The following is a 48,646-nucleotide window of genomic DNA, read 5'->3' on the forward strand; positions in this document are numbered from 1 at the left end:
CCCCCCCCCCCCCCCCCCCCCCCCCCCCCCCCCCCCCCCCCCCCCCCCCCCCCCCCCCGCTCCCACACAAGCACCGCTCCCACACTCCTGGTGTTCACAGCCGATCAGTGCATCAGGCGCCTGGCTTACGAGCGCTTGTCTTCGACCGTCCACTTGCTGCCGCTGTGGAACGCCTTCCAGCCAGTCGGCTTGCCGTCCACTTCGGTCTGCACGTACTGCTCCTTGGTCTTGCGGCTGTAGCGGATGACCGCCGGACGTCCGTCCGGGTCCTTCTGCGGAGCGTCACACAGGAAGTGGTACTTGGGATCGATCTCGTCCTTGTGGGGCAGGATCTCGATCACCAGCGGCGCACGGGTTTCACGGTTCTTCGGGAACTGGCTGGCGGCCAGGAACAGGCCGGAAGCGCCGTCACGCAGGATATAGGTGTCGTTGACCTTCTCGCACTTGAGCTCCGGCATCTTCACCGGATCCATCTTCGGCGGCGCCGCGTCACCGCTCTTGAGCAGCTTGCGGGTGTTCTTGCAGGTCGCATTGGTGCAACCGAAAAACTTGCCGAAACGACCGGTCTTGAGCTGCATCTCGCTGCCGCACTTGTCACATTCCAGGCTCGGACCTTCATAGCCCTTGATGCGGTAGCTGCCTTCTTCGATCTCGTAGCCGTCGCAATCCGGATTGTTACCACAGATATGCAGCTTGCGCTTCTCGTCCAGCAGGTAGGCGTCCATCGCCGTGCTGCAGATCGGGCAGCGATGCTTGCCGCGCAGTACCAGGGACTCCGATTCACCCTCGTCGTCGGCGGCGATTTCATCGCCCGGCACTAGGTTGACGGTGGCCTTGCAACGTTCCTTGGGCGGCAGACTGTAGCCCGAGCAGCCGAGGAACACGCCAGTGGAGGCGGTACGAATCTGCATCGGCCGGCCGCAGGTCAGGCACGGAATATTGGTCATCACCGGCTGGTTGGCGCGCATGCCACTGTCAGGGCTTTCCGCCACTTCGAGCTTTGTCTTGAAGTCGCCGTAGAACTCGTCGAGCACGTTTTTCCAGTCGCGCTCACCCTGGGCCACGTCGTCGAGATGCTCCTCCATGCTGGCGGTAAAACCGTAGTCCATCAGGTCGGAGAAGCTTTCCGACAGGCGCTCGGTGACGATGTCGCCCATTTTCTCGGAGTAGAAGCGGCGGTTGTGCAGCGCCACATAACCACGGTCCTGGATGGTGGAAATGATCGCCGCATAGGTCGAAGGACGACCGATACCGCGTTTTTCCATTTCCTTGACCAGACTGGCTTCGGAGTAACGTGCCGGCGGCTTGGTGAAGTGCTGGGTCGGGTCGAGCTGGATCAGCTTCATCACCTCGCCCTGGGCCATGTCCGGCAGGACGTCGTCGTCGCCCGGCTTGCTCATTTGCGGCAGAACCCGGGTGTAGCCGTCGAACTTGAGGATACGGCCTTTGGCACGCAGCTCGAAGTCACCGGCGGCGACGCTGACGGTGGTCGACAGGTATTGCGCCGGCAGCATCTGGCAGGCCACGAATTGGCGCCAGATCAGCTCGTAGAGACGCTCGGCATCACGTTCCATGCCCGACAGCTTGCTCGGGTCGGTATTCACATCCGAAGGACGGATGGCTTCGTGAGCTTCCTGCGCGCCGGCCTTGCTGCTGTAGACGTTAGCGTTTTCCGGCAGGTATTTCGCGCCGAACTCGCCTTCGATATAGGTCCGCGCCATCGCCACGGCATCGGCCGAGAGGTTGGTGGAGTCGGTACGCATATAGGTGATGTAGCCCGCTTCGTACAAGCGTTGAGCCATCATCATGGTTTTCTTCACCCCGAAGCCCAGGCGGTTGCTCGCGGCCTGCTGCAGGGTGGAGGTAATGAACGGGGCCGACGGCTTGCTGCTGGTCGGTTTGTCCTCGCGCTTGGCGATGGTGTAGGCCGACGCCTTGAGCTTCTCCAGGGCCGCCATGGCCTGGGCCTCATTGAGCGGCTTGAACGCCTCGCCTTTCTCGCGGGCCACTTCGAAGCGCACCTTGGCGCCCTTGGCGGTGCCGAGATCGGCGTGGACTTCCCAGTACTCTTCAGGGTTGAAGGCACGGATCTCGCGCTCACGCTCGACCACCAGCTTCACCGCCACCGACTGTACGCGACCGGCGGACAGGCCACGGGCGATCTTCGACCAGAGCAACGGCGAGACCATGTAACCCACCACACGGTCGAGGAAACGGCGGGCCTGCTGGGCATTGACGCGGTCGATGTCCAGCTCGCCAGGTGCCGAGAAGGCTTCCTGGATGGCTTTTTTGGTGATCTCGTTGAACACCACGCGCTTGTAGCGGCTGTCATCGCCACCGATGGCTTCGCGCAGGTGCCAGGCAATGGCTTCCCCCTCGCGGTCCAAGTCGGTTGCGAGATAGATGGTGTCGGCATCCTTGGCCAGGCGGCGCAGCTCCTCGATCACCTTCTCCTTGCCGGGAAGGATCTCGTAGCGGGCTTTCCAGCCGTGGTCCGGGTCGACACCCATGCGCGAGACCAGCTGCTTGCGCGCCTTTTCCTTCGCCGTCAGCACGGGGGCTTCGCCAACCGCCGCCTTGCCGCGCTTGGCAGCAGGCTCTTTGTTGGCACTCGCCGAACCGCTGGTGGGCAGGTCTCGGATATGGCCGATACTCGACTTCACCACGTACTGGGTACCCAAGTACTTGTTGATGGTCTTGGCCTTAGCCGGGGATTCCACAATGACCAGCGATTTGCCCATGGATCAGAAAATTCCTGAATGCTAGAAGTGAGAGGCGGACTGCGCCTGACGCGGCACCGCTATATATAGTGGCTACAAGGTGAGGTCAAGCGCAGGGTTCTGCGCGCCCTCCCCTCAAGGCCTTGAAAAAAGGCTCGGTTCAGCCTGCACCAAAGCAAAGCGCGGGACCTGTTCGCCGTCAACCTCGACCGACTCCAGGAACATGCTCAAAGGACGTACCCAAAAGCCGTAATCGCCATACAGGGCTTGGTAGAACACCAATTCCTCGTTGGTCTCGGAATGCCGCGCAACGTTGAAAACACGGTACTGCGGCCCCTTGTAATGCTGATAGAGCCCAGGTTCCAATTTCATGTATCGGCTCCTTACAAATAAAAATAAAAAAATCGGAAAAACAAAAGCCGGGGCACAAGGCCCCGGCTTCCCTCGACGAGACGCTTAGACGCGTTCGAAGACGGTGCTGATGCCCTGGCCGAGGCCAATGCACATGGTGGCCACCCCGAGGGTACCGCCATTCTGCTTCATCACATTGAGCAAAGTGCCGGAAATCCGCGCACCGGAACAACCGAAAGGGTGGCCCAAGGCAATCGCGCCGCCGTGCAGGTTAACCTTCTCGTTCATCTTGTCGAGCACTTTCAGATCCTTGAGCACCGGCAGGGCCTGTGCGGCGAAGGCTTCGTTGAGCTCGAAGAAGTCGATGTCGGAGATCGCCAGGCCCGCACGCTTGAGGGCTTTCTGGGTCGCCGGTACCGGACCGTAGCCCATGATCGCCGGGTCGACACCCGCCACGGCCATGGAACGGATCACCGCCAATGGCTGGATCCCCAGGTCCTGGGCACGTTGGGCCGACATCACGATCATGCACGAAGCGCCGTCGGTGATCTGCGAGGAAGTCCCCGCCGTCACGGTACCACCCTTGGGGTTGAACGCCGGCTTCAAGGCCGCCAGGCTTTCCAGCGTGGTTTCCGGACGAATGGTTTCGTCGTAGTCGAAGACCTTGAGGAAGCCGTTCTCGTCATATCCCTGCATCGGGATGATCTCGTCCTTGAACTTGCCTTCCACGGTGGCCTTGTAAGCCAACTGGTGGGAACGCACGCCAAAGGCGTCCTGCTGCTCGCGGGTGATGCCGTGCATCTTGCCGAGCATTTCCGCGGTCAGGCCCATCATGCCCGAGGCTTTCGCCGCGTACAGCGACATGTGCGGGTTCGGATCGACACCGTGCATCATGCCGACGTGGCCCATATGTTCGACACCGCCGACGACGAAGACGTCACCGTTGCCGGTCATGATCGCCTGCGCGGCGGTGTGCAGCGCGCTCATCGACGAGCCACACAGGCGGCTGACGGTCTGGCCGGCGGCGGTGTGCGGGATCTGGGTCATCAGCGAGGCCATGCGGGCGATGTTCCAGCCCTGCTCCAGGGTCTGGTTCACGCAGCCCCAGATCACGTCCTCGACTTCGTTCGGGTCGACCTTGACGTTGCGCTCAAGCAGTTTGCTGATCAGGTGCGCCGACATGTCCTCGGCGCGGGTATTGCGGTGCATGCCGCCCTTGGAGCGGCCCATCGGAGTACGACCGAAGTCGACAATCACGACGTCTCTAGGATTCAAGCTCATATCGTTCACTCTCGCTCTAGTGTGGGCGCTTAACCGAAGAACCGCTGGCCAGTCTTGGCCATTTCACGCAGCTTCGCGGTCGGGTGGTACAGCGCGCCCAGGTCGGCGTACTGATCGGCCAGGGCAACGAATTCGGCGACACCGATGGAATCGATGTAGCGCAACGCACCGCCACGGAAGGGAGGGAAGCCAATACCGTAGACCAGACCCATGTCGGCTTCGGCGGCGGTTTCGACAATCCCGTCTTCCAGGCAGCGCACGGTTTCCAGGCACAGCGGGACCATCAGCCAGTTGATGATGTCCTCGTCGGTCACTTCACGCTGCTCGTAGATGATCGGCTTGAGCACTTCCAGCACCGACGAATCGGCGACTTTCTTCTGCTTGCCGCGCTTGTCGGTCTCGTAGGCGTAGAAGCCCTTGCCATTCTTCTGGCCCAGGCGCTTGGCTTCGTAGAGGGCATCCACCGCCGAACGACGGTCGTCCTTCATGCGATCCGGGAAACCTTCGGCCATCACGTCACGGCCATGGTGGCCAGTGTCGATGCCGACCACGTCCATCAGGTAGGCCGGGCCCATCGGCCAGCCGAACTTCTCCATGATCTTGTCGATACGGACGAAGTCGACACCAGCGCTGACCAGCTTGGCGAAGCCGCCGAAGTACGGGAACAGGATACGGTTGACCAGGAAGCCCGGGCAGTCGTTGACCACGATCGGGTTCTTGCCCATTTTCTTGGCGTAGGCCACGGTGGTGGCGACCGCTTGTTCGCTGGACTTCTCGCCACGGATCACTTCCACCAGCGGCATCATGTGCACCGGGTTGAAGAAGTGCATGCCGACGAAGTTTTCCGGACGCTTGAGGGCCTTGGCCAGCAGGCTGATGGAAATGGTCGAGGTGTTGGAGGCCAGGATGGCATCTTCCTTGACCTGGGCTTCCACTTCCGCCAGTACCGCCTGCTTGACCTTAGGGTTCTCGACGACCGCCTCGACCACCAGGTCGACATGACCGAAGTCACCGTAGGACAGGGTCGGACGAATGCCGTTGAGCACTTCCGCCATCTTCGCCGCGGTCATGCGGCCTTTATCAACGCGCCCGACCAGCAACTTCGCGGCTTCCGCCAGACCCTGCTCGATGCCGTGTTCGTTGATGTCCTTCATCAGGATCGGCGTACCTTTGGAGGCCGACTGATAAGCGATACCACCCCCCATGATACCGGCGCCCAATACGGCGGCCTGTTTCACGTCCTTGGCGATTTCGTCGTAGGCCTTGGCCTTTTTCTTCAGTTCCTGGTCATTCAGGAACAAGCCGATCAGGCTTTGTGCAGCCGAGGTCTTGGCCAGTTTGACGAAGCCGGCGGCTTCGATTTCCAGGGCCTTGTCGCGACCGAAGTTGGCGGCTTTCTGGATGGTCTTGATGGCTTCGACCGGAGCCGGGTAGTTCGGACCGGCTTGACCGGCAACAAAACCCTTGGCGGTTTCGAAGGCCATCATCTGCTCGATGGCGTTGAGCTTGAGCTTGTCCAGCTTCGGCTGGCGCTTGGCCTTGTGATCGAGCTCGCCGGAGATAGCGCGCTTGAGCAGTTCCAGAGCCGCTTCCTGGAGTTTTTCCGGAGCGACCACGGCATCGACGGCGCCGACTTTCAGGGCGTCTTCGGCGCGGTTCTCTTTACCCGCGGCAATCCACTCGATGGCATTGTCCGCACCGATCAGGCGCGGCAGACGGACGGTGCCGCCGAAGCCCGGGTAGATACCCAACTTGACTTCCGGCAGACCGATCTTGGCGCTGCTGGACATGACGCGGAAATCCGCGGCCAGGCACATTTCCAGACCGCCGCCCAGGGCGATGCCATTGATCGCGGCGACAGTCGGCACGGCCAGGTCTTCGAAATCGCTGAAAATCTTGTTGGCTTCGAGGTTGGCGGCCACCAACTCGGCATCCGGCAACTTGAAGTTGTCGACAAATTCGGTGATGTCGGCGCCAACGATAAAGACGTCCTTGCCGCTGCTGACGATAACGCCCTTGACGGACGCATCAGCCTTGAGGGTGTCCACGGCCTGGCGCAATTCGCTCAGGGTTAGACGGTTGAACTTGTTGACGGACTCACCCTTGAGGTCGAACTTCAGTTCGACGATGCCACTTTCAAGAGCCTTAACCGTGATGGCTTTACCTTCGTAAATCATCAACTGATCTCCACGATATGGAAGCTGAACAGTACACGTCGGACGCGAGCGGATGGTACGACACTGACGTTACCGTCGATGCTACGCCAAGCCGCCAGGCACACCCGCCAACGCGATAGTCGGGATTCTGTTTGGAGCCGTCTGATCAGACAAACGCTCAATTCATACGCCCGTTTGATTTGGGTGTGGACACCTTCACGGAATTCGCAGCAATTGTCAATTGCCGAAAACGTTACTGAAAAAGCGACTTCCCGGTCATATTCCGGGCGTTAAAGCGCCTGGGCGCCAAGGTTCATAGTTACCCATTCAGCGAATCAATAGTGTAGCGGCGGGCGGCCGATCCTGCGTCAGGCCAGGGCCTTGAGCACTGCCGCGATGGCCGGCAAGGCCTGGGCATCGCCGCGCTCGCCCCAATACACGGCGATCATCTGCTTGTCCGCCTCGATCTTGTAGGCGTTGTCCGGCAATGTCCGCAGATGCATCAGCAGCTTGTCGTCGGTCAAGGTTTCCCGCCATTGGTTGGCCCAGACTCCGGGGGCGGTTTGCCAGTAGCACCAACAAGGGCTGTCGGCACGCAGACGTGGCCGGTGGTATTGCGCACAGGGGCTTGGTGGCTCATGAGGCAGCCAGTGCGGCCACTCCTGGGGCGCCAGCTGCATGCCCAGGCCAATGCGCCGCGCCTCCATGCGCACAGCCATCATCCCGCTCTGGCGGCGCGAAGGACGCAACCAGGCCAAAGGGCTCAAGACCAGCGCCAGGATTGACACCACTATCCATACCGTCATATCTCTAACTCTCTCGATTCTTGATGAGCGATTGGCCCGCCAATGAGCCAATCCGCTTGAAACCAGCCATACTTAACGCTATCGCGATCCTCAGGAGTGCCTTTCATGAGCTACGAACACATTCTGGTAGCTGTCGACCTGACAGAAGAATGCGACCCGGTCATCAAACGCGCACGCGAACTGTCGGTCAGCAGCGAAGCCAGGCTATCACTGGTGCATATCGTCGAACCCATGGCCATGGCCTTCGGTGGCGACGTGCCCATGGACCTTTCGCAGTTGCAACAACAGCAATTCGACCAGGCCAAGGAGCGCCTTGATCGCCTGATCGTCAAGTACCCGGAACTCTCGAAAGACAACTGCCACCTGACCTACGGCCAGCCGCGCCAGGAAATCCACCACCTGGCCAAGGAGCAGCATTGCGACCTGATCGTGGTCGGCAGCCATGGTCGCCACGGCCTGGCGCTGCTGCTGGGCTCCACCGCCAATGACGTCCTCCACGGCGCGCCCTGCGATGTACTGGCGGTGCACCTGGTCAAACGCCCGAACTGATCCTGGAACACGCACCTGTAGGAGCTGGCTTGCCAGCGATAGCGGCGGTGAATCCAACATCGTCATCGCTGGCAAGCCAGCTCCTACAGGTATTCGTGCACGCCATAAAATATCGCCGACACCAATGAAAAGCCCGGCACCCACACAAGTTGGGGCCGGGCTTTTCGTTACTCAGCGATCGCTCAGGCGTCCAGCTCGGCCCAACGCTCCACCATCACATCCAGCTCGGCCTGGAGTTTTTCCAGCCCGGCGATGACTGCGGCTGTCTCTGCCGCAGGGCGCTGATAGAACCCCGCCTCGGCCATTTCCGCCTCGACAGCGGCAATCTGCTGTTCCTTGGCCTCGATCTCGCCCGGCAACGCTTCCAACTCGCGCTGCAACTTGTAGCTGAGCTTTTTCTTCGCCACAGGCTGCTCGACAGCTGCCGCCGGTGCCGGCGCCGCCACTACCGCGGAGTTGAGCTCGGCCTTGCCGGATTTGTTCTCGGTCACACCGAGCAAACGCGGCGAACCGCCCTGGCGCAGCCAGTCCTGGTAACCACCGACGTACTCGCGCACCTTGCCCTCGCCTTCAAAGACCAGGGTGCTGGTGACCACGTTGTCGAGGAAGGCCCGGTCGTGGCTGACCATCAGTACGGTACCGCTGAACGTCAGCAACACTTCTTCCAGCAACTCGAGGGTTTCCACATCGAGGTCGTTGGTCGGTTCGTCGAGCACCAGCAGGTTGGACGGCTTGCTGAACAGCTTGGCCAGCAGCAGGCGCGCGCGCTCACCACCGGACAAGGCCTTGACCGGCGTACGGGCGCGCTGCGGGCTGAACAGGAAGTCGCCCAGGTAGCTCAGCACGTGACGGCTCTGGCCATCGATGTCGATAAAGTCGCGACCTTCGGCGACGTTGTCGATCACGGTCTTTTCCAGGTCCAACTGATGGCGCAACTGGTCGAAGTAGGCCACATCGATCCGCGTGCCCTCTTCCACCGTGCCGCTGGTCGGCTGCAAACCATTGAGCATCAGCTTGAGCAAGGTGGTCTTGCCGGTACCGTTGGCCCCAAGCAAGCCGATCCGATCGCCACGCTGCAGGACCATGGAGAAGTCCTTGATCAGGAACGGGCCACCCGGGTGCGCGAAGCTGACGTTTTCCAGCACCATCACCTGCTTGCCGGACTTGTCGGCGGTGTCGAGCAGGATATTCGCCTTACCGGTACGCTCGCGACGCTCGCTACGCTCCACGCGCAGGGCTTTCAACGCCCGTACACGGCCTTCGTTACGGGTACGGCGGGCCTTGATGCCCTGGCGGATCCAGACTTCTTCCTGGGCCAGGCGCTTGTCGAACAGCGCGTTGGCGGTTTCCTCGGCGGCCAGCGTGGCTTCCTTGTGCACCAGGAAGCTGGCGTAGTCGCCATTCCAGTCGATCAGGCCGCCGCGATCCAGTTCCAGGATGCGCGTTGCCAGGTTCTGCAGGAAGGAACGGTCGTGGGTGATGAACAACACCGCGCCCTGGAAATCCTTCAAGGCTTCTTCCAGCCAGGCGATTGCACCGATGTCCAGGTGGTTGGTCGGTTCGTCGAGCAGCAGCAGGTCCGGTTCGGAAACCAGTGCCTGGGCCAGCAGGACCCGCCGACGCCAACCGCCGGACAACTCGGCGAGGGTCTTGTCGGCCGGCAGTTGCAGGCGGCTCAGGGTGCTGTCGACCAGGGTCTGCAAACGCCAGCCATCGCGGGCTTCGAGGTCGTGCTGGACGTGCATGAGCTTGTCCAGGTCGGCATCGGTGACGATGTTCTGGCTCAGGTGATGGTACTCGGCGAGCAACGCGCCGACACCGTCCAGGCCTTCGGCAACCACATCGAACACGGTGCGGTCGTCGGCCAGCGGCAACTCTTGCGGCAACTCGCCGATCTTGAGTCCGGGGGCACGCCAGACGGAGCCGTCATCGGGCTTCTGTATGCCCTTGACCAGCTTCAACATGCTGGACTTGCCTGTGCCGTTGCGGCCGATGATGCACACCCGCTCACCACGGGCGATCTGCCACGACACCTTGTCCAACAACGGCATGGCGCCGAAGGCAAGGGACACATCGCTGAATTTGAGCAGGGTCATGAGCTTCTCCAAAAACCGGGCGCGCATTCTACCTGACTTGGGCCAGGAGGCGGCCGGCATTTTTATCGACACCTCGGTTCAAGATGACAATTAGTATCAAGTTGCGTACAGCGGCCGCTAAAACGTTCTCCCAGAGTGGGCAAACAGCTAAGCTAGTAGTAATCAGCCGCGGAATTTTCCACGGTTTGTCAGGTTTTATTTTTTCGGAACTCCCATGCGCAGCCGTCTGTTCAATTTTTTATCGTGCCTGCTTCTTTCTACCTGCGCTGTCCATGCTGCCCAGGCGGTAGAGCTCTCCCAGCAACGCCAGTTTTACGATGAAGCCAAGCGTGCGCTTGCCAAAGGTGACTCGGGGCCCTATTTCCGTTATCAGGACGCCCTGCGGGACTATCCGCTGGAGCCCTACCTGGCCTACGACGAGTTGACCGCGCGTCTGAAAACCGCGAGCAACGCCGAGATCGAGCAATTCCTCGCCGAACATGGCGACCTGCCCCAGGCCAACTGGATGAAGTTGCGCTGGTTGCGCTGGCTGGCCGAGCGCGGCGACTGGCAGCCCTTCGTCAAGTACTACGACCCCAAGCTGAACTTCACCGAACTGGACTGCCTCAACGGCCAGTACCAGCTCAGCCACAACCTGCGTGCCGAGGGTTATGCCACGGCGGAAAAACTCTGGCTGACCGGCAAGACCCAACCGAGTGCCTGCGACGCCCTGTTCGGCAGCTGGGCCGCCGACGGCCAACTGACCGAACAGAAACGCTGGCAGCGCCTGAAACTGGCGGCCGATGCACGCAACTATGGCCTGGCCAGCAGCCTGGTCAGCGGCTTGACCACCCTCGCCGTACCCGGCCGACTGCTGATCGAGGTTGCCCAGAAACCTGACCTGCTGAGCCAGCCCTCCCGCTTCCTTCCGGCGGACGAGGCCATGTCCGACGTGGTCGGCCTCGGCCTGCGCCGCCTGGCCCGCCAGGACCCGGACAGGGCCATGCCGCTGCTTGACAGCTATGCCGCGAGCATGCACTTCTCCCGTGACGAAAAGGTTGCGATCGCCCGCGAAATCGGCCTGACCCTGGCCCGCCGCTACGACGGCCGCGCACTGGACATCATGACCCAGTACGATCCGGAACTGCGGGACAACACCGTGACCGAATGGCGCCTGCGCCTGTTGCTGCGCCTGGCCCGCTGGGAGGATGCCTACCAACTGACACGCCGGCTGCCACAGGATCTGGCGACCACCAATCGCTGGCGCTACTGGCAGGCCCGCAGCCTGGAGCTGGCAGAGCCGCAGAACCCGCAAGCCATGGTCCTGCTGAAGAACGTCGCCCGCGAGCGTGACTTCTACGGTTTCCTGGCAGCCGACCGCTCCCAGTCACCCTACCAACTGGCCAACCGCCCGCTGGTGCTCAGCCCGCAAATAATGAACAAGGTCCGTAACACCCCCGGCATACGCCGTGCGTTGGAGTTACATGAGCGTGGCCAGATCGTCGACGGGCGCCGCGAGTGGTACCACGCCAGCCGCCTGTTCAGCCGTGATGAAATGGTCGCCCAGGCGCGGCTGGCCTATGACCTGCAATGGTATTTCCCAGCCATTCGCACCATCAGCCAGGCGCAATACTGGGACGACCTGGATATCCGCTTCCCCATGGCCCACCGCGACACCCTGGTGCGCGAAGCCAAGGTACGCGGGCTGCATTCGAGCTGGGTATTCGCCATCACCCGCCAGGAAAGCGCGTTCATGGATGATGCCCGCTCAGGCGTAGGCGCCAGCGGCCTGATGCAACTGATGCCGGGGACGGCCAAGGAAACCGCACGCAAGTTCAGCATTCCGTTGGCCTCGCCGCAGCAAGTCCTGGACCCGGACAAGAACATAGAGCTGGGCGCGGCCTACCTGAGCCAGGTGCATGGGCAGTTCAATGGCAACCGCGTGCTCGCGACGGCCGCCTACAACGCCGGCCCCAGCCGTGTCAGGCAGTGGCTCAAGGGCGCCAACCACCTGGGCTTCGACGTCTGGGTGGAAAGTATTCCGTTCGACGAAACCCGCCAGTATGTGCAGAACGTATTGTCGTACTCGGTGATCTACGGCCAGAAGCTCAATGTGCCGCAACCACTGGTGGATTGGCACGAGCGCTATTTCGACGACCAATGATTGGCTTTGTGTGGGGCCGGCTTGCCGGCGATGGCGTCCGCGAGATCAATGCAAGACTCCAGGGCCTCATCGCCGACAAGCCGGCTCCCACAGTGACCGAGTGATAAGGTCAAGACTGTGAAGCCCCGCTATTCGAGCACCGTTACCGCCATCCCGACCTCCAGCAGCCCCAGGCCATCATTGACCAGGTTCTGCCCGAACATCACATCGCCATCCTGCTCGCGGTAGGTCTTGAGGGTCGTCAACGGCTCACGGTCGGCACTGCGCTCACCGGTCTGCGGATCGAGGGTGGTCAGGACGCAGCGGGAACAGGGTTTCACTACCCGAAACTCGACATCGCCGATACGAATACGCTTCCAGCTGTCTTCGGCAAAGGCATCGCCGCCCTCGATCACCAGGTTTGGTCGAAAGCGCAGCATTTCCAGCTCACGCCCGACCTTCTGCGACAAGTCATCCAGGGAAGCCTGGCCGATCAGCAGCAGGGGGAAGCCATCGGCAAACGCCACGCGATCCTCTTCCTTGCCGTAGCCAGCCTCGGTGAGGCGAGCTCGCTCCAGCGGCACATGTACCAGGCGCGTCGGCTTGCCGATAAATTCGCCGAGCCAGGCCGCCGCCTCGTCACCGGCATCCGGCACGCGCAAGGTGTCGCTCCAGATGGTCACACCACGCAGGATATCGTCCTTCCCGGGCAAGGCCACGTCCAGCGCCGAATAGCCAGGAGCACTCAGGGTCAGGCCACCGGCGAGATTCCACAGCGCCGACAACTGGCTCATCTTGCCCACCGCGCGCTGGGTCAGAAAGCGCCCGCTGGCCTCGTCCACCAACATCCAGCGCCGATCACCGGCCAGGCCCAGTTCATCCACTGGGCTCTGGCGCAAGGCCTCGCCCCGGGCGGACTTCAACGGATATCGATACAGCGCGCTCAGACGCAACATGCCCAGCTCCTGGAGAATCAAAACAGTGATTCTACAGCAGGGTGGGCACGACGGTATTTTGTGCTGGAACGCGGTTTTGTGGGAACCGGCTTGCCGGCGATGGCGCCCGCAAGGTCAAGCAAGGCTCACGGGCCTCAGCGCGGCGATGCAGCGTCCAACAAGCCAGCTTGTGCGGGGATCAGGTGATATCCAGCATCAAGCGCTGGCGCACCACGTCCACCAGTTTGTCCGGCTGGAACTTGGAGAGGAAGTTGTCGCAACCGACCTTCTTCACCATGGCATCGTTGAAACTGCCGGACAACGAGGTGTGCAGGACCACATACAACCCGCGCAAGCGAGGGTCGTTGCGAATTTCGGTGGTCAGGCGATAACCGTCCATTTCCGGCATTTCCGCATCGGTGAAGACCATCAGCAATTTATCGGTCATGACCGCGCCGCCATCCGCCCAGCCCTTGAGCATGTTCAAGGCCTTCAAGCCGTCGCTGGCGATATGCATTTTCACCCCCAGTTGCCCGAGGGTATCGCGCAGCTGGGACAGGGCCACATTGGAGTCGTCGACCAGCAACACCTCGCGACCACGGGCCTGCTCCATGATCGGATCGTCGAGTTTTTCGCGGGACACCTTGGCGTTGTACGGCACAATCTCGGCCAGGACCTTCTCCACGTCGATGATTTCCACCAACTGATCGTCCACCTTGCTGATGGCGGTCAGGTAATGCTGGCGACCGGCGCTGGTCGGCGGCGGCAGGATGGCTTCCCAGTTCATGTTGACGATGCGGTCCACGCCACCGACCAGGAACGCCTGCACCGAACGGTTGTACTCAGTGACGATAATGGTGCTGTCAGGCCCCGGCACCAGTGGGCGCATGCCGATCGCCTGGGACAGGTCGATCACCGGCAACGTCTGACCGCGCAGGTTGACCACCCCGCAGACGAACGGATGGCGCTGGGGCATCAAGGTCAACTTGGGCAGTTGCAGCACTTCCTGGACCTTGAACACGTTGATCGCAAACAGTTGGCGCCCCGCCAGGCGAAACATGAGAATTTCCAGCCGGTTCTCACCCACCAGTTGCGTACGTTGATCTACTGTGTCGAGAATGCCGGCCATTAATGACTCCTGGGCTTGCTGCTGAAAGTGACATTGAATAGGTTATCGGCGGAAAACATCGGACCTTGACCCTCCGACCAAATGCCTGCCAAAAGCATTGATGTCACATTAGCATCATGCTTTACTCAGTTCACCCCCTCGCCGTCGCCAGGCAACGCCAAGCGCGACCACGGATTTCAGCTATAGTTCCCCATAGTAGGGGAATCCCCTAGTGACAATCAGGCCCAACCTGATATTCGCGATATCCAATAGCCATTAATGTGACGCCATTCTCATTGCATGAATGGAGTCAGGCTTTTGCCTTTGATCGCAGGACCACGGCCAGCCAGCCAGGTGAAAACCTTCACCGACCATGCTCAAGCCCTCTGGACCGCCACTTTCGGTGATTTTCTGCGAGCCTGCCCGCAAGGCCTTTTGGCGCCCGCAAGCCTGCATTTGAGAACGAAATGCAATAACGGCAATTCGAAACAATCAGAAACAGACTACAGACACACACGGCCTGTCGGCATTAACTTCAAAACCGTTCGCCCCGCGCGACCTTCTATCGCCTGCCTATGCAATCAAGGAGATAAAGCATGCTGAACGGTAAAGAGTGGCAAGCCAACCTACCGGAATTCCTGGTGGAGGCCCAGGCCCTGCAAACGAAGATGCAGGAGTGCTGCCAACACCTGGAACTGATCCGCAACGACAAGGATGCCATTGATTGCCTCCTCGTCTCGCTGCACACCCTGGCCAATTGCGCGCAAGGCCTGGGCGTGCGCTGCATGGCCCGGTTCTCGCGACAGATCCACGCCCTCCTGAGCCAGCCCCAGGACCCGCTCAACCTGCATGAAGACGCCTTGCTGGCCTTGCGCAACTGCCTGACGCTGCTGGCCTGGCAGGTCGAACTGATCGACCCGCAGACCGGCCAACTGGGCCTGGACGACGACGAAGAGTCCGAATTGATCACCGCTCTCGCGATCCAGACCGGCCAATACGGATCAGCCACCGGAGCGAAGGCCTTCACCCTGATCACCTTCCCTGAACGGTCCGCTTGAACCGCTCGCCAACCTCGCACCTTCGATCCGCCCTCTTCATAGCCAAAAACGACAATAACAACTCACCTCGAACTTTCCGGTTCCAGGCTGTGGTTTTTTAATGCGAAAAGAATAACTAGTGTCTACGCGACCAAAGTACCGGAACAGCGTTCTGACTTCAGTTAGAGTAGGCAGGCTTAACAGCGCTTTATGGAACAAACGTACGAAAAAAGTTGACCGCTCGGACATATATCAGCCGAGAGCGACCAGCCCCAGATGGCGTGCTACTATGCCTGCGATTCGCATATGTACTTGTACGGCTTAGTAATTTTACCAATAGATATCAAAATGACATCATTGCGCAAAGTTTCTCACCCTGACACTGTTTCACCTCGAACGCACCCATTAAACCGTACCTGTTTTTCAAACTTGGCCTGTCGGTTGTCCTGACGGTCTACCCGTAGCGAACATTCATTGGCTCCATACGCTATGTACGCCAGCCTCAAGTCATTCAAGCCTTGGCTCCCCTCTCGCAAAAATGCCCGCCGGCTGACCGCCGTGCTGTGCATCGGCTCGGCCATTGCCAGCCTGTTCATCTACAGCACCGGCGCCGCCTTCCCTTCGGGGTTGCTGATCCTCAACCTGGCCGCACTGGCCAGCGTCTGGCTCCAGCACCGTAACTCCAGCACCTCCATCCAGTTCCAGCCGCAGGAGCTGGCCGATCGTCTGCTCCAGGTGCAGGAGAACGAACGGCATCGCCTCAGCCGCGAACTGCATGACGACATCGGCCAGTTGCTCACGGCGGCCAAACTCCAGGCCCAGTGGTTGCAACGGCGCCTGCCCGACGACCTGCAAAGCCACTTCAAGACCCTGGACAACACCCTCGACGAAACCCTGGCCAAGGTCCGCAACGTCTCGGCCATTCTCAATCCCCGCCAGTTGACCAGCCTTGGCCTGGAAGCCAGCCTGCGCGCGCATTTGCTCAAAACCCTGGAAAACGCCAACGTGCTCTGGAGCCTGGAGTGCCACCAGCGGCTGACCGGCATCCCCGAAGAGATGGCGCTGACCGCGTTCCGCGTGACCCAGGAAGCCGTCACCAACATGCTGCGCCATGCCCAGGCGCGTAACCTGCTGGTACGTATCGAGCGCTTGCCCGAAGGTCTGTCCCTGCATATCGTCGACGACGGCCAGGGCTTTTCGCCGCTCGGCAATCCCGGCGCGGCCGGCCAACGCGGCATGGCCGGCATGGCTGAGCGCATCGAACAGGCGGGCGGAACATTGACAGTCACCAGCGGACCCGGCAAAGGTACGCAGATCGAAGCACTGCTGCCCTGGGCGCCGCGCGCCCTGGAACGCGCCAGCAAGAATAAGGCTCCATGACCTGCACCCTACTTCTGGTGGATGACCACTCACTGATCCGGGCCGGTGTCCGCGCCCTGGTACTGGATATCCCGGGTTACACCGTGATCGGCGAAGCCAGCGATGGCGCGCAGTTGCTCGACGCCGTGGAACGGCTGAACCCGGACATCATCCTGCTCGACCTGTCCATGCGCGAAACCGGTGGCCTGGATGCGTTGCGCAAACTCAAGGCCGTGCGCCCCCAGAGCAAGGTGCTGATCCTGTCGATGCACACCGACCCGCAGTTGATCATGCAGGCCCTGGAAATCGGCGCCCACGGCTACCTGCTCAAGGACACCACGGCCACCGAACTGGCCCAGGCCCTCGATGCCCTGCGCAGCAACGAACGCTACCTGAGCCCGGCCATCGCCCACACGGTGATCAACCAGGCCCTGACCCAGGTCCAGCGCAACCTGCCGGCCGAACGGGCCGAGACCCATAACCTGACCGGACGTCAGTTGGAGATCCTGCGACTGATCGTGCGCGGCAAGTCGACCCGGGAAATCGCCAATGGCCTGGGGCTGAGCATCAAGACCGTGGAAACCCACCGCTCGCAGATCATGAAGCGCTTACAGATCTTCGACGTCGCCGGCCTGGTGCTGTTCGCGGTGCGCGAGCACATCATCAGCCTCGACGACTGAGCCGCGGCGAGCCCTTGGCCCGCTTGCCTGCGACGGCGGCCAGCACTTCTTCGTCGAGGGTTTACTTGTCATGCAGAATCAATCACGCCTTGCGCTCGCTCATGGGACCTATTTCTCTTAAAAATGGCCTTGAAGGAGGTTGACCCCCCCTGGCGATCAAAATCAACTCGCCGGGCCCGGTGCCGTTCCGCCAGAAGCGTTACGGCTATAACAACCGCCTGATCGAAGTCTTCAAATTCCGCTCGATGCACCAGCGCCAGAGCGATGCCACCGCCGCAACACAAACCACCCGTGGTGATCCCCGGATCACCCGGGTCGGACGTTTTATCCGCAAGACCAGCCTCGACGAACGGCCACAACTGTTCAATGTCTTCATCGGTAGCATGTCGATGGTCGGCCCGTGCCCCACACCACGGCCACCAAAGCGGCGGGTATCCTGTTCGAAGAGGTCGTCAAGGAATACACCTCGCGCCACCGGGTCAAGCCAGGAATCACCGGGCTGGCACAGATCAACAGCTACCGAGGTGAAACCGATACCCTGGAAAAAATCGAGAAACGTGTCGAGTTCGACCTGGAGTACATCGAAAACTGGTCGATCTGGTTCGACCTCTACATCCTGTTCCGCACTGTTCCGGCAGTGCTCATGACCCGCGAGGCCTTCTGAATGAGAATCCTCATTCCCTGCATCATCGCCGGTGGCGCCGGCACCCGTCTGTGGCCGGTCTCACGCGAGGCCATGCCGAAACCCTTCATGCGCCTGCCCGATGGCGAAAGCCTGCTGCAGAAGACCTTCAGCCGGGCCACCGGGTTGGCCGATGTCCAGCGGGTGCTGACGGTGACCAATCGCGAGGTGTTCTTTCGTACCCTCGATGACTACCGCCCGCTGAACAAGCGCGAAGCAGCGCTGGACTTCATCCTCGAACCCTTTGGCCGCAACACCGCCCCGGCCATCGCCGTGGCGGCCCTGCATGTAGCCAGGCTCTACGGCGACGACGCACAGCTGCTGGTGCTGCCGGCCGATCACCTGATCAAGGACCTGGACGCCTTCGCCAAGGCGGTCGACAGCGCCCGACTCCTGGCCGACCGGGGCTGGCTGGTGACCTTCGGCCTGGTGCCGACCCAGCCCGAGACCGGCTTCGGTTATATCGAAAAAGGCCAAGCCCTGGGCAGCGACGGTTTCCAGGTCGCGCGCTTTGTCGAGAAACCCGATGCGAAGACCGCACAGCAATACCTCGACGGTGGCCAGCACCTGTGGAACGCCGGCATGTTCTGCCTGCGGGCCGACGCCGTGCTGAGCGAACTGCGCGAACACGCCCCGGACGTCCTCGACGCCATGACCGAGTGCCTGGCCCACAGCCACAGCCGCGAAGGCAGCCAGGAGCTGCAACTGGAACTGGATGGCAAGAGCCTGGCCCGGGTGCCGGACATTTCCATCGACTACGCGCTGATGGAGCGCTCGCGCAAAGTCGCGGTGGTGCCCTGCCAACTCGGTTGGAGCGATATCGGCTCGTGGCAGGCGGTGCGTGAACTGACACCTGCCGATGCCCAGGGCAACCAGTGCAACGGCGAGACCGTGCTGCACGACGTTAGCAACTGCTACATTGATTCGCCAAAGCGCCTGGTTGGCGGGGTCGGTCTCAACGACCTGATCATCATCGACACCCCGGACGCCCTGCTGATCGCCGACGGCAAGCGCAGCCAGGATGTCAGGTTGATCGCCCAGGAACTCAAGCGCCAGGGCCACGATGCCTATCGCCTGCACCGCACCGTAAGCCGTCCGTGGGGCACCTACACCGTGCTCGAGGAAGGCAAGCACTTCAAGATCAAGCGCATCGTGGTCCAGCCCAACGCCTCGCTGTCGCTGCAGATGCACCACCACCGCAGCGAACACTGGATCGTGGTCAGCGGTATGGCGCAGGTCACCAACGGCGACAATGAATTCATGCTCGACACCAATGAGTCGACCTTTATCAAACCGGGAAAACCACACCGGCTGGCCAACCCCGGGGTGATCGATCTGGTGATGATCGAAGTTCAGAGCGGCGAGTACCTCAGCGAAGACGATATCGTCCGGTTCAACGACATTTATGGGCGGGCTCCCGCCGAAACCAGCAAGACCTGAAACACCTGTCGCGGCGAAAATGCTCCAGGCCGGCTGGAAGGTCGCCTACGAAGGTAGTGCGCGCTGCCGCCATTCCCATAACGACAGCCTCGCTGAAGAGTTCCGATGTTACTTCGATATCGGCGTCTTCCACGCCCGCGAACCGTGGATTCGCCAGCAGTTCGGCGGAGCCGGCGGCGAGGGCCCGCGCTACGTTGTTTCGGAACTGAAGTTCCTCGGCCCCGGCCGTTCCTGGCCTGGCTCGCTGTGGCGCAACGCGGTGAAACTGCTCGCCTACAAACTGAGCCAGCAAGAGCGGCATCTGCCCAGGCGGCTGAAAAAGAACCTGGGCATGTACAAACGCTACTGGGACAGCCCGGATGCCTGATTGGGCAGAGCCTTCAAACGCCGAGGACTTTTCCGATAACCATCAGAGAACAGCCTCAATTGACCCGGAGGCGAAATAAGGCGAACTTCTTCAAGCTCTTTTTATCGAGCGAATAACACTCTGGACCTGAACCATCGAGGAAGCATATTCACATGGAAGTCGAGCTACAGCACTGCGCGGCACCGCACTTGAGCGCTTCGGCCCACGAGCCGGGCCATCACGACGCCAAACCGCAATTCCCGCCCCGCCATGACAAGGCCAAGACGACCCGTACCCCTGGAGGCGATGCTATGGAACCCCGAATCACAGAGCTGGAAACCCGCTTCGAATACATCCACCGCGACCTGAACGAGGTACGCAACGATGTCAAATCCATCAAGAGCCGACTGACCTACATGGCCGGTGCCGCCGCGGTGATCGGCGCGCCCCTGGCCTGGATAGCCAACAATCGCATGGATCAGATCCTGCTGTTGCTGACCTCCTGACACCTCCCCGTTCCCCCTGTCGCGTCGCTGGGACGCGACAGGGCACCAGGAGGCCTCACGCATTGTGGACAACGCCTGGCTGGCTTACAACGAAATCGGCTTACGTCCGGCAAACGAATGCGCCAGGGTTCCACCGTCCACCAATTCCAGCTCTCCACCCAGCGGCACGCCATGGGCGATACGCGAGGTGATCAGGCCCTTGTTGCTCAGCAACTGGGCAATGTAATGAGCCGTGGCTTCGCCTTCGACGGTCGGGTTGGTGGCGAGGATGATCTCGGTAAAACTGCCCTGAGCTTCAATTCGCGCCAGTAGTTGCGGAATACCGATGGCTTCCGGGCCGAGGCCATCGAGCGGCGACAGGTGCCCCTTGAGCACAAAATAGCGGCCACGGTAGCCCGTCTGCTCCACCGCATAGACATCCATCGGCCCTTCGACCACGCACAACAGACTGTCATCACGCCGAGGGTCGGCGCACTGCGGGCAAAGATCGTCTTCGGTGAGGGTACGGCACTGGCGACAATGCCCAACCCCTTCCATGGCCTGGCCGAGGGCCAGGGCCAGACGCGAACCGCCACTGCGATCACGCTCGAGCAGTTGCAGGGCCATGCGCTGGGCGGTTTTCTGGCCGACGCCCGGGAGTACCCGCAGGGCATCGATCAGTTGGCGAATCAGGGGGCTGAAGCTCATGGCAAAGGGTCCGACAGAACACGAGACGCGGTTTATACCCGCGCCTCCAACCAACGTCCAGGGGGAACGCTGGAACACTGAAACTGGCAGGTACCGACCTACCGCGATGACCACGATGAATTGTCATCCCATCGCAATGCAGGCCGGCCCCACAGGATAAAACGCAAAAAGCCTTAGAATGGCATCTTGAAACCTGGCGGCAGTTGCATGCCGGCGGTCATGCCGGACATCTTGTCCTGGCTGTTGCTTTCGATCTTGCGCGTAGCGTCGTTGAACGCCGCGGCGATCAGGTCTTCCAGCACCTCCAGGTCTTCGTCCTTCAGGCTCGGGTCGATGCTGACGCGCTTGACGTCGTGACGACCGGTCATCACCACGGACACCAGGCCGGCGCCGGATTGGCCGGTCACTTCGGCGTTGGCCAGCTCTTCCTGCATCTTGGCCATTTTTTCCTGCATCTGCTGTGCCTGCTTCATCAGGCCGGCCATGCCACCTTTCATCATGGGAATCACCTCAAGAGTTACATGTACAAAGAGACGCAAGGCCCAGGGCCTGACATCGTTCAGTTATTAGCCCTGGACCACCAGGGCATCGACAGGTTCGATTGTATCGCCACGGATCACCGCGCCGAACTGTTGCATCATCTGCTGGATGAGCGGGTCGGCATGAATCGACGCCACCGCTTCGTCCTGACGTTCGTGGCGCCGACGGGAAGCCGCCTGGGCCGGGGTTTCCTGCTCGGGCTTGATCAACTCGATGGTCAGCTTCAGGGGACGCCCGTGATACTGGTTCAAGGCGTCGTTGAGACGACGCTGCTGCGTGGCGTTGAACAAGGCGCTGTGGGCCGGGTCCAGGTGCAGCAGCCAGTCGTCACCGCTGACCGCCATCAGCGTGCAGTTGGCCGCAATGCTGCCGGTCATGCCGGAAACCGGCAGTTTCGGGAACAGTTCCAGCCACTCCAGCGCCAGGCCGGTGGCCGGTGCCGCAGCCGGTTGCGGCTCGGGCTCCGGTGCCGGATCGGCGGCGTGCTCACTGGCCAACTCGTCGAGGTAGCTGTAGGCCGAATCCATGTCCGGCTCGATATAGTCTTCATCCAGCGGCGGCTCGTCGTCCGGATCCAGCCCCGGTGTCGCGGCATCAACCTGGTCGGGCGTCGGCTCGGGCAGGCTCGCGGCGACCCATTCCGGCGCATCCGGGACAACACTGTCCGGGGTCGGCAGTGGCATCGCGGCCAGTTCCGGCTGCTCAGCCACAGTTTCCAGCAGCGGTGCGGCAGCGGGCTCCTGCACAACCTCTTCGGTCTCGATCGGATCGTTCCACGGCAGATCCACAGCATCCATCAGCGGAGCAACTGGAGCGGCCGGCGGCGCGACCTCGGCCACCCTCACAGCCGCCACTGGCGCGACCGCGACGGCTGCAACAACGGGCGCGGGTGGCGCGACCAGCGACGGCGCGACCTCGACGGGCACGGGGGTTGCCACCGGCGTCTCGACAACGGTTGCGACCACCGGCGCCACAGGGGTGGCTGGCGCGGACATAGCTGCGCCAGCCACGCTCCGTGCGGAATCAACTGTGGCCTGGCTGATCCCCACTGGCTTTAGCGGCGGTCTCGGCGGCGCCGTGCTGTCCGCTGGGCGGAACGCCAGCATGCGCAGCAGGACCATTTCGAAACCGCCTCGCGGGTCCGGCGCCAACGGCAAATCGCGTCGGCCGATCAAGCCCATCTGGTAATAAAACTGCACATCTTCGGCCGGCAGGGCCTGGGCCAGCGCCAACACACGGTCACGGTCGCCATGACCATTGTCGACACCCTCCGGCAACGCCTGGGCAATCGCCACCCGGTGCAGCACATTGAGGATTTCCGACAACACGCCATTCCAGTCCGGTCCCTGTTCGGCCAAATGCCGAACAGCTTCGAGCAGGGCCTTGGCATCGCCATCGATCAACGCCTGCAACACATCGAAAACCTGGCCATGGTCGAGGGTACCAAGCATCGCTCGCACATCGGCGGCCATGACCTTGCCTTCACCGAAGGCGATCGCCTGGTCGGTCAGGCTCATGGCATCGCGCATCGAACCGTCGGCGGCACGCCCGAGCAGCCACAGGGCATCGTCCTCGAACGGCACATTCTCGACCCCGAGTACGTGGGTCAGGTGCTCGACCACCCGCTCGGGGGTCATGTTCTTCAGGGAGAACTGCAGGCAACGCGACAAAATCGTTGCCGGGAGTTTCTGCGGATCCGTGGTCGCCAGGATGAACTTGACGTAGGGCGGCGGCTCTTCCAGGGTTTTCAGCAGCGCGTTGAAGGAGTGGCTGGACAGCATGTGCACTTCGTCGATCAGGTAGACCTTGAAGCGACCACGGCTCGGCGCGTACTGCACGTTGTCGAGCAGCTCGCGGGTGTCCTCGACCTTGGTCCGGCTCGCGGCGTCGATCTCGATCAGGTCGACGAAACGCCCCTCGTCGATCTCCCGGCAGACCGAGCAGGTTCCGCAAGGCGTCGAGGTAATGCCGGTCTCGCAGTTCAGGCACTTGGCGATAATCCGTGCGATGGTGGTCTTGCCGACCCCACGGGTACCGGTGAACAGGTAGGCGTGATGCAGCCGCTGGCTGTCCAGGGCATTGATCAGAGCCTTGAGCACATGGGTCTGGCCGACCATTTCGCGGAACGAGCGCGGACGCCATTTACGTGCAAGAACCTGATAACTCATCGATAACCATCGCGTCGGGGAAGCGGAAGACCGCTAATGCTAGCGGAGCAGGGGTAAAAATGCATCCGGCACGGGATGCTAATCTGGCTAAGCTGCACTTTGTGTAGAAATTGGCGGCCTCGTTGTACTCCCGCCGGAGAGTTTGATGCGTGCAGTTCTTTACGCCCTGGCCTTGATGACCGCCCCTGCTTTCGCCGCGCCGGCGCCGTTGCGCTTCTCCGTGGCCGAGAGCTGGAGCATGCCGCTCATAGAGATCGAGCACGGACAACCGACCCAGGGCATTTTGTATGACCTGATGACCAGCCTGGCCCACCAGGTCGGTAGTCCGGCCGAGTTTCATGTTCTGGCCCGCGCCCGGGTGCAAGGCGCCATGGAGCGCGGCGAAATCGATGTGCGCTGCTACGCTGCGCAATCCTGGATGCCAAACCAGTCCGGCGACTATATCTGGAGCATCCCGTTCCTGACCCAGCGTGACGTGCTGGTCAGCAAGACCAGGCCGACCGCTGCGCTGACCTTGCAAGATCTTGAGCCGCAACGACTCGGCACCGTACTGGGCTACACCTACCCATCCCTGCACACACAGTTCGAAAGCGGCCGGTTTCTGCGCGACGACGCGCGCAACCAGGAACAGGTTCTGCAAAAACTCGCGGCAGGCCGTTACGCCTACGCCATCAGCAGCCAACGGGGGCTGGACTGGTTCAACCAGACACAGATGCCGGATCGCCAGTTGCACGCGGTGATGGTCGTGCAGGAGCAAGCCGTGGGCTGCTTCGTGCGCAATGATCCGGCCCTGCCGGTACAACGCATCCTCAGGACCTTGCTGCGGATGAAAATGTCCGGGGAAATCGACCGAACCATCCGACTCTATACCGGGCATGATGACCAGACAGACGCCGTCGAGTCAGACGGCAGCGCGCCATAACGCCGGCGGTTCGAACGCCTCGACCCAGGCTGGTACCTCGTCCGCCGCCATCGGCCGGGCAATGAAGTAGCCCTGCGCCACATCACAACCCAGGCTCATCAGCAATCGGCCGTGCTCTGCTGACTCCAGGCCCTCGGCAATCACTTCCCGACCAAAGGCCCGGGCCAGGCCGATCACCGCCGTGGTCAGCGCCAGGTCATCCTGGTCATGGAGAATATCGCGCACGAACGAACGATCGATCTTGATCGTCTGGCTGGGCAAGCGCTTGAGGTAACTCAGGGACGAGTAACCAGTGCCGAAGTCATCCAGGGAAAAACGCACCCCCAGCGCCTGACAGTCTTGCAGGCACTGGCTCACCCGCTGGATGTTCTCGATGGCCATCGACTCGATGATTTCCAGGTCGAGCATATGCGGTGGCACTTCGGCATGGCGTACCAGCAAGGCGCGCAGGCGCTCGACAAAATCACCGCGCTGGAAATGCCGGGCGGCGATATTGAGGCTGACCGGCCACTCATGGCCGGCCTGGCGCCAGGCCTGCATCTGTGCCATGACCCGGTCGATGACCCACTCGCCGATATCGATGATCACATCGGTCTGCGCCACCAGCGGTAGAAATACCTGGGGCTGGAGCAGGCCATCGCGAGGATGCTGCCAGCGCATCAGCGCCTCGAACCCGACCACGCTGCCGGTACGCATATTGACCTTGGGTTGGTAAAATAGACGGAATTCGCCGTTGGCCAGGGCCTGGCGCATCGCTGCCACCGTCTGGTGGGTCGCCTTGACCTCCTGGTCCAGCGACACGTCGAACAAATGAAAGCGATTGCGCCCGCCCTGCTTGGCCAGGTACATCGCCTGGTCGGCATGGCGCAACAGGGTATCGGCGTCTTCGTCGTCGGCAGGAAACAGCGTCACGCCGATGCTGGCATCCACATGGATAGTCTGGCCGAGGATCGAATAGGGGGCGGAAATCGCCGCGAGCACCCGTTGCAGCGCGGCATGCAGTTCGTCGACGTCACGCACATAACGCAGGATCAGCACGAACTCGTCGCCAGCCAGCCGGGCCACCACATCCTCGCCGCGCATGATACCGCGCAGGCGTGCCGCCACTTCCACCAGGAGCGAGTCACCGCTGGCATGCCCGTAGCCATCGTTGACCGCCTTGAAGCCATCCAGGTCGAGCATGCACACCGCCAGCGGAATCTCTTCGCACCGGGAAAAATCCAGGGCCTGGTTCAACAGGTCCGAGAGAAACGCCCGATTGGGCAGGCCGGTCAACACATCGTGCCCCACCCGCCACTGCAGGGTATGCAACAGGCGCAACTTCTCGCTGACGTCGAAACGGATCGACACATATTTGCGCACCCGCCCCGTGGCCTCATCCAGCAGCGGCACCATGGTACTGTCGACCCAGTACAGGGAACCATCCTTGGCGCGGTTGCAGACTTCGCCTTTCCAGACCCGGCCCAGGGCGATGGTGCGCCACATGTCGACAAAGAACTCGGACGGGTGGTAACCGGAATTCAAGATCCGGTGATTCTGTCCCAACAGTTCGTCGCGGCTATAGCCGGAAATCGCGCAGAATGGATCGTTGACGTAAGTGATCCGTCCATTCAGGTCGGTCTCGGAGAAAATGGCGGCGACGTCCACGACCCTGCGATACGTCTCATCCATGAGTCAGTTCACCTGGGCAGCTAGAGGTTGTCCCGAATTCGCAGCACAACCGCGCCTGGCGGCATCGCCTGGCCGTACTTCGACGAAGATCAACTAGGATTAAATGAAGGTCATCAGCAGTCGGTACAGGCATTCGAGACCGTCCCGAAACCATGCGTTGCTCAGGGCGTATGACCGTCATGGCATGGGCACCGAAGAAATGCGCGGTTTTCCCGTTTCACAAATATTTCACCGGAAACTGGATCACCAAATACCTGTTCTAAATGCTGATTCTACGAATTACATCACATTATGCAACAGAAGGTGATGAACCATGGCGTTGTCTAATGTAAAGATTTATCGTTAAGTTCTTGATTCTAAATGGGAATTGAGCGATGGAAATTTCAAGTTTGGGTACGGCCATCAGGCGCTACCGCAAGGTAGCAGGGCTGACTCAGGCTGAACTCGGAGAGAAAACCGGTTTTGACCCTAAAACCATCAGCCGCTTCGAAACCGGCAGTTACACACCTAGCGTCGAGGCCTTGTTCCTGTTTGCCGACGTGCTGGGGGTGAAGCTCAAAGCCTTTTTCACAGATCTGGGTGACGAGGACGAACAACGTGCCTACCTGTTCGGCGTCATTCACAACGCTCCCCCGAAGGACCTGGGAAAGCTGATCGCGGCGGTCGATCTAGCCTTGTCCAAGCCTTAATCTCATGCCTGCCGGTTACCAGAATAAGCTCGCCAGACAGCTAAACGCTGCGCTGCCCAACCCCGCTGCCGCGGGGTTGGGCGGATACCGTCACGGGCTGTCGTCGCCCTTCCAGATTGAGCGCCAGCACACCCCCGTCATCCACCTCGCCCCCAGGCAGACAGGGGCGAACCCACCTGAAACCTGGCCATACCCAAGTTTGGTAATACAAAGTCACTTCCGTTATCCTGCCGGCAAAATTATTTCCAAATGTAAGGGACTACAATGAAACATCACCTGCGCCAGCTTTTGGCCGCGGTGGCGCTCAGCAGCCTCACGTTGCCTGCCTTGGCCACCAGCTCTCCCGCTCCGACGCCGACCGCCAGCACCCAGCCTCACCAAACGACCGAGCAATGGCTGACCACCCTCAAGCAGCAGCACGGCAATATCACCCTGCCCGGCGGCATTGCCACGCTGCAACTCAATGACGATTTCTACTACCTGTCGCCGGCCGACACCGAGCGCCTGCTGACCGAAGGCTGGGGCAACCCGCCCGGTCACAAAACCTTGGGCATGATCATTCCCAAGGCGGTCAGCCCGCTGACGGACAATGGCTGGGGCGTGATCGTCAGCTACAAGAACGACGGGCATATTTCCGACGATGACGCGGCCAAGATCGACTACGCCGACCTGCTCAAGCAGATGCAGGCCGGTGATGAGGAAAACAACCAGGAGCGGCGCAAACAGGGTTATGCCGGCCTGTCGCTGCTGGGCTGGGCCGAGCCACCGAGCTACGACCAGGGCAGCCACAAGATGTATTGGGCCCGTGAATTGAAGGCCGACGATGCGCAACAGACCACCCTGAACTACAGCATCCGCGTGCTGGGGCGCGAAGGTGTGCTGGAACTCAATGCGGTGGCGGCGATGGCCGATTTGCAGACCATCAAGCTGGAAACGCCGAAGATCCTCGCGTTCACCAACTTCACCGACGGCAACCGTTACGCCGACTACGACTCCAAGACCGACAAACTGGCGCCTTACGGGTTGGCGGCGTTGGTGGCGGGTGGTATTGCGGCCAAGGCCGGGCTGTTCGCCAAGATCGGCGTCATGTTGCTGGCGCTAAAGAAATTTATCGTGGTGGGTCTGGTGGTGGTTGCCGGGTTCTTTCGCAAGTTGTTCAAGCGTCAGTAACACGCCCCCCCCCCTGAGCTGGCTTGCCAGCGATAAACGTCAACGATAACGCGGAGCGCCTGACGCCCCGCCCTCTTCCGAAGACTATCGCACGAGCACGCCCGCTCCTGTAAAAAACACCCTGAGCGTTTCGGCACAATGGTCGAGCGCAACGGCACAACGGCCACTTCTCTCCCTTAATAGACTCGTATCTCCTCTCCCCACCCAGACGAGATCAGCATGAAAACCCGATTCCTCCTCACCGCCCTCACCCTCGGCCTGAGCCTCACCGCCCACGCCGCCGACTTCACCCTCACCAGCCGCGACATCGCCGACGGCAAGCCATTGAGCAGCCGCGAAGTGTTCCAGGGCTTTGGCTGCGAAGGCGGCAATACCTCGCCTGAGCTGTCCTGGCAAAACGCCCCGGCCGGCACCAAAAGCTTCGCCATCACCGCCTACGATCCCGATGCACCCACCGGCAGTGGCTGGTGGCACTGGACAGTCGTCAACCTGCCGACTACTACCCACGAACTGCCTTCCGGCGCAGGCAACCCCACGGCCAGCCAACTGCCCGCAGGTGCCGTCCAGGGCCGCACCGACTACGGTCAGCCAGGCTTCGGCGGCGCCTGCCCACCGGTCGGCGACAAACCGCATCGTTATCAATTCACCGTCTGGGCCCTGAAGGTCGATAAACTGCCGGTCAATGAACAATCCAGCGGCGCCATGGTAGGTTACATGCTCAACGCCAACGTACTGGCCAAGGCCACCCTCACCGCCCCTTACGGACGCTAGGAACCATGAACGCCCCCGCCGGCATCCAGCATCGCCAAAGCCGTATCGGCGCCAGTGTCATACAGGCGCGCCAGCCCCATGCACTACAACGGGTGCCGATTTTCGTCAGCACCCTGTGCCGTGTTCGCCAGGGCGAAAAGTTGATGGGCTGGGATGAACGACAAATGCGCGTGGGTTCACGGCATCTGATCCTGATGCCCGCGGGGTGCGAAGTGGGGATCAGCAACTATCCCGGGGCACAGGGTTACTACATCGCCGATGCGGTGACCTTTCCCACAGAGTTGTTGCGGGCGTTCAGCGTCCGTTACAGCCAGCAGATCAACACCTTTCCCGGGCGCGCGGCAACGCAGGAGTTGTGCGTACCGCTGGATCGGCATACGACCCAGGCCTGGGAAAACCTGCTGGACTGCATCAATGCCGACTCGCCGGACGCTTTGCGTACGCATTACGCGGAAGCGGTGTTGTTGGCGTTGGCCCTCGGGGGTTGGGCCGGGCCGTTGTTACTGGATCGCCACGATCCGCTGTGCGAGCGCGTGCAGCAGATTCTCATGAGCGACCCGGCGCGGGACTGGACCGTTGCCAGCGTCGCCGAGCGCCTGAACCTCGGCGCCTCGACATTGCGCCGACAGTTGGCGAACGAGGATGACAGTTTCAGCAATATCCTTGAGAACGTCAGGCTGGGGATGGCGTTGCAGTGGTTGCAGGTGACACCGCGGCCGATCGGGGAAATTGCCGCGGCCAGTGGCTATGCCTCGGCTTCACGGTTTGCGGTGCGCTTTCGCAAGCATTACGGGCTGTCGCCGCGGGAGTTGCGCGCGGCGCTTTAGGAACTTTCACACGTTACTCAAGCGCTGCCCCCCCTATGTCCCCGCATTCATAGCTTGAGCACAGAAATATCTCATCACGCTTGATAACTTGCCCTCTCTCCTACCGATAAAATACCCTTTTCTCCAACTACTAAATTCCTTGAACTGGCGGTGTTTTTCTTACCGACAAGCATCCATTTAATATCTGGAAAGCATTATGAACGGCCACAATCTGACTTTTAGGAACAATCCGATATGGTATGTCGCTCAGCGAGCGATAAACAATGTTTCGTGGTTCATGAAAGACCAGGCGAACAGCACCAACCAACAGCGAAACAGGGTCCTTAACAGTATCAAGTCAGGCGCTTTCGACCTGTTGGGTGACGGGCAGGCGAAAGAAGTCATACTGGCACCAACCGGCAATCCCCCACATACCGACCCCTTGATCACCGCCTACTGGTGTCCTTTCATCCAAGGCAATGTACTGCCTGGCTTTGTTGATATACCACGGCACAATCCACAGCATAACTTTGTATTTACCGCTGCCATGAATGGATGCGCGCTGGTCGCGACGACCTCTCCAGCGGGCAGCAACATGCTCAGGATTTACCATCACCAACACCCGGACAGTACACATATCAATCAACTGATCCTGGCCCAGGGGCAATCCATTATTTCCTGTATTGATGCTAATGATTATTGCCGTAGCGACCAGAGATACCCTGCGCCTAACGCCTTCAACTTCCTGTTTTACAAAGAGGGAAAATGGAAGTATGTCGTACAGCCGCAAACTTTCAACATGCTGACCCATGAGGTGGCGCTGAACCCGGCCATACAACCGAAGGTAGTGGATGTCTGACAGTTTATTTATTTCAGCCGTCTCTTTCCTTGTCCCACCCCTGTGATATCGCCAAGGGACCCGGCAGTTTCTCAAATGATCGACAGAAAGCCGAAATTTCAGGCACAGGAAAAAACGCTGAGCTTGATGCGACGCAGCTTTTTGGGAGTAGAACGATTTTTAGCGGGAGAGGAGCGTTATGGAGGCAACCCCACCAGCCACACCCCGGCACACAATGTTCCCGCTGTGGCTGCTTCCTTCCGGATCTGACCAGGTTCACGGGTAATCGTTGCGGGGCCTTGTATTACGGGGGTTCAGGCTGTTTAGGTTGCTTCCAATCATCCGTACCAACACCCGGCACGGACAGTCAGAACTTGGGGTGTAGCCAGCACTGTCACACATTGCTGTCACACATCGGTGTCACACCATGGCCTATCTGATCCGTCGCGGACCCTGTTATTACCTAAACCTCCGGCTCCCCCAACACCTGTTCCCACGCTGTCACACCTTACGTTTGAGCCTAAATGTTCGGCACCGGCAGAGCGCCCTATTCCTCGCGACCGCCCTCGCCCAGCAGGTACATGGACACCTGTCCGAACACCCTCTGGCAGACCTTCAGACGCTGCGTAGGCTTTGCACTCAATGGCGAGATGCATACCCTGCCCCATCCTCAATGCATCGCTCACACCAGCCTATAGTCAAGCCCGCGAAACCCATCGCTGATGGTCCCGCCCTGTCTACCCTGTCAAAGCTCTATATAGAAGAAGGGAAACGCGGCGGTACATGGAGAACCGTCAGTACCTTCGAGGTGGAACGTGCACTACGCGATCTGTTCGATCTGATGGGCGATATGCCCATCGAAGCCTTCGACACTCAACAAGCCCGACTGCTGAAAGAACGGTTGAGCCGCTGCCCGCAATACTTCGGCCTACGCCCCGAATTCGAAGGGAAGACTCTGCGACAGGTCGTCGAATCGGGTGGCACGCACAAGACCATTACGGCGGTAACGGTGAACAATCGGCTACGCAAACTTTCGGCGTTTATGAACTGGTGCAAGGCCAACGGCTATATCACCGACAACCCACTGGCCGGACTCAAGATGATGACCGGTGCATCCAAGGAGGCCCGCTTGTCATTCGACAATGGCGACCTACGCACACTCCTTGATCTGAACACACTCCTGGCTGAAGCACGCAAGCATCCATGGCGTTACTGGTTACCGCTGCTGGGTAGAAGCACAGGAGCACGACTCGAAGAGCTTTGCCAACTGCGCGTGGATGACTTCATCGAACAACAAGGAATCCAGTGCCTACGCATCGACGACACCCATGAAGGACAGAACCTCAAGAATGCCAGCAGTCGTCGCTTACTCCCGATCCACCCCACCCTGATCGAACTCGGTTTGCTACGACACGTGGAGAAGGTCAGGACCAGCGGAGCAGATCGTCTGTTCCGTGAACTTGAACCCGTACGGGGAAAGCTGGGCCATGCACCGTCGAAGTGGTTCGGACGTTACAAGACAAAACGCGGAATCGTCGACCCCAAGAAAACCTTCCACAGCTTTCGGCACACGTTGATTGATGATCTCCGGGATGCAGGGGTCCAGGACTCGCTAATCAAACGTATTGTAGGGCACGAGGACGGCGCAGTGACATTCAGCATCTACGGCAGTCGCAGCCCATTGAGGGCTATGGTGGACGCACTGCGACAGGTTGAACTGGCACCTCAAGCTCAAGCCATACAATCATTCATGGGTTCGGAGAGCAACGGTGAATGACATCCGCTTGCTGGTCGATATGATTCCCAAAAAATAGAAAAGGGGTGCATCTCAAAGCTGTTTCCACCGAGAAGGCACCCCAGGCAATTACATCAAAAAGAAATAATTAACACCACAGTACACCACCAACAAAACAGCGCCCACAACGATTCAATCAAATAATCATTCAATACAAGCAAGCAAACCCCAAACAACATCATCACCCCCTAAAATTAAAAATCTTGATTCTGTTTAGAATCGTCCCAAACCACGGTATAGTTATCTCAACTCCCAAGCAATGACAGCTGACGACGATCACCGTCGTTATCAGCAGGGATTAATTCACCCATAAGAAAGGTACATTCGTAATGCCCACCAAGTATATTCACACCGCCATTGCGGCACCAGGCGCTGGAAAAACGCAAGCCGTAATCAACATGATCCCAGACTATATTAATTATGGATTCAACGTTGTCATGGCGCTCCCAACGCTGAAATTAAACGATGACATCTTGAAAACCATGAAGAAGGCAAATCTAGCCCCCCTGATCATTAACAGTGATCAGGATGAAATCAAACACAATAAAACATCGGTAACAAGGGTCCTGGCCCAAGCTCTTAAGAACAAGGCTAATCCGTTGATTGTCACCACCCACGACTCCTTGAGACGTACCGACCCTGTTCTTCTCAAAGGTTATATCTTGATCATTGATGAGCTTCCAGAAATCATGGATATCAATCATTTTTCCATGAAGTCTAAAGAAGCAGAAACAATCTTTGCAACCACCGAAGCCTTTAATAATCAACTGCAAATCAAGGAAGGTCTGCTTACGGAAATAAAGGCTCGGGTAAAAACGTACAAATCATCAATGTCTAACAAGGATAACACGTCTACATTATCGGCAGTTGAACATAAGATTTATGACACAATCTTGACCGGAAATATCGTACTCTTTGAAACGGAAAAAGGCGGCTTTATCAATTTCCACACTATTGTTGATAAAACCGTGTTTGATCAGATTGATCGGGCAAGGGAAACCCATATCTTGGCTGCGAATATTGAAGGGGGATTCTTTGACCTTTTTGCGAAGAGAAGGGGCTACAAATACACACGCTCGAAGTTCACCCCAGAACCGTCAAAATATAACTGCCCCATCTATATTTATCCGATGTTAAACGGTAGCTGGTCAAAAACAAAAGTACTAGCAAATGAAGAAGGAAACCTGGGATACACTCATGACGGGCAGAATAATCAAATCATTGATCGGGTATTTGAAACAGCAATCCAGCATTCTCCAAATGAAAATTTCTTGGTCATTCAGAACTCGTGGTCGAAATTTAGTGATAGATATCGGCCCTCGACCCAAAAAGTGAATACTGAAATTAAATTTGTCCCGATGGATTGTCGCGGGCTGAACTGCTACCAGAACAGCACCGCTGCCTTACTGTTGTTTTCCGGAAAACCAAGCCCAAACGATACAATTTGTCTAAAGGTTGTAGGTGACAGGTACGGCATTAATTTAACTGAGCTAATTAAAGCTTGGATTGTTAAAAACAAGAATGAAGCAAGCTTACAAGCTATCACCCGCACTGCAATCCGAACTCGGGACAATACCAAACCTGTGTATTTTTATGTGCAGGATACAGAAGTCGCAAACTATTTAAAGCAAACGTACATGAAAGATGCTGTGATTGATCATCGACTTACGTTGACCATTGCTGCGAAACCAGACGGTCGGTCCAAAACTCCACCTGATGAAAAGACCAAAGCTATCAATTTCATTAAACAATCGTTCAATAACGGCTTGAAGCAGGCCGAAATTAACAAGGTTGTGATGGAGCTTTGGAAGGTAGCCGAGAGAACTGCCCGTACATGGACAAAAAACGTACGCGAAAGCTTACCAGTCAAGCCTGCCGAAGGACTGGAACAGTTCTTCGTATAATACTGATTCCGCCCGGTGAAAGCTGGGCGGCTAGCCTGCATAAAAACGGCCGCATCCCTAAGAATACTTCTTAGAGATACAGCCAACTTTTAAAATCTTCAAGCATATTCTAAAACCAGAATAGCCATCCTAAGCACAGAGAAGATTAGAACGCACGAAGTGTGTTCTACGCGAAGCGTGCACCTAGAACAACCTGACGAACTGAACACTATAGTGATTTTAGATTTCAAAACCACTAGAACCATCAATTCTCAGCAGACGGCTTGGATCTTCGAATACCGCCAAAAACTAGGAGCATTTGAACTCTATCAAACCTTAAAATAGCAATCGGTTCATATGGGTCTACCCAGCCCTGCGGGTGCACTCGCAAGCTCGTGCATACCCATATCGACTTCGCAGAATCCCACCAGTTCATTGAAACGCTTTTAACGGTATATACCTCCGAGAAGAGAGTCCGTTCCATTCGCCTACGGCGTTGTTTCGGGTGTACTTGACGAACACCAGAAACATCAAGCCCCCTCCTATGCAGCCATATCACATCCCCTCGCCGAAATCATCAATATTTTTATATAAATATTTTGCAGCATTTTGGTTTCCAAACATCTACCTCAGCTCTTCCTAGAAAACCAAACCTTAGCAGTACATCTGTTACACCAGTACACCAAAGCATCTGTTCTAGGCAGATTTTATTGGATGTCATTCATCAGACCATCCGACACAAGTACTATGTATCTTTTGTATACTTAGACGTTACACCATTCCTTCTCATGACCTAATAAATCAAGGGCATCTTGGATGACACAACAAAAGCGGCACACATGAAAAAGCCCCTAAAAGCGAGGCTTCGTACTACTGTGTTATCCGGTTTTCAAACCTAGCCAAATGCAGCAAGTATCAGTAGTGATGCAATAGTTACGACTACTGACGCAGCAGTCCATTTGATCGAGCCGAGAAAAGTGGACTTACTGGCCATCCCGAATCGAAACCCAAGTAGCCACAACCTCCACTTATTGGCCGAATACATCACCATCGGTGCAACAATAGCAGCAAGTATCCAGAATAGGATACCCGGTTCTTGATTGACCTTGGTTCCTGCAAGCGCAAACCGTGCAAATCCCGTAATAATTACAATAACCATCAACGCGAATTTGTTCATAACATCCTCTACAAATTGAGTAATTAGATCGACCCACATGATACTGTCACATCATCCGTACGTTCATCCGGCTGCCAGACAACCTTACCGGCCAAATCAATCGGGACTCGAAAGACCAACTTAGTGCGATATGATATCAAAGGATTCAAAGATTCGGTGCCGGGTCCAAAACCGCTCTCATTTACCATTTCAATTTTATCGAACTTATATACTTTTCCATTCTTACTGATCATTACAGCACCGGGAAACATATATTTGCTAGATGTCGACACATTTTTAAAACTGGCATCGACAATCAGGAACTTAGAACCATTCCAGGTTTTCGGTTCTAAGAATGGGTTTAACGTTCCGACTTTTCCACGTGCCACACAGGAATTCGCAGTAATCTTAAAGCCACCTATAGTAGCTGCATTACCTTTGGGGGTCAGCAGACGTTTTTTGTGGGTTTCTTCTTCATCATGGACACCTTTGGCATAATCTTCTCTATCAGCCTTCTCTGCTGCTAGAAGATTGACGTGTTCTGTGGTCCGATTGAGAAGCCACTGAAAGTAACTTTTCAATTCCTTATTGGCCTTGGAGCCCACATCAACATAAGCCTCAACGAAATGGCATCTATACGCATTGTTCAGATAGGTTTCATCAACATTCTTTCCTATAGAGAACATGTCTAAAAAGTAACCAAAATCCCTTTCTACGGTATCTTGCGCAAAATCAAGATTTTCAGGCTTCTTCAACGTTTGCAAGAGCATAACCAACTCAGCATCATTCGAGAGGGGTGTATAGTCTTGGCTAATGGAGTTTTTCTTTAACATCTTATCAATTAGCTCATCGTACCCAGAATCATTAGCAGGTCGCGACAGCTTTGGGCACTCAGATTTGAGCTTTGCAATGTCTTCTTTGTCATCGGCGAATGCGTGTATTGCAACGCACATCAGCCCGTACAGCAGCAGTTGTCTAGAGACCTTGACTGTCCTGACGCCCGCCAGGTAGGCCAGCGGTATGCTGGGCATTGCGGTGTTGAGCTTCATTGGGTACCCCGTTAGCTGCGATTTTGACATCAATATTCACAGTATACTGTGAGGACGTATCGGCAGTCATCCCCGACAGTGGCCCGTCTTTGAGATGGGGTTGCAAACGTGGATATCGGCTTAGCTTTCGGAAAGGTATTGCGCCAAAAACGTAAGGAAGCGGGGCTGACTCAAGAGCAGCTTGCACATGACGCTGATGTGCAGCGTAACTATGTCAGCCTGATAGAACGAGGCATTCACTACCCTACGATTGCAGTGCTGTTCAAGCTCGCAAACGCCTTGAAATGCCCACCGTCCGAATTGGTATCCGATTTGGAAAAGATGTTGGATCAACAGCCGTAACCCATACTGCCGATCCAATGACCTCGTTCGACTCTCTGCCGCTCACCCGGTGCAGACAGTACTCTGCTTTCACCGGATGTCAGTACGTCGTATTGGGTGAGGCCCTACTTGTTTTCTCTGACAGGCTTGGACCGCCGCCGCTCTTGCAAGGTCTGCAAACAGCAGAGCTGGAAATACTCATCACGCTCTGTGAAGCTCTTTTAGAGCCTTGTTGAACTTTGTATGCGTTTCATCACTCAACCTCTCACCAGAAATAATATACCTCTCCGAACTACGAATAACCATAATGTTATATGTCACTGACAGAATCGATATGAGTTCATCGTCAACGCCAAGTGATTCAGTCGCTAAAATCAATAGCTTGCGGGGAGAAATTGCTAGCCTGATAAGACTCGGCTCGTAGTTTGTGTTTTCTCCGTTATCTACTATCAGCGCATCATCACCCAAAATAAAATGTTCGCCCTTGGTGGTCAGCTCAACAACGACCCACTCCATTTGACTTATTGACTCAACGAACTTCGGATCAACAATTCTCTCCATCATGAAGCCTAGGGTTACATTATCCCTTATCGCCTCAACGTCTATATTGCTACGCTCTATGGCCGCAAAAATATTTGGTTTAACTTTTTTAAGACCATCGAGATACTCGTCTACTGGGGAGGCATTCTTGTAAGCCTCAAGTTTTTTAGGTGTCCTCTCTATCATGGACGCAATGAATTTAGACCAGACAGTTTTTTCATTCGAAGTTAGCGAGCCAACCCCCTCACATACTAACTTTTTGTGAATAATTGACGACTGGTCATCAATTCCACCCATAAACGTCCTTTCGATTTCATCAGAAGGCCCGCTACTAGCTGAATATTCTGGTTTTAACGTGTACAGGTTTTCTACATATGCAATGGACGCCGGGTCACCTTCCCTGCATGAAATCCCCCCTCCAGCATTCCGCTGATAAATCCATAGCTTTCCATTTTCATCTCTCCACTGATTGAGGAAAAATCTTGGTATAAAATGGTGTTTTTTCGACCTCAGCTTATCGGACATAATCATTCTCAATGAAGGGAAATCTAAACTTCATGGTAGACCAGAAGCGCTCTTTCACCATGCACAATAATGTATCACTGATCTGTCCGCTAGCCCGTAATTTCGATACTAACGACTGATCAAGACTTACGAATAGCACACGAGGGAATGCGACAGGAGCAGAACATTGACAAAACCCTTTCGTCAAAAATCAGCTATCAAAGATAGTCTACTTGTTCGGTAGCCCGGTGCTGCATCTAATCCAGTCATCACCCCCTATGGTATAGGGCTTTGCGATCAATTATATAGCTCTATAAATTTCTGATAATGATCAAACGATAAAAATAGGCGCCACCTTCAGAGCCTTGGCTCTGGGAGCCTCCACAAATGCCCGGCATTCAAGGTAAAACTTACAGGACGAGACACATACCCTTCCTGTGGTGCGACACATACAGTCAGATACTCTTGGAGCGAAACCCCTGATAGATCCAATTAATAGTCCGACCACCGAGATATGTGACTATACAGATGCCGAGCCAAACCCCAAACAATTGAATGACACGCCCTACTTGATTCATCGTCAGGCTCTCAAGTTGAACTCTCAACCGATTGTCACTTTCTACAATGTCTGCCTGAAGACTAGTCAAGGAAGCCCTACCCTCAGCATTATTGTAGAACGCTATTGCTTCGACGTTACCTGATTCGATAATAGCGATTCGTTCTTTCCAGCGCCCCACTTCATAATCGTGATAACTACGAAACCGACTCTCCATTGGAAACATGCGATTTTCTGAATATATTATGAAAACTGCCAGAACAACACTTGCCACTAGTCCAAGCCGCTGCCATCCGTTCATGCCGTTCGCCAACCCCTGCAATAGTTGTTTTGGCTATTATCCACGATGGCGATCAGCCAGACAATGCCCCATGAGAGAACCGAACGAAAGCAATGGAGTCGATACGAGAAAACCCAACAATAGCCTACCGGCTTAATCGGGTATCCAACCACCTAAATGTTTAGGCGGCGGGCTTTCGCCCAGTACTTCTGGGGCATTGGCAGAACAGGACACTAAGCTTATTACTGTATAACACCGAAATACTTGTTTTCAGGCGGAATCTTCAAACAGTGGAGCATACCTTGTTCAGATTGAAGCACACATTTGGCACCTCCACTGCGTACAACAGGTCTTAACTTACTTTTTGTCCGGATTGTGTACCGGGAGCGTCTTATGCTTGTCTTTGTTTGGCGGGTTTACATGATGCCTTCTGTCGTCCTTTCCATCTTCTCGTGCCGGTTTTGGTCCAGGCTTAATGTCGGTAAGCATATTTTTTCCTTGTATTTTCAGGATTTGATTTCCAAATGCGAAGTAGAGAAACGGTCGCATCTACGGCTTGCAACGTTTCCAGCTTCGCATGGATAGATAGCATCAATTTGCCATAGGTCAAGGTAAGTGGCCTTCAGGTCACCTTACCTCCCCGCCCCAGAGGGTGCTGATCGCTATCAAAGAACTCTACTTGTTTGGTAGTTCGATTACCTTTCGCTGACCGCTATCAAATTTCTATTGCTGATAGCTATCTGATCAAATTATCATTAGCCTAACAGATTAGACTATAAAGGATAGTAAGCCATGATCGCTCACCTTTACCTACGAGCATCCACAAAGGACCAAGACGCCAACCGTGCCAAGGTATCCTTGGAAGCGTTCGCTGCTGACAAGGGCCTGAACATCGCTGGGATCTATGCCGAGAACATCAGCGGTACAAAGTTGAACCGCCCTGAGTTGATGCGTCTGCTTGATGTGGCTGAAGCTGGTCAGTGTATCCTGTGCGAATCTGTGGACAGGCTGTCCCGGCTGTCGCAGTCTGATTGGGAAACCCTGAAAACCACGATCAAAGCCAAGGGCCTTCGGCTTGTAATCGCTGACTTGCCCACCTCTCATATGATGATCGAAGACAGGGGCATCACCGGCCAGATTATGGAGGTCATCAACAACATGTTACTGGACCTCATGGCAACAATGTCGCGTCTGGACCAAGAAAAGAGGGTAGAAAGGATCAAGCAAGGCTTGGCAAACAAACGTCTTGCAGATCCAGACTGGAAGCCAAAGGGTAAAGGCAGGAATGCTGAAAAATGGGAAAAGATTCAGTCGTTAATTACCAAACATCCCGGAATGTCGGCAGATGACATAGCCAAACTCGCAGATGTGGGCGTTGCTACGGTCTACCGGGTCAAGCGTGGGGCCTAACCCCCCCTACACCGGGGGGTATAGATTTACGGTGGTTCCATACAATCACCAGTATCTACTAGCGGGTACATGTACCTGGTTCCGTTTTATGGGATGAAGAAAATCTAGGCATCCAAAATTTCTATTGTGCGCAATTGCATACCACTTGATCACCAAATCGCATCAGCACTGACCAGCAAATTACATTGGTGTCGATCACCGTTTGCATGCAGTTTGACCAATGCACGCCGAAAAAATGACAGGCAGAGAACGACCATAAGTGCTCCTTCTTCGCGGGTCTATACTGGTCAGTTGGACGATTGCTTCACCCAACTGGCTGATGCTCGCTTTGCCACGATCTCGGTCTTCTCATCGGTGCCAACGCGGTCCTACGACGCCAGCAAACCATAGGGATGCCCAGTTCACGGGGTTCGCTCAGGCGGGTACTATGAATACGGAATCTTCAGCTGGAGTTCGCCATTATGGCAAGATCGAAAATCCTCGATGCCCCGCGAAAACAAAAAATCAAAAAGAATGCTCCCTTCGATTTGTCAGTGATTACAGCGGAATACCCATATTTTTCACAACTGCTTGCCATCGCTGTTGGTCAGCTCAAGGAACTGCCGGATTTTTCTGATGACGAAAAAATCGCAGTGATGTCGGACTTTGGTGGTGAACATCCGGGTGCGCACTTTAACACCTATTCGTTTCTGATCTTGGCTTACAACAAGGTCGGTCCGTTCATGGAGCAGGTTGAAGAGCTAAGGCGAAAGCATGGCTTACTCGAACCCTACAGCGAGTTTGCATTCAAAGACCTGAGATATGGATCAAGGAGTCGGGCCTTGCCGGAGTTCCTTCGTATAGTGGACAACTTCATCCACGGCGCGGTTGTTACTATCGCCATCGACAAGCAAGTCGACACAGTATTTGGTGTTTCAAAGAAGGAAGCGTACCCGTTCCTTGAGGAGCAACTTTTTACCATGGGTTTGGGTAAATGGAAAGGTGCGGCTGCAGAGAAAGTTCTCCGCGTTTGCCATTCGATCGCATTGTTTACCGCTCTAACTACAAGAGAAAACCAACGCTTACTTTGGTATTGTGATAACGACGCTATAAACGAGAATGCACGGGATAGAAGTTTCGCAGATACACAGCAAATATTTCTCCGGACTCTTGGTATGTACTCTAAGCACAAGTTTGATCTTGTTGGGTTTGGTAAGTCATTCGATGGGAAATCCCACCTGGATGATCTACTGAGTATTCCAGATTTTGCTGCGGGCGTGGTTCAGGATCTCCTAAAGTCTCACAAAACTGGAGATGACAACATTCCCGGCGGTGAGGGAAAGATAGAGTTATTGAAATGGATGGTGACGAAAAGTAAGTTTCTATCCAAGATTACAATTCAAGTCAATAGACTTGCTAGCGGGGAGCTTGGTTGCGGGGTGGTCGATTTTTCGCCCGCGAAGCCGAGCAGCTGAACCATCAACTTGGTCTTCTATGGACGGCAGATTCATCTCAATAACTGTCATTGAGTCGGCGCAGGATAATACGTAAGGCCAAGTCCAAGAGGGCAAAGCGAACACCTATCAATACTACCGCTTAAATCGCTTCATGTTGACATACCAGCTTGGACAGGGCTATAGGAAGGGGTGGCACAGGGGGACCGACTACCTGTTCTCAGAAAGGCCCTAAAGGGGCTAAATGGATTTACTTTATTGGCCAGGTCAAATCAAAAAAATAACCACCATATTTTTGCACCCCAGAGGTTTCTTGTTGCGAAATTTAAGCACAACACTTACGTACAATGCAGAAAAAAGAACCATAAAATTTGATCTACGGAGATTTCTTATGATTACATATACGGATACCAATGCGGGGCCGAATCTGATTTTTATTGCTAGCCAATCACAAAGGAAGCGCATTGTGTCTTCATGTACGAGTCGAATGAAATATCTTCCGGCCAAAGCGCAAGATTGACGACAATACCGCCGTATTTGCTGACCACCCTACCCAGAGCCTTCTTCGTATCCGAGGTCAGAATTACTGAATGGACTGACCTCGCGGCGAGTGATACATCAGCCTCGTTTTTGTATAGCCCCGTAGGCCGTAGCTTGTCTTTGATGACCCCATTTTCCGAACGCAATATCTCGCTTTCCGCCAGATCGATAAACCTTCCGCAATCAAATCCTCCTACCCGCGATTCACCATCCGAGTTTGCTTCAGCAAAACCAAAGTAAGTGTCGGTAGTCACTGCTCCGCAGGTAATCCATTTCGTCACATAGCCCTTCAATTCCTCGGGCAATGTCCGTATCTCAAACTCGGCTTCGCGAGTAATAGCGAAGACAAAATCGTCCACAGAAATGTCGACCGCCAGGTCCACTTTCCGAGCAAACAGGTAATCCCAAGCATTGTTGTCGATGAAAACGCTGACGGCCATACACTTAATCCTTACTGATAGATTTGTGGAAAAATCCTGTAGTGCACCTACTTGATTGAAATTTCTAGGCCCATCATTTTCATTGTACGCCAGGACATTTGATCTGAAGCCCCCTACCGTATTGATCGAGCGTATGACGACCTAGCCTAGTCGAAGAAACCATTTCAGGCAGTGCCGCCGCGAAGGAGCGTCCGGGCTTTCAGAAGCTACTGGAACGAATGGAATCGTCTGACGTGCTGATCATCACCAAACTGGACCGCTTGGGCTGTAACGCCATGGACGTCCGTCAGACTGTTGAGCATCTGGCGACCACCGGCATCCGTGTTCACTGCCTCGCCCTCGGTGGTGTGGACCTCACCAGTGCAGCAGGCAAGATGACCATGCAGGTACTGGGTGCAGTGGCTGAGTTTGAACGTGACTTGCTAATCGAACGCACTCAGTCAGAGTTGAAGCGTGCAGAGGCTGAAGGGAAGAAGCTGGGTGACCAGAAGCTACAGACACCGCCGCCGTGCAGCGACTCAAGGCACAGAATATGTCGCAATCTGAAGTTTCGGGAGAACTCAAAATTGGCATTGCAACAGTCAAACGTCACTGGAACAGAGTTTGATGCTTTAACGTCGCACAAGCCTCGCACGACAATAAGTAGCTTAAGTGCGTGTGGGTTACACTGGCATTCACTCAAAAGCTCTTGCATGAACCCACAGGAGCTTTCATGATCATGCGTGTGTTGCTACTCAGGATTTAGCGATTTAATGATGGCGGCATGTTTCTAAAGCACCTAACCATTGAGCTTGGGTGACAAATATCCATACCGGATTTTCCTCCTGATCAGCAGGTGGTTGAACACCGATTGCCCACTCTATTTTCAGGGGGGGAGTTGAGTGGTCAAAGTGAGCAATCAAATACAAATCTGAAGTTCCAAGCTCAGCCAGAACTAAAGACCATTCTTAGCCATCCTAAAATCTAGTAGGTTTACTTTGTCTATTTTGCTCTCATGAACAACAATGGTAAGTTTAGCAGGATACTTGAAGCGCATTTCACTAATCCTAAAAGTCCAAAGCATAATTTTTAGCAAATCCTCATCGCTAATATTTTTATGCTCTTTGATGCGAGTAATGCCCGAACCAAACACAGGAACCGAAACACTCTTCTGAGCATAAACACGATTAATTTTATCCCAAAACTTTATTAGAAACGCCAGATACTCTGGCATTGTGAGTACAGCCCTATTTGCATCATCAAACTTAGCAAATGCCGCCAAGATAAAGTCTTTATAAACACATACCGTACCTATCTCGTACTTCTGCTTCTTGCCTACACGCCTACCCTCATTAAGCTGCGCCAGATCGCCGTCCTCGAACTGGTATTTCTCCAAATACTGCTCCAAATCATCTAGCGTCTCCGGAAGATGCTCACTTATAAAAATCCCGTTTAGCGACTTGGCAGATATAATTTCATCATCCACCCGAGTATCAAAATATTCATTAAATGCGATAACTTTAAAATCTTGCTCTTTAAATAGATCTCCCGCTTTTACAGTAACGGTACTACCTTCAATATCGAGGTTAACCACCTCCAGATGATTCGCTCTACACCAACTAACAACATAAAATACAAATAGACCAAGCAGAAAAAGAAGCCCCGCAATATATTTTGATTTCTCCGGAACACTCACAAATATCAGCGCTAACGTAGCAATCGAACTAATCCACGACACCTTCCCCTTAAAGTTCACCCACAAAGTTTTATCAGTAAATTTTACCTTAATCATCCGCCCCCCAATGAAACCTATATCTTCTGCAGAAAATTAGATTTTATACCAGTAGTCCCCAGTACCAGTCTTCCCTGTAACGGTTAAATCACTATCTTCCAGCGCCTTCTTTATAAGCTCTTTCTTCATTGGAACATGCAATACCGGCACTTTACCCTTTAACGATTTGAAAGCCGGGAGTTTATCCCATAAATTTTTGATTTCGCGTTTCAGAGCACTATTCTCTACCAAATCCGCCTTTTCGCTATACTCAGGATAAATCACTATAACTGGTAAACCCTGATTATCAATTCCATATTCGATTTCCTCCTTGACCGCCTTCGACTCAACAGTCTTGCTGCTAAGGATAAGAACGATATTCTTTGAAGATTGCAGACGCTCACGCAGCCTTGGTTTCAGCGTTGTTTCCCAGTTGCTACCATCTCGAACACTATAGGTTTTGGCATGTGAGTCGTTGAAGGGGTAGGACGAGTCCAGTGCCTTCCATGCTTTAAGCATATTGTAATAATTAAAATCTCTTGTCGCGTGCGCACCTAGCGCACTAGCGTCGAAGGGTTCGGAAACATAGAAGGCGCAGTAATTTCCATTTCTATATGCCACAAGCATTTCTCCTAGATAAAACTTTAAGCCGTCACCTTCCGTTCGCTAAATCCATACGGAGGCGCTTCTGACTGGCATCCATCAAGAATCGTTCGCTCTCAAAGACCGCCGCGATGGCATACTAACAGTACTGACTACCCCAATGGCAACCACACCGGACGCTGATCAGCCAAAAGCTCCAGCCGAGCACTTGGAAAGCTGGGGGAGCCCTGATGCGTACTCGAATTGTGAAGAAACGGCGCTCACTTCAGTGCTCGCATTTCTGGTGACCAGCTGCTAATCGCAATCTGGGCGCTAGACGACACTCCGAATTTATTGGCGAAGAGAAGCTTGGACTTGGAGAGGGGGAAATCATTCGACTAGAATGCCAAGTACAGTGCACCACTTTGGTGTACCTAAACGCTGTCACACTTCGAGATTTTTTACTGACAAATCCTTGCAAAATCAAGGATTTAGAGATAGGTGGCAACCCCACCAGCCACACCCCGGCACACAATGTTCCCGCTGTGGCTGCTTCCTTCCGGATCTGACCAGGTTCACGGGTAATCGTTGCGGGGGGACCGATGGGGTCACCATAACGACGCCCGCCTGACGGCGAGCCGCGCCATTGTACCTAGATAACGAGAAGTTACAACCGCTAGGCGTCGATAAAAATTCGATGGGGTTCAAGTACTTGTCGGTGCCTGGCGTGTGACGGCCCTCGGCGTGGATCAGGCCCTGTGGCCTGCCAACGATGGCGGTGTTGGATTCACTGCCGTCATCGCCAGCAAGCTGGCTCCTACAGGTTGGTGTTCCAACGCAAAAGTATCGCCGACCGCAGGGTCCTTGTAGGAGCGAGCTTGCTCGCGATGAACCAGAGAACACTGTGGTGTACCAGGTACCCCGCGTTATCGTTGACGATCATCGCGAGCAAGCTCGCGCCTACAATTCTGGGTCACGCAGGGTGCGCTTGTTTGTCCAGCAGAGCATCCACACGACTCAGGGCCAAATCGACCAGGTGCACCACGCCCAAAGCCAACTTGCGATTGGAACCCTGCAGGTTGTCCGCACACTCGTAGGCAGTAGCCGAGGCGGACTGGAGAATTTCGTCGATTTGCGTCAGGGCGTCCTCGGTAGTCAGCTGTTCGCGTCGACGCCGTAAGACATTGTCCGATGGTCGCTCGTAATGGGCGAACGCTCGCTCGATGGCGAGTTGGCTGGCAAGAGACGATAGGTCTTCGGCTGGGGGATTGGGGGTGATCTTGAACATACAGGTGCACCTCTTTCTTGCTGATTGAGAGAGGCCGTCACCGTTTGCTTGCACGCAAAGAGGGTGGCAGCTATACGCAGGTGTGCAAGACCGGGGCAAGAAGAGGCGCACTACCCGGCAGATCCCGAAGATCTCCCGCGTACAGCCGCCATAACACCAAACTCCGGGCATGAAGATGCCCAAAGATAGTGGTGGCGTTGATGCGCCTTATCTCGCAGTCCGGACTTGCACGTCCGTATCACCGATTTCGCGGTGACGGAATGCAGACTAGCCGCCGCTTCGAACAGGCGCAACGGGCTGGGATTTTCTAGGAAATTTCAGGCAAGTGAAAGGGATCTTTCGACAATTCGGGCTTGGAACAAGGGCTTGCAGGTACGCGACTGGACCGAATACGATCTGGAAAAGGCCCCTAACGCGATCAAGGCCCTGGTGGATCGCTATCTGGCCCGCGACTATCACAACCCGCTGGTTGAGTCGGAGGTTCAGGGCGTGCGTTTCTATTTGCTGAAATGCCTGGACCTGTATCACAGCAAGGAGCTGGATGTGCAGGTCAAGAGTCTGGTGTTCCACCCGAAGCGGATTTACAGGCAGGACAAGTGAAGCATTGGCGCTGACCGGGGATCTGAACCAACTCGCCGCTCTCACGCCCATCGCTCAGATACAACAGGCTAGCAGCTGGGCTACAATGTGGCCCAATAGCCTGGAGAATCAAACCATGTCCGCAAACGCAGTAGTTCGCGCTCGTATCGATGAGCACATCAAAGAAGAAGCGACCGTCGTACTCGCCGCGATGGGACTGACCATATCCGATGCCTTCCGTATGATGCTGACCCGCGTAGCCCAAGAAAAAGCCCTACCGTTTGAGCCGCTCGTGCCGAATGCCACCACCTTGAACGCTATGAAAGAAGCTCGCCAAGGTAATTTGAAGTCGTTCGACTCCGTAGAGGACTTGATGGCGGATCTGAATGCGGAAGATTGAGCAAACGGGACAATTCAAGCGCGACTTCAAGCGAGAAACCAAAGGGCGGCACCGAGAAACGTTACAAAGCGATTTTGTGCCCATCATCACAGCATTGGCGAATGATCGACCATTGGCCGAAAAACACCGCGATCATGCGCTTACGGGCAACTGGAAAGACTTCAGGGATTGCCACGTCAAACCAGACCTAGTGATGATTTATCGAAAACCGGATGACGCGGCCCTGCAACTCGTCCGACTCGGTTCATACAGCGAACTGGGCTTGTAAAGAACCCCTCAGGACGTAACCTGTAGCACCTCATCCGCCCGACCGCCCTCCTCCTGGATCACCAGGTGGATGAAGTGCAGCTTGGCAATGGTCGCCGGCGGTAGCACAAAGGGGTAGAAGTCTGGCTGGCCCATGCTGCGGGACAGTTCGTTGAGCATGCCCGCCAGTTCAATCCAGGCGTTGACGAACGACAGGAACGCCGGCCCCTCTGGATGTTGAGGGTCGTAGAGTGCGCTCAGGGGAAACGACGGATAGTCGAAATCCGATTCCTTGGCACTCATGCCAAAGCCCAGCGCCGTGTCCACCGCGTCCATCATGTGCAGGTAATGCGCCCAGGTCTCGGCCCAGTCTTCCCAGGGATGCATGGTGGCGTAGGCGCTGACGAAGTGTTGCGGCCAGTCCTGCGGCGCGCCCTGTTGGTAATGGCGCTCCAGGGCGTCGGCATAACTGGCGCGCTCGTCGCCGAACAGGCCGCGAAACGGCTCCAGCCAGTGGCTGTTGGCAATTAGCCGGTCCCAGTAGTAATGCCCCACTTCATGGCGGAAATGGCCAAGCAAGGTGCGGTATGGCTCGCGCATCTGCACCCGGACTTTTTCCCGGTGCTCGTCGTCAGCTTCCTTGATGTCGAGGGTGATCAGGCCCTTGGCGTGGCCGGTCATGGGCGCCTTGCCTTCCAGGTCGACACCGACGAAGTCGAAGGCCAAGCCGTTTTCCTCGTCCCAGGTTTTCGGGATGACTTGCAGGCCCAAGGTGATCAGTTGAGCGACCAGTCGGCGCTTGGCGGTTTCAACCTTGCACCAGCGCTCGGGGTTTTCCGCGATGGACAGGTCGGGGATGGTGCGGTTGAGGGCGCACGCGGTGCACAGGTCGCTGCCGCGGGCATAGGGGATCAGCCAGTTGCAGGCGGCCGCAGTGTCAAGGTTGGCGCATCGGTGGAACAGGCCGGCGCCGGGGTCGGTATCCAGTTGCCAACTGTCCGGGTAAGGACCGGGCTGGAGGGATGACAGCGCACTGCCCTGCGGCTCGTAGCCGAGTGCCGCGGAACAGGCCAGGCATTGGCTGTTGCGGAAGAAGACCGATTGTCCGCAGCGGCAATGCCAGACCTTGCTGTTGCGCGAAGGCTCGCTAACGAAGGGTGCAGCGATGCGTGAGCTGAGTTGTTCGAAGAACCGGTACATGGCGATCTCTCCAGAGGCCTGCCTAGACTAGATCATTGGGCGCGGTGGCGGGCTCCCTGATGCTGGGAAAGAAACATGGGCTCTAGGGCCAGAGCTTGCTTGCGAAGCTTTTGGCGGCCTCAAGGGCCTCTTCGCGGATAAATCCGGCTCCCACAATGTTTTGTGTCGAACCAAGAACTTGCATGCGACTCGATATCCAATGTGGGAGCGGTGCTTGCCCGCGAAGCTTTTGGCGGCCTCAAGGGCCTCTTCGCGGAC

General features: G+C 56.4%; 40 protein-coding genes, 2 other RNA genes and 4 pseudogenes. 24 read left to right on the forward strand and 22 right to left on the reverse strand.

What is annotated here, in order from left to right:
• Positions 1-125: 125 nt before the first annotated feature.
• The 5 genes from topA to AC07T0_RS27235 all read right to left on the reverse strand — a co-directional run bounded on the left by topA (position 126) and on the right by AC07T0_RS27235 (position 7,314).
• Positions 126-2,741: a type I DNA topoisomerase gene (topA, locus tag AC07T0_RS27215; protein WP_495004089.1), complete on the reverse strand. Its 2,616-nt coding sequence runs from the start codon at positions 2,739-2,741 to the stop codon at positions 126-128.
• A 114-nt stretch (positions 2,742-2,855) separates the two neighbouring features.
• Positions 2,856-3,092, reverse strand: a complete 237-nt coding sequence (locus AC07T0_RS27220; RefSeq protein ID WP_040063192.1) for a DUF1653 domain-containing protein — start codon at positions 3,090-3,092, stop codon at positions 2,856-2,858.
• Between the two features lie 84 nt (positions 3,093-3,176).
• Entirely contained in the window at positions 3,177-4,352 is a 1,176-nt protein-coding gene (gene fadA / locus AC07T0_RS27225; protein ID WP_495004090.1) for an acetyl-CoA C-acyltransferase FadA, read from the reverse strand.
• 29 nt (positions 4,353-4,381) lie between these two features.
• Positions 4,382-6,529: a fatty acid oxidation complex subunit alpha FadB gene (fadB, locus tag AC07T0_RS27230; protein ID WP_495004091.1), complete on the reverse strand. Its 2,148-nt coding sequence runs from the start codon at positions 6,527-6,529 to the stop codon at positions 4,382-4,384.
• Between the two features lie 347 nt (positions 6,530-6,876).
• Positions 6,877-7,314: a hypothetical protein gene (locus AC07T0_RS27235; RefSeq protein WP_495004092.1), complete on the reverse strand. Its 438-nt coding sequence runs from the start codon at positions 7,312-7,314 to the stop codon at positions 6,877-6,879.
• 105 nt (positions 7,315-7,419) lie between these two features.
• Between AC07T0_RS27235 and AC07T0_RS27240 the strand changes: the two genes are divergently transcribed.
• Positions 7,420-7,863, forward strand: coding sequence for a universal stress protein (locus AC07T0_RS27240; protein WP_495004093.1), 444 nt, complete (start codon positions 7,420-7,422; stop codon positions 7,861-7,863).
• A gap of 182 nt (positions 7,864-8,045) precedes the next feature.
• On the opposite strand, the gene AC07T0_RS27245 is transcribed toward AC07T0_RS27240, so the two are convergent.
• The gene (locus AC07T0_RS27245; protein WP_495004094.1) at positions 8,046-9,959 is read right to left on the reverse strand and encodes an ATP-binding cassette domain-containing protein; all 1,914 of its coding nucleotides are present in this window, start codon (positions 9,957-9,959) and stop codon (positions 8,046-8,048) included.
• 214 nt (positions 9,960-10,173) lie between these two features.
• Between AC07T0_RS27245 and AC07T0_RS27250 the strand changes: the two genes are divergently transcribed.
• Positions 10,174-12,102, forward strand: coding sequence for a transglycosylase SLT domain-containing protein (locus tag AC07T0_RS27250; protein WP_495004095.1), 1,929 nt, complete (start codon positions 10,174-10,176; stop codon positions 12,100-12,102).
• Between the two features lie 128 nt (positions 12,103-12,230).
• Here AC07T0_RS27250 and AC07T0_RS27255 read toward each other — a convergent pair whose 3' ends face one another.
• Both AC07T0_RS27255 and AC07T0_RS27260 read right to left on the reverse strand, forming a co-directional pair.
• Positions 12,231-13,037 (reverse strand): MOSC domain-containing protein, encoded by an 807-nt coding sequence (locus AC07T0_RS27255; protein ID WP_495004096.1) that lies wholly within the window; start codon positions 13,035-13,037, stop codon positions 12,231-12,233.
• Between the two features lie 178 nt (positions 13,038-13,215).
• Positions 13,216-14,145 carry a chemotaxis protein CheV gene (locus AC07T0_RS27260; protein WP_248800536.1) on the reverse strand — a complete coding sequence of 310 codons (930 nt, stop codon included), beginning with the start codon at positions 14,143-14,145 and terminating at the stop codon, positions 13,216-13,218.
• A gap of 575 nt (positions 14,146-14,720) precedes the next feature.
• Here AC07T0_RS27260 and AC07T0_RS27265 point away from each other — a divergent pair.
• The 7 genes and pseudogenes from AC07T0_RS27265 to AC07T0_RS27295 all read left to right on the forward strand — a co-directional run bounded on the left by AC07T0_RS27265 (position 14,721) and on the right by AC07T0_RS27295 (position 20,174).
• Positions 14,721-15,182, forward strand: coding sequence for a hypothetical protein (locus AC07T0_RS27265; protein ID WP_495004097.1), 462 nt, complete (start codon positions 14,721-14,723; stop codon positions 15,180-15,182).
• A gap of 468 nt (positions 15,183-15,650) precedes the next feature.
• Entirely contained in the window at positions 15,651-16,541 is an 891-nt protein-coding gene (locus AC07T0_RS27270; RefSeq protein ID WP_495004139.1) for a sensor histidine kinase, read from the forward strand.
• Entirely contained in the window at positions 16,538-17,200 is a 663-nt protein-coding gene (locus AC07T0_RS27275) for a response regulator (RefSeq protein WP_495004098.1), read from the forward strand. The genes AC07T0_RS27270 and AC07T0_RS27275 overlap by 4 nt, the downstream gene beginning before the upstream one ends.
• Positions 17,201-17,349: 149 nt before the next feature.
• Positions 17,350-17,864: pseudogene (locus AC07T0_RS27280) on the forward strand (sugar transferase); the annotation flags it as partial.
• A complete protein-coding gene (locus tag AC07T0_RS27285) occupies positions 17,865-19,322 on the forward strand; it encodes a mannose-1-phosphate guanylyltransferase/mannose-6-phosphate isomerase (RefSeq protein ID WP_495004099.1) in 1,458 nt (485 codons plus the stop codon).
• Positions 19,323-19,329: 7 nt separating this feature from the next.
• A pseudogene (locus AC07T0_RS27290) lies at positions 19,330-19,689 on the forward strand (rhamnosyltransferase); the annotation flags it as partial.
• Between the two features lie 152 nt (positions 19,690-19,841).
• Entirely contained in the window at positions 19,842-20,174 is a 333-nt protein-coding gene (locus tag AC07T0_RS27295) for a hypothetical protein (protein ID WP_495004100.1), read from the forward strand.
• Between the two features lie 84 nt (positions 20,175-20,258).
• Here AC07T0_RS27295 and recR read toward each other — a convergent pair whose 3' ends face one another.
• The 3 genes from recR to dnaX form a co-directional block, all read right to left on the reverse strand.
• Positions 20,259-20,861 carry a recombination mediator RecR gene (gene recR / locus AC07T0_RS27300; protein WP_495004101.1) on the reverse strand — a complete coding sequence of 201 codons (603 nt, stop codon included), beginning with the start codon at positions 20,859-20,861 and terminating at the stop codon, positions 20,259-20,261.
• A gap of 173 nt (positions 20,862-21,034) precedes the next feature.
• Positions 21,035-21,361 carry a YbaB/EbfC family nucleoid-associated protein gene (locus tag AC07T0_RS27305; RefSeq protein WP_100939147.1) on the reverse strand — a complete coding sequence of 109 codons (327 nt, stop codon included), beginning with the start codon at positions 21,359-21,361 and terminating at the stop codon, positions 21,035-21,037.
• A 66-nt stretch (positions 21,362-21,427) separates the two neighbouring features.
• The gene (gene dnaX, locus AC07T0_RS27310; protein ID WP_495004102.1) at positions 21,428-23,569 is read right to left on the reverse strand and encodes a DNA polymerase III subunit gamma/tau; all 2,142 of its coding nucleotides are present in this window, start codon (positions 23,567-23,569) and stop codon (positions 21,428-21,430) included.
• A 145-nt stretch (positions 23,570-23,714) separates the two neighbouring features.
• Here dnaX and AC07T0_RS27315 point away from each other — a divergent pair, with 145 nt between their 5' ends.
• The gene (locus tag AC07T0_RS27315; RefSeq protein WP_495004103.1) at positions 23,715-24,491 is read left to right on the forward strand and encodes a substrate-binding periplasmic protein; all 777 of its coding nucleotides are present in this window, start codon (positions 23,715-23,717) and stop codon (positions 24,489-24,491) included.
• Here the strand turns inward: AC07T0_RS27315 and AC07T0_RS27320 are convergent.
• Positions 24,471-26,162 carry a putative bifunctional diguanylate cyclase/phosphodiesterase gene (locus AC07T0_RS27320; protein ID WP_495004104.1) on the reverse strand — a complete coding sequence of 564 codons (1,692 nt, stop codon included), beginning with the start codon at positions 26,160-26,162 and terminating at the stop codon, positions 24,471-24,473. The two genes, AC07T0_RS27315 and AC07T0_RS27320, sit on opposite strands and share 21 nt — an antisense overlap.
• A gap of 374 nt (positions 26,163-26,536) precedes the next feature.
• Here AC07T0_RS27320 and AC07T0_RS27325 point away from each other — a divergent pair, with 374 nt between their 5' ends.
• The 5 genes from AC07T0_RS27325 (at position 26,537) to AC07T0_RS27345 (ending at position 30,457) form a co-directional block, all read left to right on the forward strand.
• A complete protein-coding gene (locus tag AC07T0_RS27325; RefSeq protein ID WP_495004105.1) occupies positions 26,537-26,851 on the forward strand; it encodes a helix-turn-helix domain-containing protein in 315 nt (104 codons plus the stop codon).
• 264 nt (positions 26,852-27,115) lie between these two features.
• The gene (locus AC07T0_RS27330) at positions 27,116-28,021 is read left to right on the forward strand and encodes a DUF2167 domain-containing protein (RefSeq protein ID WP_495004106.1); all 906 of its coding nucleotides are present in this window, start codon (positions 27,116-27,118) and stop codon (positions 28,019-28,021) included.
• Between the two features lie 219 nt (positions 28,022-28,240).
• Positions 28,241-28,792, forward strand: a complete 552-nt coding sequence (locus AC07T0_RS27335) for a kinase inhibitor (protein WP_495004107.1) — start codon at positions 28,241-28,243, stop codon at positions 28,790-28,792.
• A gap of 5 nt (positions 28,793-28,797) precedes the next feature.
• Positions 28,798-29,619 carry a helix-turn-helix transcriptional regulator gene (locus tag AC07T0_RS27340; RefSeq protein ID WP_495004108.1) on the forward strand — a complete coding sequence of 274 codons (822 nt, stop codon included), beginning with the start codon at positions 28,798-28,800 and terminating at the stop codon, positions 29,617-29,619.
• A gap of 196 nt (positions 29,620-29,815) precedes the next feature.
• Positions 29,816-30,457: a hypothetical protein gene (locus tag AC07T0_RS27345; protein ID WP_495004109.1), complete on the forward strand. Its 642-nt coding sequence runs from the start codon at positions 29,816-29,818 to the stop codon at positions 30,455-30,457.
• A 195-nt stretch (positions 30,458-30,652) separates the two neighbouring features.
• On the opposite strand, the gene ffs (AC07T0_RS27350) is transcribed toward AC07T0_RS27345, so the two are convergent.
• Positions 30,653-30,737: signal recognition particle sRNA small type (ffs, locus tag AC07T0_RS27350), an RNA gene on the reverse strand.
• Positions 30,738-30,863: 126 nt separating this feature from the next.
• Here ffs (AC07T0_RS27350) and AC07T0_RS27355 point away from each other — a divergent pair.
• Both AC07T0_RS27355 and AC07T0_RS27360 read left to right on the forward strand, forming a co-directional pair.
• Positions 30,864-32,213 (forward strand): site-specific integrase, encoded by a 1,350-nt coding sequence (locus AC07T0_RS27355; RefSeq protein WP_495004110.1) that lies wholly within the window; start codon positions 30,864-30,866, stop codon positions 32,211-32,213.
• Positions 32,214-32,560: 347 nt separating this feature from the next.
• Positions 32,561-34,135: a hypothetical protein gene (locus tag AC07T0_RS27360; protein WP_495004111.1), complete on the forward strand. Its 1,575-nt coding sequence runs from the start codon at positions 32,561-32,563 to the stop codon at positions 34,133-34,135.
• 874 nt (positions 34,136-35,009) lie between these two features.
• On the opposite strand, the gene AC07T0_RS27365 is transcribed toward AC07T0_RS27360, so the two are convergent.
• Both AC07T0_RS27365 and AC07T0_RS27370 read right to left on the reverse strand, forming a co-directional pair.
• The gene (locus tag AC07T0_RS27365; protein ID WP_495004112.1) at positions 35,010-35,291 is read right to left on the reverse strand and encodes a hypothetical protein; all 282 of its coding nucleotides are present in this window, start codon (positions 35,289-35,291) and stop codon (positions 35,010-35,012) included.
• A 23-nt stretch (positions 35,292-35,314) separates the two neighbouring features.
• A complete protein-coding gene (locus tag AC07T0_RS27370) occupies positions 35,315-36,319 on the reverse strand; it encodes a DUF4352 domain-containing protein (RefSeq protein WP_495004113.1) in 1,005 nt (334 codons plus the stop codon).
• Positions 36,320-36,427: 108 nt separating this feature from the next.
• Here AC07T0_RS27370 and AC07T0_RS27375 point away from each other — a divergent pair, with 108 nt between their 5' ends.
• Entirely contained in the window at positions 36,428-36,661 is a 234-nt protein-coding gene (locus AC07T0_RS27375) for a helix-turn-helix domain-containing protein (protein WP_495004114.1), read from the forward strand.
• Between the two features lie 180 nt (positions 36,662-36,841).
• Here AC07T0_RS27375 and AC07T0_RS27380 read toward each other — a convergent pair whose 3' ends face one another.
• Complete coding sequence (locus tag AC07T0_RS27380; protein ID WP_495004115.1) at positions 36,842-37,705, reverse strand: DUF4238 domain-containing protein; 864 nt, start codon at positions 37,703-37,705, stop codon at positions 36,842-36,844.
• 1,607 nt (positions 37,706-39,312) lie between these two features.
• Here AC07T0_RS27380 and AC07T0_RS27385 point away from each other — a divergent pair.
• Together AC07T0_RS27385 and AC07T0_RS27390 are read left to right on the forward strand one after the other, a co-directional pair.
• Positions 39,313-39,930, forward strand: coding sequence for a recombinase family protein (locus tag AC07T0_RS27385; RefSeq protein WP_495004116.1), 618 nt, complete (start codon positions 39,313-39,315; stop codon positions 39,928-39,930).
• 461 nt (positions 39,931-40,391) lie between these two features.
• Positions 40,392-41,384, forward strand: a complete 993-nt coding sequence (locus AC07T0_RS27390) for a hypothetical protein (protein WP_495004117.1) — start codon at positions 40,392-40,394, stop codon at positions 41,382-41,384.
• Positions 41,385-41,803: 419 nt separating this feature from the next.
• On the opposite strand, the gene AC07T0_RS27395 is transcribed toward AC07T0_RS27390, so the two are convergent.
• Entirely contained in the window at positions 41,804-42,343 is a 540-nt protein-coding gene (locus AC07T0_RS27395; protein ID WP_495004118.1) for a hypothetical protein, read from the reverse strand.
• Positions 42,344-42,489: 146 nt separating this feature from the next.
• On the opposite strand from AC07T0_RS27395, the pseudogene AC07T0_RS27400 reads away from it, so the two are divergent.
• Positions 42,490-42,950 (forward strand): annotated as a pseudogene (locus tag AC07T0_RS27400) (recombinase family protein); the annotation flags it as partial.
• Between the two features lie 327 nt (positions 42,951-43,277).
• Here the strand turns inward: AC07T0_RS27400 and AC07T0_RS27405 are convergent.
• The 4 genes from AC07T0_RS27405 to AC07T0_RS27420 all read right to left on the reverse strand — a co-directional run bounded on the left by AC07T0_RS27405 (position 43,278) and on the right by AC07T0_RS27420 (position 45,963).
• Positions 43,278-44,114 carry a macro domain-containing protein gene (locus AC07T0_RS27405; protein ID WP_495004119.1) on the reverse strand — a complete coding sequence of 279 codons (837 nt, stop codon included), beginning with the start codon at positions 44,112-44,114 and terminating at the stop codon, positions 43,278-43,280.
• 36 nt (positions 44,115-44,150) lie between these two features.
• Positions 44,151-44,714 carry a TIR domain-containing protein gene (locus AC07T0_RS27410; protein ID WP_495004120.1) on the reverse strand — a complete coding sequence of 188 codons (564 nt, stop codon included), beginning with the start codon at positions 44,712-44,714 and terminating at the stop codon, positions 44,151-44,153.
• A 469-nt stretch (positions 44,715-45,183) separates the two neighbouring features.
• An RNA gene (gene ffs, locus AC07T0_RS27415) (signal recognition particle sRNA small type) lies at positions 45,184-45,280 on the reverse strand.
• 368 nt (positions 45,281-45,648) lie between these two features.
• Complete coding sequence (locus AC07T0_RS27420; RefSeq protein ID WP_495004121.1) at positions 45,649-45,963, reverse strand: DUF6124 family protein; 315 nt, start codon at positions 45,961-45,963, stop codon at positions 45,649-45,651.
• Positions 45,964-46,335: 372 nt separating this feature from the next.
• Here AC07T0_RS27420 and AC07T0_RS27425 point away from each other — a divergent pair.
• The 3 genes and pseudogenes from AC07T0_RS27425 to AC07T0_RS27435 form a co-directional block, all read left to right on the forward strand.
• Positions 46,336-46,563 (forward strand): annotated as a pseudogene (locus AC07T0_RS27425) (T6SS amidase immunity protein Tai4 family protein); the annotation flags it as partial.
• 115 nt (positions 46,564-46,678) lie between these two features.
• Positions 46,679-46,942 carry a type II toxin-antitoxin system RelB/DinJ family antitoxin gene (locus tag AC07T0_RS27430; protein WP_495004122.1) on the forward strand — a complete coding sequence of 88 codons (264 nt, stop codon included), beginning with the start codon at positions 46,679-46,681 and terminating at the stop codon, positions 46,940-46,942.
• The gene (locus tag AC07T0_RS27435; RefSeq protein ID WP_495004123.1) at positions 46,929-47,210 is read left to right on the forward strand and encodes a type II toxin-antitoxin system YafQ family toxin; all 282 of its coding nucleotides are present in this window, start codon (positions 46,929-46,931) and stop codon (positions 47,208-47,210) included. The genes AC07T0_RS27430 and AC07T0_RS27435 overlap by 14 nt, the downstream gene beginning before the upstream one ends.
• 8 nt (positions 47,211-47,218) lie before the next feature.
• Here AC07T0_RS27435 and AC07T0_RS27440 read toward each other — a convergent pair whose 3' ends face one another.
• Positions 47,219-48,388, reverse strand: coding sequence for a zinc-binding metallopeptidase family protein (locus AC07T0_RS27440; protein ID WP_495004124.1), 1,170 nt, complete (start codon positions 48,386-48,388; stop codon positions 47,219-47,221).
• Positions 48,389-48,646: the final 258 nt, after the last annotated feature.

This window comes from Pseudomonas sp. GW821-FHT04D07 (assembly GCF_059420225.1).

Coding starts and splice junctions, on each gene's coding strand:
- AC07T0_RS27275 (WP_495004098.1), top strand. CDS start 16,538: ATGACCTGCACCCTACTTCTGGTGGATGACCACTCACTGATCCGGGCC.
- AC07T0_RS27395 (WP_495004118.1), bottom strand. CDS start 42,343: ATGGCCGTCAGCGTTTTCATCGACAACAATGCTTGGGATTACCTGTTT.
- AC07T0_RS27435 (WP_495004123.1), top strand. CDS start 46,929: ATGCGGAAGATTGAGCAAACGGGACAATTCAAGCGCGACTTCAAGCGA.
- AC07T0_RS27390 (WP_495004117.1), top strand. CDS start 40,392: ATGGCAAGATCGAAAATCCTCGATGCCCCGCGAAAACAAAAAATCAAA.
- AC07T0_RS27360 (WP_495004111.1), top strand. CDS start 32,561: ATGCCCACCAAGTATATTCACACCGCCATTGCGGCACCAGGCGCTGGA.
- AC07T0_RS27345 (WP_495004109.1), top strand. CDS start 29,816: ATGAACGGCCACAATCTGACTTTTAGGAACAATCCGATATGGTATGTC.
- AC07T0_RS27315 (WP_495004103.1), top strand. CDS start 23,715: ATGCGTGCAGTTCTTTACGCCCTGGCCTTGATGACCGCCCCTGCTTTC.
- AC07T0_RS27285 (WP_495004099.1), top strand. CDS start 17,865: ATGAGAATCCTCATTCCCTGCATCATCGCCGGTGGCGCCGGCACCCGT.
- AC07T0_RS27220 (WP_040063192.1), bottom strand. CDS start 3,092: ATGAAATTGGAACCTGGGCTCTATCAGCATTACAAGGGGCCGCAGTAC.
- AC07T0_RS27380 (WP_495004115.1), bottom strand. CDS start 37,705: ATGTCCGATAAGCTGAGGTCGAAAAAACACCATTTTATACCAAGATTT.
- AC07T0_RS27365 (WP_495004112.1), bottom strand. CDS start 35,291: ATGAACAAATTCGCGTTGATGGTTATTGTAATTATTACGGGATTTGCA.
- AC07T0_RS27295 (WP_495004100.1), top strand. CDS start 19,842: ATGGAAGTCGAGCTACAGCACTGCGCGGCACCGCACTTGAGCGCTTCG.
- AC07T0_RS27325 (WP_495004105.1), top strand. CDS start 26,537: ATGGAAATTTCAAGTTTGGGTACGGCCATCAGGCGCTACCGCAAGGTA.
- AC07T0_RS27430 (WP_495004122.1), top strand. CDS start 46,679: ATGTCCGCAAACGCAGTAGTTCGCGCTCGTATCGATGAGCACATCAAA.
- AC07T0_RS27405 (WP_495004119.1), bottom strand. CDS start 44,114: ATGATTAAGGTAAAATTTACTGATAAAACTTTGTGGGTGAACTTTAAG.
- AC07T0_RS27385 (WP_495004116.1), top strand. CDS start 39,313: ATGATCGCTCACCTTTACCTACGAGCATCCACAAAGGACCAAGACGCC.
- AC07T0_RS27250 (WP_495004095.1), top strand. CDS start 10,174: ATGCGCAGCCGTCTGTTCAATTTTTTATCGTGCCTGCTTCTTTCTACC.
- AC07T0_RS27270 (WP_495004139.1), top strand. CDS start 15,651: ATGTACGCCAGCCTCAAGTCATTCAAGCCTTGGCTCCCCTCTCGCAAA.
- AC07T0_RS27305 (WP_100939147.1), bottom strand. CDS start 21,361: ATGATGAAAGGTGGCATGGCCGGCCTGATGAAGCAGGCACAGCAGATG.
- AC07T0_RS27335 (WP_495004107.1), top strand. CDS start 28,241: ATGAAAACCCGATTCCTCCTCACCGCCCTCACCCTCGGCCTGAGCCTC.
- topA (WP_495004089.1), bottom strand. CDS start 2,741: ATGGGCAAATCGCTGGTCATTGTGGAATCCCCGGCTAAGGCCAAGACC.
- AC07T0_RS27320 (WP_495004104.1), bottom strand. CDS start 26,162: ATGGATGAGACGTATCGCAGGGTCGTGGACGTCGCCGCCATTTTCTCC.
- AC07T0_RS27420 (WP_495004121.1), bottom strand. CDS start 45,963: ATGTTCAAGATCACCCCCAATCCCCCAGCCGAAGACCTATCGTCTCTT.
- fadA (WP_495004090.1), bottom strand. CDS start 4,352: ATGAGCTTGAATCCTAGAGACGTCGTGATTGTCGACTTCGGTCGTACT.
- dnaX (WP_495004102.1), bottom strand. CDS start 23,569: ATGAGTTATCAGGTTCTTGCACGTAAATGGCGTCCGCGCTCGTTCCGC.
- recR (WP_495004101.1), bottom strand. CDS start 20,861: ATGAGCTTCAGCCCCCTGATTCGCCAACTGATCGATGCCCTGCGGGTA.
- AC07T0_RS27330 (WP_495004106.1), top strand. CDS start 27,116: ATGAAACATCACCTGCGCCAGCTTTTGGCCGCGGTGGCGCTCAGCAGC.
- AC07T0_RS27370 (WP_495004113.1), bottom strand. CDS start 36,319: ATGAAGCTCAACACCGCAATGCCCAGCATACCGCTGGCCTACCTGGCG.
- AC07T0_RS27245 (WP_495004094.1), bottom strand. CDS start 9,959: ATGACCCTGCTCAAATTCAGCGATGTGTCCCTTGCCTTCGGCGCCATG.
- AC07T0_RS27265 (WP_495004097.1), top strand. CDS start 14,721: ATGCTGAACGGTAAAGAGTGGCAAGCCAACCTACCGGAATTCCTGGTG.
- AC07T0_RS27235 (WP_495004092.1), bottom strand. CDS start 7,314: ATGACGGTATGGATAGTGGTGTCAATCCTGGCGCTGGTCTTGAGCCCT.
- AC07T0_RS27240 (WP_495004093.1), top strand. CDS start 7,420: ATGAGCTACGAACACATTCTGGTAGCTGTCGACCTGACAGAAGAATGC.
- AC07T0_RS27355 (WP_495004110.1), top strand. CDS start 30,864: ATGGCCTATCTGATCCGTCGCGGACCCTGTTATTACCTAAACCTCCGG.
- fadB (WP_495004091.1), bottom strand. CDS start 6,529: ATGATTTACGAAGGTAAAGCCATCACGGTTAAGGCTCTTGAAAGTGGC.
- AC07T0_RS27260 (WP_248800536.1), bottom strand. CDS start 14,145: ATGGCCGGCATTCTCGACACAGTAGATCAACGTACGCAACTGGTGGGT.
- AC07T0_RS27340 (WP_495004108.1), top strand. CDS start 28,798: ATGAACGCCCCCGCCGGCATCCAGCATCGCCAAAGCCGTATCGGCGCC.
- AC07T0_RS27440 (WP_495004124.1), bottom strand. CDS start 48,388: ATGTACCGGTTCTTCGAACAACTCAGCTCACGCATCGCTGCACCCTTC.
- AC07T0_RS27255 (WP_495004096.1), bottom strand. CDS start 13,037: ATGTTGCGTCTGAGCGCGCTGTATCGATATCCGTTGAAGTCCGCCCGG.